Source organism: Ruegeria sp. CDSA246, from assembly GCF_059611225.1.
The window spans coordinates 168253-222863 of sequence record NZ_JBXWPD010000007.1; the positions used below are offsets into that span (position 1 = coordinate 168253).

The following is a 54611-nucleotide window of genomic DNA, read 5'->3' on the forward strand; positions in this document are numbered from 1 at the left end:
CGTCATTTCGATCATAGCAGTCTTCCTTTCAGTTCAGCTGTGTTTGACTTGAACCCAATATGCGCCTTATCAAGAAAAGCGGCAAACGAGCTTTCATTGAGTTTCAGTTAAGATATTCTTGTGTATTGATGAGCAACTATCTTCCCCCACTCACCGCCCTGCGTGCCTTTGACGCCGCAGCACGCCACATGTCCTTTGCCAAAGCCGCAGAGGAGTTGCGCGTGACCCCGGCAGCCCTGTCTTTCCAGATCAAATCACTGGAGGAACATTTGGGCCGGCCCTTGTTTCACCGCTTGAACCGCGCTGTTGAGCTGACCGAGGCCGGACGCGCCCTTGCCCCCGGCGCGGCCGAAGGATTCGCCGCATTGCAGACGGCGTGGCAAGCTGCGCGCCGACAGGGCAACGATACCTCGCTGACCGTGACAGCAGGCCCGGCGCTGACAGCCAAGTGGCTGGCACCGCGCCTGTATGAATTTGCAAGGGCGCATCCCGAGATTGATCTCAATTTCTCGGCAACATTGCGGATCATGGACCTTAAACGTGATGACGTGGATGTCGCCATTCGGTTTGGTTACGGTGGCGATGAAGGGCTGTATTCCCTACAAGTTCGCAAGGAATGGCTGACCCCGGTAATGACACCAGATCTGGCCGAGCAATTCTCCACCCCCGACAGCCTGCGGGACGCACCATTGATCTTTGACGATTCGATTGCGTTCCTGCAACCGCCCAGCGATTGGCCGACCTGGTTTCGCGCGGTCGGAGTGGATTATGCCCCAACGCATGGGGCGCATTTTTCGAACGCAGACCACGCAATTGATGCTGCGGTTGCGGGCGTGGGCGTGGTACTGGGTCGCCGGGCTATGATCTTGAAGGACCTTACCGAGGGGCGTCTTGTTGCCCCTTTCAAGACGGCTATCGAAACACAAGGCCGGTTTCGGTTTCTGTGCTTGCCAGGTGCAGAAGACAGACCCCAGATCGCCGCTTTCCGCGACTGGTTCATGGCCGAAATTGAAAAGACCGCGCATATCTCGGACGAATTCAACATTATTCCGGTAGAAGAAGTTCAAAGCCCATGACCAAATCGCGCGCTACAGCCATCGGGTTTGCCGCCGTCTTGCTGTGGTCGCTGCTCGCCTTGTTCACAGTCGGGTCATCCCCCACGCCGCCATTATTGCTGAATGCAATCTGCTTTTCTATTGGTGGAACACTTGGTCTGATCTGGACTTGGCGCAGCGGTGGGTTGCGGCAATTGCGGGACGTGCCGTGGACCACCTATCTGTTCGGCACCATCGGGTTGTTCGGCTATCACGCGCTATATTTCTCGGCCCTTCGCATGGCCCCGGCGGCCGAGGCTGGTCTGATCGCATATCTTTGGCCGTTACTCATCGTGTTGTTTTCCGGGCTTTTGCCGGGCGAACACCTGCGCATCGGACATTTGTTCGGCGCATGTCTGGGGTTTGCAGGGGCTGCCGTGATCATCGCCGGAGGTGGCAGCAATGGGTTTCAGACCGACCACCTGCCCGGCTACGCCTTGGCCTTGTTATGCGCGTTGACGTGGTCTGGATACTCGGTCCTGTCGCGTCGGCTGGGCGATACACCAACCAGCTCTGTCGCCGTTTTCTGTATTGCGACCGCCATAGCATCCGGTTTGCTGCACCTTGCTGTCGAAGACACCGTCTGGCCTGACAGTGCCTTTAGCTGGACGTCCGTGATCGCACTGGGCCTGGGGCCGGTGGGGTTGGCGTTCTACGTCTGGGATATCGGGGTCAAGCAAGGCGACATACAGCTTTTGGGGACGGCGTCGTACGCGGCACCCTTGTTGTCTACGCTAGCTTTGGTTGTGGCCGGGATCGCCGCCCCGTCTTGGGGTCTGGCGATCGCGGCCCTATTGATTACTGGCGGCGCGGCCATTGCCGCGCGGGCGAGTATGAAAACCTAGGCTGACAAGCGTTCGATCTCTTCTTTTAGCCTTAGTTTTTGTTTTTTGAGTTGAGCGATATGGAGATCATCGATACCTGGCGCGCGTTGGGCTTGTTCAACTTCAAGACCGAGAGTTTCGTGCTTTTTCTTCAGTTCGGTCAGATGTGCGCTCACGCTCATGGCGATACTCCTTCGTTGGTGTCTCAGGTTCACGTAAGAAGTTGACCACATCGTTTCCAGCCTGTCACGCCGCAGACGCACAGAATCTGTAATAAATCCGACAAATTCGGCTGGTTAATGCCTATTGATCAGAAAACCCAGGCAGCGAGGCCCCTTTGCGCAACACGTCTGAGACCTTTGGCGTATAGCTTTCCCCATCACGTTCGTGCCGATCCCCGTCGTGTAAAACGACTGGCGCACGCAGCTGAAAATCGGCGCGCCCACCCTTTCTGGCCCGTAAAATTATCAATTCTGCCTTACGACCGGCTCTGGCAGCCAGCGGCAGGATTTCGACCGATCCCAGCCGCCCTTCGCATGCCATCAATATGTCGGGAAGACGGTTGGCTTTCTGGATCATATGCAAGTACCCACGAGGCGCGAGGCGCTTGGCCGCGCAGTCAATCCATGTCTCCAAAGGCGTTTGCTCGCCCAACGCAATACTACGCCCGATGTCATCGGCCGGGCTATGCGCGCCAGCACGGTAATAAGGCGGGTTTGCGAGTACATGATCGAATTGCCGCTGTTTGAGCGTAGCTGGCAATGCACTGATATCGGCCTCGAGTACCTCTAGCGGCGCGTCATTTTCCGCGGCGTTTCGGCGTGCCAATTCTGCATAGCTTGCCTGTAACTCGACCCCAACGGCCTGCAGACCCGGCACACGGGCCAGCAGGCACAGGATCGCGGCACCCGCGCCGCAGCCCAATTCCAGCACAGTGTGACCACGTGTCGCCGGGACCGCCGCTGCCAGCAGAACCGGGTCAACACCTGCACGATACCCTGCGCGTGGCTGACACAAACGCACACGCCCGCCCAGAAAGTCATTTTTGGTCAATTCACTATCGGAAAACAGGTTCATCTGCCCAGCGGGATTTCGTTGTCACGCATTACTCGTTCTGCGCGGGTCAGGTCGTCGGCTCGCACCATCAGGCGGCGCGGAAAGATTCCTATGCCTCCTTCGAGGATGCTCATATTTACGTCCATCTGAAAGCAGTCTATATCCTCGCCCTCAAGAAGGGCAGAAGCAAAGGCCAGAATCGTCGGATCGGTGCTGCGCAAAAGTTCTTTCATGGGGATGGATGTAAGGGCAAGGCAAGGCGGAAGTCGAGCCTTGTATCAGGAGAGTGATGAACATCGACACGATCTCGAAACCGCATGAGCGACTGGCAGAGATTCTGGACGGCGAAATGGACGCCGTAAACCAGTTGATCCGTACGCGCATGGCCTCGGAGCACGCACCGCGCATCCCCGAAGTGACAGCGCATCTGGTTGAAGCAGGCGGCAAGCGTCTGCGCCCAATGCTGACGCTGGCGGCGGCGCGGATGTTTGACTACCCGGGTGATCATCACGTGCGTCTGGCCGCGACGGTTGAATTCATCCACACCGCAACCCTGTTGCACGACGATGTCGTTGATGAAAGCGCCCAGCGGCGTGGCCGCCCCACGGCGAACCTGTTGTGGGACAACAAATCCAGTGTTCTTGTCGGCGACTACCTGTTTTCCCGCAGTTTCCAACTGATGGTTGAGACCGGATCGCTGCGGGTGCTGGACATTCTGGCCAATGCCTCTGCCACCATCGCCGAGGGCGAAGTGTTGCAGATGACCGCTGCCACCGATCTGGGCACTACCGAGGCAATCTATTTGCAGGTCGTTCGCGGCAAGACCGCCGCGCTGTTTTCCGCCGCAACCGAGGTGGGCGGCGTGATTGCTGGCGCGGCTGAGGATCAGGTTAAAGCGCTATACGAATACGGCGATGCGCTGGGAATTGCGTTCCAAATTGCCGATGACCTGCTGGACTATCAGGGCGACAGCAAGGCAACCGGAAAGAATGTCGGCGACGACTTTCGCGAGCGCAAACTGACCTTGCCCATCATCAAGGCCATCGCACAGGCCACCCCGGAAGAGCACGCCTTTTGGGAGCGCACAATTGGTCGAGGCCGTCAGGAAGACGGCGATCTGGACCATGCGTTGAGCCTGATGAACAAATACGGCACGCTGGACGCAACACGGTCGGATGCGTTTGGGTGGGCCACCAAAGCCAAGGCCGCGCTTGACGCGCTGCCCGATCACGAGATCCGGTCGTTGCTGCGCGATCTGGCCGACTACGTGGTTTCGCGCCTCAATTAAGCTGCGTGGCGCGGCACCACCAATCGGGGTGCGCCGCGCCAATCTCGTAGGCTGCGAAATGGGCGGCTTTCATCGTCGGGTAGAGCGCAAAACAGGTCGAACCCGAACCTGACATCCGAGCCAGCAGAACATCTTTCGTATCCGACAGATCATCCAGCACCCGGGCAACCTCGGGTGCGATGCCCTTTGTCGGTGGCTCCAAGTCATTGCGTTGTTCCTGCACCCAATCCGCGCATGCCTTGGGCGTTTCAAAGACGGGGATATCATCGGGCATTGGCGGGTTGTCGCGGTTCTGCAAGGCAGAGAATACGGCGCCAGTTGGGACTTCGACACCAGGATTGACCAAAAGCGCGGGCAATTGCGGCAATGAGACCGGCTGCAACCGCTCGCCGATGCCCCGCATCCGGGTGGCGCTGGCAACCATGCAAACCGGCACATCCGCACCAAGGGTCAGGGCAGTTTCGCTGGGGATAGCCACACCCTGATCTGCGATCATGCGCAGTGTCGCCGCGGCATCGGACGATCCTCCGCCAATGCCGCCACCATGGGGCAGCACTTTGTTTAGGTTGATATGCCCTGTCCATCCAGCGGCGACGGCAGCTTTCCAGACCAGATTTCTGTCGTCCGCCGGGACGCCCTTGGCGTGTTCACCGGCGACTGACATCGACAGCTCTGGCCCCGGCGTGAATTCCAGCGTGTCACCGACATTCGCAAAAGCCACTAGAGAATCCAACAGGTGATACCCGCCGTCACGGCGGCCAGTTACATGCAGGGTCAGGTTGATCTTGGCGGGCGCGAAGGCCTTAGTTGCCATTGGCGACTTTCAGGGGGTCGGCGCCTTCTTCGGCCAAGACCGCGTCCAAGCCCACCTCAATCTTGCGACGAATGCGCTCGGGGTCGGCCTCACCATCCGTGTCGTCGGGATCAACAAAGGACAGAGCACGCTTCCACTGAAATTCAGCTTCGCGCGCGCGGCCCACGGCCCAATAGACATCACCCAGATGATCATTCACCACAGGATCAACCGGCATCAGTTCGACCGCACGCTCCATATGAGCGACAGCTTCGTCGTAGCGGCCCAATCGGAACAAGACCCATCCCAGACTGTCGACAATATAGCCGCTGTCGGGGCGCGCCGCGACAGCGCGTTCGATCATGTTCAGTGCTTCATCCAGCTTTTCCTGCCGTTCGACCAGCGAGTAGCCCAAATAGTTGAGAACCTGTGGCTGATCGGGGTTCAGTTCCAACGCGCGACGGAAATCGGCCTCAGCCGCTTCCCAGTGCTTGAGACGCTCATGTGAAATACCGCGGGCGTAATATAGAAACCAGTTGCCGCTGACACCCTGCTCGGTCAGTTCGATAGCAGTGTCATAGGTCCCAACCGCATCAACATAGTTTTCTTGCCGCCTTTGCAGATCAGCCAGGGCCACATGCACACTGGGCAGGCTGGGGCTTTGCGCCGCGAGGTTCTGGAGAACTTCGGCTGCTGCATCCGTTTTTCCCGAACGGCTCAGAACTTCGGCCCGGCCCAACTCGGCCGCGTGGTAATCGCTGCTGGTCGACGGCACCATGCGATAGGCTTCGACAGCCAGGTCATATTGTTCCAGTGCATCCAGCAATTCGGCACTTAGTAGGATTGCGTCCACGTGGTCCGGGCGCAGGAACGCGGCAATCCGGGCATAGAGAAGCACATAGTCCTGGGACGCCTCACTGCTGAGCGCGGCACCTACAGAAAAGAACACTTCAGCCATACCGTCCTGCGCCGACTGTATGTGCGTAAACGGCAACGTTTCACCCGCCTTCAAACGCGCCACGTAACCTTCGATGGATGGGTCGCTACCCGCCGCAAAAACGTCTTCCAGATATTGCAGGGCGTCTTCGTTGCGGTCCAGCTGCGACAGAACTTCGGTCCGGGCCAAGGCCGCGCGGCGCGAGAACCGCGACACCGCTCCGTTGTTTGCCGCAAAAATCTCTTCGGCCCCTTCGAAGTCACCAATCGACGCCAGCGCCAACGCCTTGTGGTAAAGCGCGAATTCCAGAAGCCCCTCCTGGGTGCCGACTTCGTCGAACTTTTCCATCGCTTTGGTCATGGCACCTTGCGCCACATAGACCCAACCCAGAACCAAGCCATCTACTAATGGCCCAACGCCTTGGGTTTCAGGATCACGAGCAAGCAGCTCATCCAGCTTTCCGTCGTCGATCAGGTTGGCCATGATGACCATCTTTGCCGCCTGACTTGGCAGTTCGAGCGCCTCAATTGACTGCGCAACCGGCAGCGCGCGCTCAATCTCACCCAATGCAAGACGCGCTACAACGACGTTTTCCAGAAGTTTGCCATTTTCAGGGTCGGCGCGCAGCGCCTGCGCATAATATTTCTCGGCAGAAATATAGTCGCTTTGATAAATCGCCTGACGTCCAGCCAGATACGACCCAGAGCCAGAATCCGACAGCGCCGGGAATGCAAATGACGAGGTTAACAGCGCGGCAAATGCCGCGCGACGAACGAGGGAAGCCACCAAAATCCTGCCTTGCTATCGTTGACTGGACAACAAGCTAGGGCTTTGACCGGAAAGAGGCAATGGCAGAGCCTTCACGACCCCGCCATTGCCCATGTTTTCGCTTACATGTTGGGGTAGTTCGGTCCATCCCCGCCCTGCGGCGTGGTCCAGGTGATGTTCTGGCTGGGGTCCTTGATGTCGCAGGTTTTGCAGTGGACGCAGTTCTGGAAGTTGATGACGAATCGCGCGCCATCTTCATCCTCGACCATCTCGTACACGCCTGCCGGGCAATAGCGCTGCGCCGGTTCATCGTATTTGGGCATGTTTACTTTGACCGGGATTTCCGGATCGGCCAGCTTCAGGTGGCAAGGCTGGCTTTCCTCATGGTTGGTCATCGCAAAGGACACGTTGGTCAGACGATCAAAGGACAGTTTGCCATCGGGCTTTGGATAATCGATGGGCTTGTGCTTGCTGGCCTCTTCGGTCGATTCAGCATCGTTCTTGCCGTGACCCAGCGTGCCCAGCAGCGAAAAGCCCAGCGTGTTGGTCCACATGTCCATGCCGCCCAACATCAGGCTGGCGGTCAGGCCGTATTTCGACCACAGCGGCTTGACGTTGCGCACCTTCTTCAGATCTGCGCCAATTGCACCTTCGCGCACGTCGGTTTCATAGGCGGTCAGTTCATCACCCGAACGTTCGGCCTTGATGGCGTCAAACGCCGCTTCAGCCGCCGCTTTGCCCGACAACATCGCGTTGTGGTTGCCCTTAATGCGCGGCACGTTGACCATGCCTGCGGAACAACCCAACAGAGCCACGCCCGGCGCAACCAGCTTGGGCATTGACTGATAACCACCCTCGGTGATGGCACGGGCGCCGTAAGCGACGCGCTTGCCGCCTTTCAGCAGCTCGGCCACCATCGGGTGGTGCTTAAAACGCTGGAATTCCATGTAGGGGTACAGGTGTGGGTTCTTGTAGTTCAGGTGAACCACGAAACCGACGTAGACCTGATTGTTTTCAAGATGATAGATGAACGACCCGCCGCCCGCGTTGCTGCCCAGCGGCCAACCCATCGTATGCGTGACCGAGCCTTCCTTGTGCTTGGCCGGGTCGATCTCCCAGATCTCTTTCATGCCCACGCCGTATTTCTGCACCTCTTTGCCAGCAGAGAGGTCATACTTGGCGATCACTTCCTTGGACAGCGAACCGCGCACACCTTCCGACAGGAAGACGTACTTGCCATGCAGTTCCATGCCAGGCTCGGTTTGCGGCCCGTATGATCCATCAGGCTCTAGGCCGAAGACACCGGCGACGACGCCTTTGACTTCGCCATTGTCGCCATAAACCAGTTCCGAACACGCCATGCCGGGGAAGATTTCCACGCCCAGCTCTTCCGCCTGTTCAGCCATCCAGCGGCAAACGTTACCCATCGAAACGATGTAGTTGCCGTGGTTGTTCATCAGCGGCGGCATTGGGAAGTTGGGAATGCGAATCTTGCCCGCCTCGCCCAGCATGTAGAAGTTATCTTCATGCACCGGCACGTTCAGCGGCGCGCCTTTTTCTTTCCAGTCCGGGATCAGTGCGTCCAGCCCGCAAGGGTCCAGAACCGCGCCCGACAGGATATGTGCGCCCACTTCCGAGCCCTTTTCCAGAACCACGACGTTCAGGTCGGCATCCAGCTGTTTCAGACGGATGGCCGCCGACAGGCCCGCGGGGCCTGCACCCACGATCACCACGTCGTATTCCATTGCTTCGCGTTCAATCTCGGCCATCGCGGGCTCCCTAGCTAACTTTCCGAATTGGCGCTTTCACTGCATGCTCTGCGCAATTTTGTTTCTCGGCTGATTACATGGTCGCAAACACCTTGGTCAATCAAAACACGGCGTAACTTTGCTGCAATGCGGCAGTTATGCCTCGGGTGAGTCTCCCATCAGGTACCTGGGACCGCTACCATGGGATTTTGCGCGGTCATCCGGGTTGTAGAGGGCGCATTTCGGCAGGCTGAGACACCCGCAGCCGATGCAGCCATCCAAATTGTCGCGCAAACGCGTCAGGGTATCGATTCGCTGGTCCAGATGGGCCCTCAGCCCTTTGCTGATGTCCTGCCAATCCTTCGGTGTTGGCGTGCGGTTTCCGGGCAGGCCAGACAGTACCTCGCGAATCTCGGGCAGAGTCAAACCGAACTGCTGTGCAATCATCACAAAACTCAGCCGTCTGATGTCTGCACGCTGATATCGCCGCTGCCCGCCCGCATTGCGCCAGGGTGATATCAGACCTTGCGCCTCATAGTACCGGATCGCCGAAACGGCCAAGCCTGTGCGCCGGGCCAACGCGCCAATTGCCAACCCTTCCGAAGCTGCCATCACATCCTCCTGAAAAATCTCTTGATCTAAAGTTAGGTTTAGGAATTATGGTGAGTCGGGACAAGCCTCAAAACACGAAGGAGATCCCATGATGGCGACACTTGAACACACCAATTTCACCGTTCGCGACCCGCAAGCTTCGGCTGCGTGGATGCACAAGGTATTTGGTTGGAAAACACGCTGGGAAGGCCCGGCAATTGCAGGCGGCTACACGGTCCACGTGGGCTCCAAGCACACCTATCTGGCGCTTTACGCGCCCAGCGATCCACAACCGTCCGGGGAAAGCAGCTATGACATCGTCGGCGGGCTGAACCATGTGGGTGTTCTGGTCGAAGACATCGACGCGATCGAGAAAAAGGTGATCGACGCCGGCTTCACGCCGAAGTCCCATGCTGATTACGAACCGGGTCGGCGGTTCTATTTCAATGACGACAATGACATCGAATTCGAAGTGATTAGCTACGATTAAGGTGTTCTGGGAAGCACCTGATAGAATCTTCATCGTCAATGCCCGGAGGGCGCGAAGCGCGGCAGGGTATTGGCGATTCAGGCTTTTCCCGATCACCATAGGCCGTAATCCGCGCGTTGCGCGACCAAGCCCCCTTGCAATTCACGCCTCATTTGGGTCAGGTATTCGACGACCCATCAATTCGCCCCGACGCTTGTCTCATGCGGCGGGGCGAAACAATTTATGCGTGGACGACAAGAACATGGAAAAGATTCCAATGACGCCTACGGGCAATGCCGCTCTCGCGGCGGAGCTGAAGAACCTCAAATCGGTCGAGCGCCCGGCGATCATCGAAGCTATTGCCACAGCGCGCGAGCTGGGCGACCTGAAGGAAAACGCCGAGTATCATTCGGCCCGCGAAAAGCAGGGCTTCATCGAAGGGCGCATCAAAGAGCTGGAAGGCATTCTGTCGCTGGCCGATGTGATCGACCCCGCCAAACTGAACGGCGCGATCAAATTTGGCGCAAAGGTCACCCTGGTGGATGAAGACACTGACGAGGAAAAGACCTGGCAGATTGTTGGCGAATACGAAGCCAACATTGAAAAAGGCCTGCTGAATATCAAATCCCCCATCGCGCGGGCATTGATCGGCAAGGAAGAAGGCGACAGTGTCGAAGTACGCACCCCCGGCGGTGTGCGGTCCTATGAAGTTCTAAGTATCGAGTATGCCTGACCGGAGCCTTGACCATGTCAGAGCCCAATCCCGAACAAGATCCCGAACGGCCAACCCCTTTGGGGATATATGACAAGCCTTCGCATCCTTCGGTAACCGAGATCGAGATCGTTGCCGTCGCGCTTAGCGTGGTTTGGCTGATCGTGTCGATTGTGTTTCTGGCGCTTCCCGACAAGGTCGATGGCGGCGGATTCGTCGTGACTCTGCTGGCTGTTTTCATGCCGGTGGCGATGATTTGGGTCGCCGCTATGGCTATGCGCGCCAGCCGCGTCATGCGCGAGGAAAGCGCCCGGCTGCAGACCGCAATAGATGCAATCCGTCAGGCTTACGTAATTCAGCAACAGCGCGCCGCCAGTTTGCAAGAACCCGGTGTCAGCAAAAAGCTGGACGAAATCGCCGAGACCGCCAAAAAAGCAGAAACCGCGCTGGCGACGTTTTCGTCGAAACGGACCGAGCCGGTTCGCGGCGAAGCATCAGTTGCCACAGGCGACCAGACATCTTTGGAACTGGGCACTCCGGCCGAAGATATCGCGCCGCCATTGACGACCGATACCTTCATTCGGGCGCTGAACTTTCCTGAAACACAGGATGACGCCGAAGGGTTCGATGCCCTCAGGCTGGCGCTACGGGATCGCAAGACCGCCCAACTGGTGCAGGCTTCGCAGGACGTGCTTACACTGCTGAGCCAGGAAGGCATCTATATGGACGATCTGCGCCCGGATATGGCGCGTCCCGAAATCTGGCGACAGTTCGCACAGGGCGCGCGCGGCCGCGCGGTTGCCGCGTTGGGCGGGATCAGGGACCGGTCTTCGCTGGCACTGACGGCAGCGCGGATGAAGCAGGACCCGATATTCCGGGACGCCGTGCATCATTTCCTACGCCGTTTTGATCACATGATCGTTGAATTTGAACCGGTTGCCAGCGACGCGGACCTGACTGCATTGGGCGACACACGAACCGCCCGCGCTTTCATGCTGCTTGGGCGCGTCGCGGGTACATTTGACTGATCACAACCCAAAGCTGCCATAAGGAATGAACCGCACCAGATCACCCGGCCTGATGTGACATGCGCCATCCTGAATCTCGACCAGCCCTTCGGCCCAGCTAAGGCCGCTGATACGACCCGATCCTTCCGATGCAAAAACCTCGACCTGACCGTCTCGGACACGGGCGCGCAAGTATTCGCGCCGCCCCGGTTTTTTTCGTTTTTCGAAACCAGCAGGCAAATTGAACGCCTGCGGTTCGGACCAGCCCTCGCCCGCCATCAGACCCAGTGCAGGTCGGGCAAAGATCAACGTACAGACTTTGGCTGCGACGGGATTACCCGGCAGGCCAAATACGGGCGTTTCGTTCCACATACCCAGCGCCAATGGGCGGCCGGGCTTTAGCGCAATGCGCCACTCCTGCATCGCACCGGCCTCTCGCAATAGGGCTGAGACATGATCTTCATCCCCGGCGGACGCGCCGCCGCTGGTCAGAATGACGTCGGCCTGTTCTGACGCCTTGTCCAGCCTGTCACGCAGATCTTCCCGGTCGTCGGACACGCGCCCCATATCCACCGGCTCATAGCCCAGTCGCGCGATCATCGACAACAGCATCGGACGGTTGGCGTCAAATATTTGGCCGGGTCCGGCAGAGTTTCCAGGCTCGACCAGCTCATCCCCGGTCGAGAGAACCGCAACGCGCAGCGTCTTGCGTACCGCGACCTCGGATATCCCGGTGGCCGACAAAAGGGCCATGTCAGCAGGGGTCAATCTGCGCCCGGTAGGCAGAACCAAATCGCCCTCGGCCACGTCTTCGCCAGCTTTGCGGGCATTGGCGCCCTGTTTCAGCGGGCCGTGAAAGGCGATGTGACCATCCTGAACGGTCACGTCTTCTTCCAGTATGACCGTATCCACACCGGTAGGCAGCGCTGCGCCGGTCAACACGCGCAGTGCCTTGCCGTGTGGCACCGCGCCATCAAACGGAATACCAGCCGCAGCGCGCCCATCCTGCAGCGGCATCACTTGGGGACCCACGGGGGCGGCCCCGGAAAACCCATAACCATCCACGGCCGTGTTTGGCTGCGGTGGGTTTGAACGTTTCGCAAAAACGTCTTCTGCCAGTATCCGCCCCACAGCCTGCCCGATCAAAGCCGTTTCGACCAAAGTCACCACCGTCAACCGAGATCGCAACAAGGCCAGCGCGTCGTCCACTGGTGTCCAGTTGACCCCGGCAGGCAAGGCAAAACAATCATTTCGCAGGGGCGGAGGCGTGATGTTTGGCGGCGTCATAATCCGACCTCTTTCAAGATGAAATCCGCGACTGCGGCGGTGTTGTCCAGATCAAACACCGGAACCTGTACCTGCAGGGGCGTATCGCTGGCGACAGCGCGGATCGTACTGTTTTCCGGGGCCATCAACGCATTGCCGGCCTCGGCACGAAACGCTTCGACCTTGGGGTGGCTTTCTCGTTTGAAACCTTCGATCAGTACGAGATCGACCGGAAGCAGCCGAGCCAGAAGATCAGCCAAAGGCGGCTCAGGTGCCCCGCGCAGTTCTTGCATCACGGCAATACGCTTGCCGGATGCCAATAGCACCTCGGACGCACCGGCTTCTCGATGGCGGAAACTGTCGGTTCCGGGCTGGTCGACATCGACGGCGTGATGCGCGTGTTTGACTGTCGAAACCGTGAAGCCGCGCCCGGTAATCTCGGCCACTAATCGCTCCATTAGGCCGGTTTTGCCCGCGTTTTTCCAGCCGGTGACGCCGAAGACCCTCATGCCTGCTCCAGCAGCTTTTGCGCCCGCGCCAGATCGTCGGGCGTGTTGACGTTGAAGAAAGGATCGAATGGGTCCGCCGGGAACAGGGCCTCACGCCCGTCATGTTTGTCGGTCCACAGCACAACCTTGCGCAACCCGTCATTCAAGGCATCCCGCAGATCATCGCGCAGGGCGACAGGCCAGAGCCCAAATGTCGGATGCCTGTTGACCCGCTTGCCGCCGCCGGACTTTAGCGCTTCATCCCCGGTGCGCGGCGTGGTGGCCAGCACCAGAGGATGTGTTTGCCCTTGGGCAGCGTCGGTCAGCCGCGCCACAAGATCGCGTGGAAAAAACGGCGTATCAGCAGCGGCTGTGACTATGCTGTCGGCCCCTTGTTCAGCTGCCCAATCGAGCCCCGCCAGCACACCCGCCAGAGGCCCGGCGAAACCTTCAATCGTATCGGGCAGAACCGGCAGGTTCAGATCGGCGAACCGCTCGGGGTCGCCATTGGCGTTCAGCGCCAGACCGTCGACCTGCGGGCCAAACCGGTCAATGACATGAGACAGCAGGCTTTGGCCCCCGATCTGCAACAGACCCTTGTCGCCGCCGCCCATACGGGTGGCGAGGCCGCCTGCGAGGATTACGCCCAAAGGGGTGTTCATTGCTGCACCTTGTTGCTTGCGTCCAAGTGATCAATAGATCGCAACTTTGTAGAGCGAACTCAATTCAATTGGAACGCGGTAGGATGCAGATGATGCAGGACAAACAGCCACAGGATCAAAGTCCCGACCGCCAGGAACGAGGTCGCCGACACGACGTGAGCGGCGAGCTGCGGCTCCTGATCATAATGTTTGGCCAGCAAAAAGATGCTCTTTGCCGTGGGCGCTGCTGCAGAGACCGTCGCCGCAATGATCCAAAGCGGATCCAGCCCGATCAAATGCCCCGCAAGCAGCACGACCCCCGGAACAACGAGAAGTTTTACTACCGTCAAGAACAGGATCATCGGTCCAGTCTGAACAATCGTGCGAACACTTGTGGTAAACCCGATCGCAAACAGCGCAACAGCTGCAAGCGCCTGGCTCATAAGCTCTAAATAATCCGAAACGGCGTCGGAAAACCCAATACCTGTGAAAGAGTAAAGAACGCCCAACAACGTTGCCGCGATTATCGGGTTTTTCAAAACATTCAGAAGGATCTTGTAAATGGGTGTCTTGGCGCTTGCCTTGTGACCGGCCGAGGTCTCTAGAATGGTGGTCATGATCAACAGCAGAATGGCGACCACCAGATTTGCCAATACGGCCGGCAGCGCCCCCTTTGATCCAAAAATCGCATGGAGGATGGGCAGCGCAACCAACGCTGTGTTCGAGGCAACGCCAGCAAAGGCCAAAACGGTTGCTGATCCGACCTGAAAACTCGTCAGCGCCTTCAAACCGATGAACAGGACGGCAAAAAGAGCCAGTATCGTACCGCCATACGACACGTAGAAACCGTAGTTTAGAAGGTTCTCAAACTCCTCCTGACCAATCAGGTAAAACATGATGGCGGGGATCAGGACGTAAACGGCAAACTGCACCAGAGCTTCTGACGTGTCTTTACCCAGAAGATTCGTCCAAGAAAACACGTACCCCGTCAAGATCACCGCGAAGACCGGTGCAATTAAACTGATTAATTCCATAGCTTCCCTACGTGGCAACCATCCAAAATTCCACTCTGAGTTGCTCCACCTTAGTGTACATCTTCTGGAACTTGCAGAGTTTTCTCAGAACGACTGGTTACCCAACGGATTTCAGGACTGGGAACTTTTCCTTTTGTGTTTCTTATCTTCGACCGCCACAGTCGCCGGATCCACATCACGCATCAGTCGGTCCTCACCTGAAAGACATACAAAGCGCTGCCCACGCATCCGACCGATCAGTGTCAGTCCGACTTCGCGGGCAATCTCTACGCCCCATGCGGTGAAGCCCGATCGCGACGCCAGAACCGGGATGCCCATCATCGCGGTCTTGATCACCATTTCCGAGGTCAGACGTCCGGTGGTGTAGAGGATTTTGTCTTCAGCCCCCTCACCTTCGGACAGCATCCAGCCGGCGATCTTGTCGACAGCGTTGTGGCGGCCCACGTCTTCCATATAAACCAACGGGCGGTTCTCGTGACACAGCACTGTACCGTGGATCGCCCCAGCCTCAAGATACAGCGACGGGGTACGGTTGATCTTGGCCGCCAGATCATAGAGCCACGACGTGCGGACCGAGACCTGCGGCAGGCGCACGTTCTCCAATCCTTCCATCATGTCACCGAACACCGTGCCGACCGCACAGCCGCTGGTGCGGGTCTTTTTCTTCAATTTGTCCTCATACGAGGTCTCGCGCGCGGTGCGTACCACCACGGTTTCCAGATCTTCATCGTAATCGACGCGCGTGATGTCGTCATCGACCAGCAGCATCCCCTGATTGCGCAGGAACCCCAGCGCCAGATACTCGGGGTAGTCACCGATCGTCATCGCCGTCACGATCTCTTGCGAATTCAGGAAAATCGTCAGCGGGCGTTCCTCGACCACCGAGATCTGGCTGACTTCACCATTCTGGTCCACGCCTTCAACGGCGCGAGTCAGGCGGGGCGCACCGGGATCTGGGGCGATGATGTAGTCTGACTGGTTCTGTTCCGTGGCCAATTGCAACCCTTTCCCAAGACCGCTACTGCTGCGGGGATCACCATAGGATTTAGCCATGGCAGACACCACATCCAAGTCATACTTCTGGAAGGGTTTTCGCGACGGGACCCCGTTCATTTTTGTGGCGATCCCGTTTGGCACCCTGTTCGGCGTCTTCGCGACCGAGGCCGGGTTGAATATCGTGCAAACCATGGCGTTCACGTCCACTGTCTTTGCGGGTGCCGCGCAGTTTGCCGCGCTGCAATTGCTGCAGGATCAGACGCCGACGGCCATTATTCTTGTTTCTGCCCTGGCGGTGAACCTGCGGATGGCGATGTATTCAGCGTCACTGACGCCCTATCTGGGGGCTGCGCCGATGTGGCAGCGGGCATGTGCAGCCTACCTGACCGTCGATCAATCTTACGCCTGTTCAATCGTGCAGTTTGAAAAAGAACCCAGGATGACGGTGCCCCAGCGCATGGCTTATTTCGTGGGCTCGGTCACCCCCATCACGCCGCTATGGATATTTGCGACCTATCTGGGCGCGGTTCTTGGCACGCGCATTCCCGAAAGCTGGGCGCTGGACTTTGCCTTGCCGATTACATTTCTGGCAATGATCGGGCCGATGATGCGCACCCTGCCCCATGTGGTGGCTGCGCTGGTGGCCATTGTCGTTTCTTTGATGACCGCTGGCATCCCATACAATCTGGGCCTGCTGATTGCCGGATGTGCCGGCATGATGGCCGGCGCTCAGGCCGAATTGTTCGCCGAACGCAAAAAGGCCACACAATGACCCCTGTTGATCCGGTCACGATCTGGTCCATCATCATTGGACTTGCCATTGGCAGTTATAGTTTGCGGTTTGTCTTTATCGGCCTCGTCGGGGATCGTCCGATGCCTCCCTGGCTGTTGCGCCACTTGCGCTATACCGCTGTCGCCATCCTGCCAGCCCTGATTGCACCGCTGGTTGTTTGGCCAACCGCAACTGAAGGGCAGCCCGACATTCCACGGATGGCGGCCGCCGCGGTTGCGCTAAGCGTTGGAGTGATCACAAAGAATGTGCTGGCAGCAATCTTCAGCGGCGCCGCAACACTGTACGGGTTGCTGTACTTATTGGGTTGAGACCGTTTCCAGTTGGTTCAGTGCCGCATTGTTGGCGGCCAGACCTTTTTGCAGGTCGGCATCGTCGTTCTCACGATACTCCGTTGTCACAACACCCGGAAGCTGACCGAATTGATCCGACAGCTTGACCGGAAAAAAGGTCACGTCGATCTGTTCGAACCCCGGAACCTGCTTCAGCAGCGACGCGGTGGAATTCGCACAATAGGCACCTGCGACCGGACCGGATTGCTTGGCCAGCTGCAATGCGATCTCAGCCTGTTGCGGGCTGACTTGAATCGTCTGGATACGCGCATAATGTGTCTCGCGCGCGTGCGAGCTGCGATAGGCGCGCTCGACATTCGGGGTGATACCGTACAGTACGTCGTCCTTGATCGGAACCACATCTGCGCGGAAAGACCCCGCAGGATCAAAGATCACCCGCTCGCTGCCGCTGATCATCAACGAAGTATGGGCACCAGACCCGGTGCGCGTGCTGATCATCGTATACAGCGTCAGGGTCGAAGGCCCCGGATCACGATAGGATCGGGCAACGACCTCGGCCCGGTCGGCTTGCGGGCGCTGCGATCCCGTGCAGCCAGCAACAGTTGCTGCCAGCAGGCAGGCAATCAAAATCCGGATCAAGGTCAACCCCGTATTGGATTATGCGGCGAAGACCGCCAGGAACAGGCAAAGGAGGGCGATGGCAACCACACACCATGTGGTGGCTTTGACGAACCCATCAAAGGTTTTGGTTTGAACAGTGATATCCATTTCGCCGTGCTTGTGTTCAGCCATGAGTCTCAGAATCCTAATTCGCGTGTTTGAAATGTTGGATAATGGAAAATCCGGGGCCTGTCACCACGTCATTCGCGCGCAGGGGCCAAAGGTGGGAACACCGAGCACCCCGGATACCCAAAACCCCAACGCCAGGGCAGGCCCGAACAGGGGCCGCCGCCAAATCGGACCGCCGCGTACATCGCCTCGGCCGTGACAGAATGAGCAGTACGGATTTGTTCGGCCGTCATGTCATAGCGCTCGGCATATTCCTCGGCATGGTCTGTTCCATGCTGTTTGACGCAAGCACGCAAGGTGTCGTCCGCGGACAAGCGCGCGTCATAGCTGTCTTCGGCCCGCAAAGCGCCGCCTGCATGGTGATAGGCGCGATCATGGGTCACACAGCAGTATTCCCACGGTGGGTGCGCCTCATACAGTCCCCGAAAGCTGGGGAATGTATCCGCCACAAAACGCCAGCTGGCCGAAAGACCACCCGAACAGCCATCCGTTTCAAACGGAGTCAACTCTGCGTTGCTGCGCTCTGCCATCAGGGAGCGATGCGCGGGCAACTCAAAGCTGCGCATGACGTCTTGCGCGGAGGCTGGCGCGGCACTCAACAAAAGGATTGCTGCCAGTTTAAGGGCTTTCATCGCGCATCGCCTCAGTATCAAAGGACATGCCAAAGGTCGTCGCCAGCCATAGCAACAAACGCTCTGCCGGCCCCATTTCGGCGCGCACACGCAGAACTTCATTCGCCATCGCTGGTCGGTCCGTGATCAGCCCATCCACCCCCATCGACGCCATCGCCGACATTTGCAGCGGATCATTCACTGTCCAAACATAGATGTCCTTGCCCGCCGCATGGACCGAATTGACCAAGCCCGGCGTCGCCATCGCAGCGTTCACCGCAACGAAATCACCTTCGAGACCTGAGAGATTACCCACAGCAGTCGCGGCCAGAACACCGGCGCGCCAGTCGGGGCGAATCGTCTTCATCTTTTGCACTGCCGGGTATTTCAGGGACATCGTTGCAATGTCGTCCTGCATGCCCAGCTCTTCGACCAGAGCGACAACCCGATTCTCAAGGTCTACGTCGTGGCCGTAGTATTTCAGTTCGATAATGACCTTGGCCTTGCCCTTCGCCGCCTCCAGCACGTCGCGCAGCGTCGGCGTCCGCTCATCTGCGTATTCAGGGCCAAACCAGCTGCCGATGTCGATCTGATCGATATCCTCCATCGTAGCATCCCACACCTTGAGGTTAACACCGGCCAGTTTCATGAAATCACTGTCATGGGCGACGATGACCACGTCATCCGCAGTTTCCTGCACGTCGATCTCAACCCAGTCGGCCCCGTCCTCAATCGCCTTGAGAACCGAGGCCATCGTGTTTTCGGGCTTCAGCGCGGCAGCGCCGCGATGACCGATAACCTCTGCACGGTCCGGTGCCTTCACCCTTTCCAGAAGGTGCTGCCCGAACCATATCCCAACAAGAACAGCAACGATGGCGGCCCCAACAGCCGTGACCATTGTTCTGCGCAGGTTGCGCGGCTTTGGAGGGGTTGGTTCTGATGTCTGGATATCAAAGAACCCATCGAGCAGAACTGCCAATGCGCCCAGAGCCGTGGCTGCCAATACCAGTCCGGCCAGTGACCAGATACCGGCGACGGCGAGGCTGTAAATCAGGGCCAATCTCAGGTTGGCTGCGCCTTGCAGCGGCACCAGTGCGAACAAAAGCCCGGCCACCCAGGCGATCACGGCAGCGATGACAAGGCGCACAGCCAGCCAGATGGCCAACTCTATCTTGAGGCGTCCGCGCTTACCTTCCATCCGACTGGCACTGATGCCAAACGCATGTCCGGGGTGAACGCCCTCGAACAAAACCAAATGCAGCGACAAAGCCCAGGCTGACAGGCGTCGGATCAACACCCAAGCCATAGCCAGCGCAACCGCCCCGATCAGCACCACAGCCACCCAGAACGAGGGCGGGTGGAAGGTCAGATAATAGTTGATGTCATATTCAGTCAGCGTCCACCACGCGATCACGGCAGAAACGATCGCAAAGGGCAGAACCAACAGCAAAACGCGCACAACAAAGCGCACCGCAAATCCAAACAGGGATGGAAGCCGCGACAGGATCAGCCTGATCGAAGAACTGCCGGCGCGCCATGGGTCCGGCTCTGCCATCCGCAGCGACCCGGCCATGACCGAGAATACAAACACCTCGGCCAGTAGAAACAGGCTGAGAACCACAACGGCCGCAATAAACCCAGCAGGTGAGAGGATGAATGCAGCGATCGCCTGATCAGTCAGCGCCGTCTGGTTGGATAGCGATACGGCAAGATTCACCGTAATCGCCACGCCGGGCGCAATCAGCGCAACCAACAGCAGGCGCACAACAAGATAGATAGGCACAAATACACGGCGGCGGGCCCACGATCCTTTGTAGGCACTTGTAACGGCAGAGAAAGTGGTCACGTGAGGCCCCCTTGAATGGTAAACTCATTCAAGGCTGCGCAGACGTGAATTGCAAGTCAGGTGATCAGCTTTCTTCCAGATCCGCCGCCAGACGGAACCCGATCCGGTTGGCTGGTTTATCCTCAACCGATTTGGGCAGGGCCCGCAGCATCACGTTCAACTGGCTGACATGTTGTACAAGCTGAGTGCGCGCGCCGGTCGCATCGGACCCGTAAAAGGTGATGATATCGGGATCGAAATACCCCATCCCCTCGATCCGCATGACGCCTGCGTCGCCGCCGGTGAATCCCATCGCGACCTCTTGGTCGCCGGTCAGCGTCTTTTCGAAATTCTGGATATAGAGAATCAGCCGCTCATAAGCCCACTGCGCGGGGCTTTTCGTTTCGACCGGCTTTTGCAACGGGCCAGGCAGGTCTTTTGCGCCTGACTTTGCTTCGGGGTCGGAATGCACTTCGTAGCAGCGCGGCAAAGCTGCGGCTTCGGCGGCCTCGGCCGAGGTTTCGATTTGATCCTGCATGGCTTTACCCTTTGCGCTGAAACTCCCACGCCCCGTCCGCGCGGCGCGTCCGGGTGACAGCTCCAATGTGGTAAAGATGGTTCAGATGTGCAACCGCTTCGACCAGCGCAAGCCCATACTCGCCACCGCTGATCTGACGTTTGAACAAAGGCAGGAAACACTCGGCTGCGGTCTTTGGTTGGTCCAGATAATTCTGCAAACGATCCAATGCACTGTGGTGGTTGTCGATCAGTTGCCTCATCCGAATGGGCAGCCCGGTGAATGGCAGCTTGTGCCCGCCCAGCGCCAGATGATCGGGTCGCGCCAGCCCCTGAAGCCGTTCGCAGGCCTCAAGCCATTCCGCAACCGGATCCGCCAAAGGTTCGGTGACATAGACACCCAGATTGGGACTGATCGAACTGAGGATCTGATCGCCGGTGATCACCAGATTGTCGTTTCGGCTCCAGAACGTGGCGTGTTCGGGGGCATGGCCGTTGCCCATGTGGACATCCCAGTCGCGCCCACCAATGCGGATCACGCTACCTTGCTTGATCCGGGTGAACCCCAACGGCATCGGATAGACAGTGTCGCAATAGTTGAAGGGGCGCTCGGCCATCCGCTTGGCCAGAATGTTGGGTGCCATTCCTGCACTGCGGTAGTAGTCCAGCGTTTCCTGCGGCCAGCTTTCCTGAACGTCCAGCTGCAGCATCCGCGAAAACAGCCAGGCGGTGCGCGACGCCACCAGTTCCACACCATGCTCAGATTGAAACCAACCCGCATTGCCCACGTGATCGGGGTGATGGTGGGTCACGACCACCCGCTTGATGGGCTTGCCCGCCAACGGGCCTGCCATAAGCTTTTCCCAGATGCGTCGTGTTTTTTTCGACGACATTCCTGTGTCGATCACTGTCCAGCCGTCACCATCGTCCAGCGCATAAATGTTAACGTGATCCAGCGCCATGGGCAGCGGCAAACGCATCCACAGGACACCTTCGGCGATCTCGGTCGCCTCGCCTTCGGCCGGAGGCTCAGACCAGGGATATCTGATCGCCAAAGGGGTATCACCGTCCATCAGACTACAAGCTCTTCAGCACTTAGACCGAACACATCGTCTGCGCCGGTCTGAGCCTGTACCAACAGCCCAGCGTATTCAGGCAACAGTGCATTGATATAATACCGGGCCAGTTTTAAGCGTGGGCCATTTGGTTCAGCCAAAGCAGATTTCAGGTGGTAATGCGCACCCAGTACACGGGCGAAGGCGTGCAGGTACGGCACCGCACCGGCAAATCTGTTGTTCATATCGGACTGCGCGACCATCCACTCGGTCGTTTCGCGCAGGCTTTCGGTGGCTTCCCAGACGGGGCCAGCCAGTTCGGGCATGGTCGCCCGGGCCTGTTCTGCATGATCTTCGATCTCATCCAGCAGGCGCGCGGCCGCCTCTCCGCCATCCATCATCTTGCGCGCCACCAAATCCATCGCCTGAATACCGTTGGTGCCCTCGTAGATCGCGGTCACGCGGACGTCGCGATAATACTGAGCCGCACCGGATTCCTCGATGAAGCCCATACCGCCATGGACCTGAACACCGGTCTCAGATACGCGCATTCCCGTCTCGGTGCCAAAAACCTTGCCAATCGGCGTCAAAAGAGCGGCACGTGACATCCAATCGGCGTCGCCCGTTGCGTTGGCCATATCGATGGCTGCGGCGTTGGCCAGCATAATCGCACGCGCAGCGAAAGTGTCAGCACGCATGCTCATCAACATCCGACGCACATCCGCGTGGTCGATAATGGTGCCCGAGGGGGTTTTGCCCTGTTTCCGCTCCAACGCATAGGCCAGCGCGTGCTGATAGGCACCTTCGGCTGCACCCACACCCTGACCACCGACGCCCAGACGCGCGTTGTTCATCATGGTGAACATCGCGGCCATGCCGCCATGTTCCTTGCCTACAAGCCAGCCTTTGGCACCGTCAAACTGCATCACGCAGGTTGGTGAGCCGTGCAGGCCCATCTTGTGCTCGACCGATACGACCTTCAGGTCATTGGCCACACCGGGATTGCCGTTCTCATCTGGCAGCAGTTTGGGCACCAGGAACAGCGAAATACCCTTGGTTCCGGGAACGCCATCGGGCAGGCGCGCAAGTACCAAATGGCAGACATTCTTAGCAAAATCGTTGTCACCCCATGAGATAAAGATCTTCTGCCCCGTGATGGCATATGTGCCGTCACCATTCGAGATCGCTTTTGATGTCAACGCCCCCACATCTGACCCAGCCTGCGGCTCGGTCAGGTTCATCGTCCCCGACCATTCACCCGCCATCATCTTAGGCAGATAGAGCGCCTTGAGCTCATCGCTGGCGTGATGTTCCAGAGCTTCGATCTGGCCCTGTGTCATCAGCGGCGCAAGTTGCAGCGAAAGGCAGGCGGCAGACATCATTTCATTCACGGCGGTGGTCAACGTCATCGGCAGACCCATGCCGCCATAATCCGGATCACCACTCATTCCGACCCAGCCGCCTTCGGCTATGGCTTTCCAGCAATCAGCATACCCGGTCGAGGTACGCAGCACGCCGTTTTCCAAGCGCGCGGGCTCAAGATCACCGGGGCGTTGCAGAGGGGCCATCACCTCTTCGCACAGTTTTCCGGCTTCGGTCAGAATGGCACTGACCACATCGTCGCTGGCTTCCGAGAATTTCTCGGTAGCAGCGATCTTGTCAAAATTGACCGCGTGGCGGAACAAGAATTCATAATCAGAGATTGGGGCGCGATATGGCATGTCTTCCCTCTGGGCTGTCTGATTGCGTTTACGCTGACGGGCTTGGAATTTCCACCGCCCACCTTTATGCATCTGGGTTCCACCGATTAGGTATCGGTCTAAATGCTATACGCAATCAAAACGCGGCGTCACCACCAATGATCCCCAACGGCACTCTGACATTAAACGCCGATCCTGCCGGAATCGCGCAGGCGGCAGACTTGCTGCGCCAGGGTCTTCTGGTGGCTTTCCCGACCGAGACGGTCTACGGCCTGGGCGGCGATGCCCGTAACGGAGAAGCAGTGGCAAGCATCTATGCCGCCAAGGGACGACCCAGTTTTAACCCGCTGATTGCGCATGTAGCTTCGGCCGAAGCTGCACGGCGTTTCGTGACATGGTCCGATAATGCCGAGGCTTTGGCGGCCGCGTTCTGGCCCGGGCCGCTGACTTTGGTGTTGCCGCTGCGGCCGGATCACGGGATATCCTCGCTGGTAACTGCCGGGCTAGACACGCTCGCGGTGCGGGTTCCAGCCCATCCTACGGCGCGCGCGTTGCTGTCCGAGTTTGACGGCCCGGTCGCCGCGCCTTCTGCCAACCCATCCGGACAAATCAGCCCAACAACCGCCGCGCACGTCCTGTCCGGGTTGAATGGGCGCATTGCCGCGGTGCTGGATGACGGCCCATGCGGGGTCGGGTTGGAAAGCACCATTGTGGGTCTAGCGGGCGAGCCTGCCCTTTTGCGCCCCGGCGGTGTTGCGCTGGAACAGATCGAGGTGGTTCTGAAGACTCAGTTGCACCACCACCAACCGGGTGATGCGCTGAACGCGCCCGGTCAGTTGCAATCGCATTATGCGCCGGATGCGCCCGTCCGTCTGAACGCCGGCACCGCCCAAGGCGACGAAGTTCTGCTGGGGTTTGGCGCGGTAGACTGCGATCTGAACCTGTCAGCGAAAGGTGATCTTGCCGAGGCCGCTGCCAACCTGTTCGCCGCGCTGCACAGCCTGAACGACACCGGCAGACCAATTGCTGTGACGCCCATTCCGATACATGGTTTGGGTGCGGCCATTAACGACCGTCTGCGCCGCGCTGCGGCCCCGCGTAACGGCTGATCAGGCGCGCCCGGACTCGGCTGACAGGATCAAGGGGTCAACGCCCAAAGTCGCAAGCGCACCTCCCCATTTTTCATCGTCGGCTACATCGAAGACCAGCTTGGACGACGCCTCGGTCGTGAGCCAGCCGTTCATCGCAATCTCATCCTCAAGCTGACCGGGCCCCCAGCCTGAATAGCCTAGCACCAAAGTGGAGTTCAAAGGCCCGCGCCCCGAGGCAAGATCCTCGAGGATATCCAGCGTTGCGGTCATGCTGAACTCATCCGTGATGTGCATGGAATGCAAGTTCGCCTCGTAATCCGAGCTATGCAGGACAAAACCACGCGACATCTCAACCGGGCCGCCGAAATGGACCAAACGTTCACCCACGACCGGAATCCGGCAAGGGATGTTGAGCTGACTCAACAGAGTTTTCAGCCGCAAGTCCGAAGGTTTGTTGATAATCAACCCCATAGCACCATCTTCACCATGGCTGCACAGATACACCACTGAATGGTCAAAACGCGGATCGCCCATGCCGGGCATCGCAATCAACAGTTTTCCGGTAAGATCCATGGGCCGACATCTCTTAGCAGGTCTGTTTCAACAATGACCTTTGGTCACCCGGAATGGCAAGGGATCAGAGCACATTTCCGCAGATTTCATCCCAGTGACCGGAACGTGACTTGGAATCTGCGCCGCAACCGCGCATTTATGAACCATGAGCGTTAAAAAGATATTTCCGGCGATCGCCCTTACCATCGGCGTGGCCTTACCTGCGACAGCGCAGGTAAAAGGCCCTGTTGCTGAGTTGGACATTCTGGACGGCGGACGTACAGCGAAGGGTACATATTTGAGCGCCGTGCGCGTGACGCTGAAAGACGGTTGGAAAACCTATTGGCGTGCGCCGGGGGATGCCGGGATCCCGCCGGAGTTCAACTGGAACCGCTCGGACAATGTTGGCGAAGTGTCGATTACGTGGCCCGCACCGGATGTCTTTGACCAGAACGGGCTGCAATCGATTGGCTATGAAAACCAACTGGTTCTGCCGGTCGAGATCACGCCGAAAAACCCGGCGCGGCCCGTACGGCTGCAAGGAACAATGGATCTCGGCGTCTGCAAGGATGTCTGTATCCCCGAACAACTGGAATTCGACCATACTCTGGACGCAGAAGCCGGGCGCAACCCGACCATCGCCGCAGCGCTTGCCCAGAGACCCTTTTCTGAACGAGAAGCCAACGTGGCCCAGGCAAGCTGTCACCTGTCGCCAACAGCCGACGGGATGCAGATCGAGGCACGGGTGACAATGCCTTCTGCCGGCGGGCGCGAGGTTGCGGTGATTGAGCCGGGGAACCCTGCGTTGTGGGCATCGCAGACCGAGACGACGCGGACCGGGAATACTCTGATCGCAACCTCTGAGGTGATCAACGCAACAGGCGGGCCATTTGCGCTGGATCGGTCGGAAATTCGGATCACCGTGTTGGGTGCAAATCACGCGGTCGACATTCGGGGATGCAGCGCAGGCTGAGCCCGGTGATTTCATGACACAAACCCCGAAAATCGGCGCCTTGGCGGTTGTTCTGCATCAGGACCATGTGCTCCTGGTGCAGCGCAGCAAGCAACCCGATGCTGGCCTGTGGGGCTTTCCCGGTGGCCATGTCGAATGGGGCGAAACCGTTCTTGAGGCCGCACAAAGAGAGCTGCGCGAGGAGACCTCAGTCATCGCTGAACCACAGCACTATCTGGACAATCTCGATTTACTGCGCCTCGACGACAGTGGCGAAGTCCTGACCCACTACCTGCTGGTGGGGGTTGCCTGTCAGTATCGATCCGGCAGGCCCTTGGCGGGTGACGATGCGCTGGACGCCCGCTGGTTTCCGGTGGATCAGATCCGCCGCGGTGAACTGGAGATGAGTAACCGCGTCATCGACTTACTGGAAACTGCGCTGCGGCGGGCTTAAGTCGCAGGTCTTCTTAGCCGGACATAAAGCAGGCTTGAGATGATCACGCTGACGCACAAAATCAGCGCAGCACCCGCAACGAAGGCACCCAGTCCCATGCGAAGAATGGCCATGCCGTCGTCGGGTGCATAAAGCCCGGACAAGACCCCGATAGGTGCGCCGTAAAACACGGGCCAAACCATCGTGAGCGCAAACCACAAAAGCACGGTAAGACCCGTACATGCCAAAGCCGCCTGCACCACTCGGTCCGGGGCGCGTGCCGCCCGGCGCATCGCTGTCATTGGGCGGGACAGATCGTTCAGAATCGCAAGCAACGCCGGGACCAGCAGCAGGACCAGCAACATTCCAAAGCCCAGCCCATAGACCAAAGTAATGACGGTGGGTTTCAGAAACTGCGCCTGTTGCGACCCTTCATACAGTAGCGGGGTCAGACCCAGAACTGTGGTCAGCGTCGTCAGCATCACAGGCCGCAACCGGTCTGCGGTGCCCTCGACAATCGAAGGCACAAGCCCGCGCTCTTTCTGGTAATCGTCGATGGTCGTCACCAAAACAATCGAGTCGTTGATGATGATCCCCGTCATCCCCAACAGGCCGACAACCGTGAACATGCTCAGCGGGACGTCCCACAGATAGTGTCCCCATATCGCGCCGACCAATCCAAAGGGAATAATCGCCATCACCACCAGTGGCCGCGTCCAGCTGGCAAAGACCCAGGCCAGTACAAGATAGATCCCTGTCAGACACAGGATCAGACCAGTACGGGCCTCGGACAGGAACTCATCTTCCTGTTCGCTCAAACCGGCCATGCGCCATTCGACCTGTCGTTCCGAGGCAATTTTAGGCAGGATTTCCTCGCCCATGGCACGTGCAATCTCTGCCGCGCGCGTCGGATCGTCTTCCGATATGTCACCGTTTACCGAGATTACACGCAGGCCATTTTCGCGCCGGACGGTCGAGAATCCGGACTTTCGCTCGACCGAAACGATATCGGCCAACGGCACATACACTCCATCGGGTGTACGCATCAGAGTGCGCTCCAAGAAATCGGCGGTCAGCTCTCCCTCAGGCAACTCTACCCTGATCTCGGCACTGCGCGGGCCATCCGGGAAGGTCGCCGCCTCGATCCCGTTCAGACGATCCCGTAACACACGACCCAGCGTTTCAATCCGGAACCCCAGCGCCTGACCCTGTGCCGTCAGGTCCAGAATGTACTCTTCCTTGTCATAGGCAAGGTTGTCTTCCAGCGCCGAAACCTCGGGATATTTTGACAGCTCGTTCTGCAAATCCTCGGAAGCAGATTTGAGCGTGTTCACATCCGCGCCATAGAACTGGACATCAATGGCATCACCACCGGGACCCGAGCGCCATCCCCGGAAGCTGAGCAGTTCGACCTTCGGGTGGCGAGGAACAAAATCCTGCAACTCACCCACAAACTCAAAGCTGGAATAGGGGCGCAGATCCGCATCAATCAGCTCGATAGAAATACCACCCAGCAAATCAGCATCTTTACCATCGGCAGCAGCCAGCCCCCAACCTGCGGACCCGCCGACCTCGGCCAGAACATAGTCGATCGGGTTGCGACCGTGGCGGTCTTCATAGATTTGGCCCAACTCTTCGGTCGCACGTTGCAACTCGTGCATCATGGCCACAGTCTCGGCGCGGGTGGCACCTTCGACCATTATGAAGTTGCCCGTGACCGAGCCACGCTCGGGCGCGTTAAAGAACCGCCAGTTCACGTCGCCGCGAATGAACAGGGCAATCTGACTCGCCAGGATCACCACCATCATGGCAACCACCACATAGCGTGCCCAGACGACCCAGGCGATCAATGGGCGGAACAAATGGTCCCGCACCCAGCGGAACCCGCGATTGACCACGCGGTTGGGCAGATCATACCAGTGTTCTTTGGTGGAATGCGCGATGGCATGCGCCATGTGGTTTGGCAAAATGAGGAAGCATTCGATCAGTGAGGCAATCAATACCGCGATAACAGTAAAGGGGATGTCGCGGATCAACTCGCCAAACCGGCCGCCAACCAGGGTCAGACCAAAAAAGGCGATCACGGTCGTCAGGGTCGCCGCAAAGACCGGCATCGCCATACGCCGTGCCGCCCGTTCAGCGGCCACCATCGGTGCCTCACCCAACCGGCGCGCGCGAAAATCGGCATGTTCACCCACGACGATGGCGTCATCCACAACAATGCCCAGCGTGATGATCAGGCCGAACAGGGACACCATGTTGATGGACAGCCCGCCGATATACATGAAGGCGATCGCGGCAGACATGGCAACCGGAATACCTGCTGCGACCCAAAAGGCAATCCGCGCGTTCAGGAACAGAAACAGCAAACAGACAACAAGGCCCAATCCGACGAGACCATTGTCGACCAGAATATCCAGACGATCGGTGATCGCCTGGGCGCGGGTTCGGATCAATTCGATCGTCACCCCTTCGGGAACGCTGGCTTGCATTTCCTTTACGACGTCTTCGACGGTGTGCTGAATTTCGATCGCGTCACCTAGATTCGAGCGATCTACGCGCACGGACATCGCCGGATTTTCGCCCACGAAGTAGCTGCGATTGCGATTGACCCCCTCCACACGGATCTGCGCCACATCACCCACCAGCAACTTGGATCCATCCGCAAAATTGCGCAGGGCGATGCCTTCGATTTCTTCGGGTGTGCGCTTTTCCGTACCTGTACGGATGCGGGCATTCGCCCCGGTAACATCGCCTGCGGGGTTTGCGTTGACCTCAGCCGCGACGGCCGATGCGACCTCGGACAGTGTGATGTCGTTGGCAATCAGTTGTGCGGTCGGTATCTCGACCACGATGCGTGGCGCGGCAAGCCCCCGGATTGTGGTGCGCGTCACCCCGACCGCGAACAATCTGTTGATCAACTCGTCCGTGAACTTGGCCAGTTGATCAGGATCGACAGGCCCTGTCACAACCACATCTGTAACCCGATCCCGCCAGGCGCCCCGCCGGATTGTCGGTTCTTCGGCATCGTCGGGCAGGCTGGTTACACTGTCGACGGCAGTCCGGACCTCCTCGACAGCGCGGGACATGTCCCAGTTCGGCTCGAACTCCAGCCGAATGCTGGCGCGCCCCTCGCGCGAGGTTGCTTCGGTGCTGGCGACACCCTCGACCGCCAGCAAGGCGGGTTCAAGCACCTGAATGATCCCGTTGTCCACATCTTCGGGACCGGCCCCATCCCAGTCCACACTCACGTCGACACGTTCCAAAACCACATCGGGAAAGAACTGCGCCCGCATATTCGGGATTGCCGCCGCACCCAGTACCAGCATCACCAGCAGCAGCAGGTTTGCCACCGTTCTGTGACGCGTGAAGTAACTGAGGATGCCGCCTGCCGCGCTGGGGATCTCGCGCATCATGGCGCTTAACCCCCCGCCCGGTTTTCAAGCCGCTGAACCAGCGCGGCGGGCACCTTGGCCTCGCTCAACTGACCCAGAACCCGTTCTTTGACGTCCTTTGACATGCGCGTGCTGGCCTCGACCTGAGCGACCAGCCGGGCGCGCTGTTCCTCGGACAGCTCAACCAGATCCGGTGCAGCCCCGGCGCTGTCATCTATCCGCAGGGGCCGGACACGTACGCCCGATCCCAGTAGAGGTGTCCGGCCGATCACGACCTCACGCCCCGCCAGCCCATCGCCGCGCAGCAAAACCTCATCGCCCTGGCGCCGGATCAGTTGCACCGGAAGCGCTTCGAGCCTGTCATTTTCATCCAAAACCAACACCGTTCCGACCGCATCCAAGGCCGACGATGGCAACCGCACTACGTTGTCCAACGGTTGTTCCTGCACGGTGACAGTAACAAAGTCACCCGGCTTGAACCCCGACGCCTCATCCAGTCGGGCATAGATCAAACGCCCGGTCTGGCCTTCGCCCGCCGATCCGCTGTCGCGGCTAATTCGGCCTTGTGCGGTCAGGTCGGTGCCCGTGACCTCAAGCGAGATTGTCACCGGTGCGTCGATCAGATCACCGGCTGCGTCCAGCAATCGGACGTATTGCGCGGTTGAGACGCGGAATGCCACCTCCAACGCATTGGGGTCGACAAGTTCCGCCAGCTTTTCGTTCGCGGACACCAGCCGTCCTTCGACTAGCGTTACATCCGTCAATGTGCCCCCGAACCGGGCGCGGATTGTCATATCATCCAGATCGCGTTCAGCAGCCTCAAGCGCAATGCGGGCTCGTGACAACAGGGTGGTCGCCTGATCGACGCGGGATTCTGCCTGAGCCAGCGCAATCCGCCGCGCCAGCACGGCCTGCTGCGCAGCTGCTTTTGCAAGCTCTGCCTCTTCCACAGATGCTGCGGCCCCGACGCCACGTGTCTGCAAATCCTGCTGACGCTGCAGGGCGCGCCCACGCAGCTCTGCCTGTGCCTCGGCCGAATTCAATTCATCCTGCGCCAGCAGCAGCGACCGCTCCGCGTCACGCTCTTCAAACTGCGCGTCCAACAAATCAGATTTTGCCCGGTCCAACGCGGACTGGGCGTCTGCGGGATCAAGTTCAACCAGGACTTCGCCTGTTGTTACCACACCGCCATCTTCAAAATCTTCGGCCAGCCCGACAACACGCCCGCCTAGCGCGGCGCGCAGTTCTAACCTGCGACGGCTTTGAACCTCGCCAAAGGCTTCGAGATATGGGGTGACGGTTTCCAATTCCGCGGACCGAACAGAAACGGCAAAGACACGCTCGCGCGCCTGCGGCGCGGATTCTTCCCGCGTCAGAACGTCTTGCACGGCACCCGAAATCATCTGCGCAGCCACAAACAAAAGGGCCACCGTCAACGACGTCAAAAAGACTCCAACAAGGCTTTGCCTCAGAAATCGCATATATAAATCACCCCGGTTGCATCAGGCTGCCATTAGCAAAAGGTAGCTGGGCAGCAAAAAATGCCAAGCCACAAAGCGGTTATGATCGGTTTAACGTGCGACCAGTCTACTTCCGTCGCAAATGTTCGTCCAATCTGGGCATTATTTCGACGAAATTGCAGGGACGGTGGCGATAATCGAACTGTTTCTCCAATATCCCGTCCCAGGCGTCCTTGCAGGCACCGGGACTGCCGGGCAATGCAAACAGGTAGGTGCCACCCGCGACCCCACCGGTCGCACGTGATTGCACGGCCGACGTACCAATCTTCTCCATTGAAACGATTGTGAACACCGTGCCGAAAGCCTCGATTTCCTTCTCATAGACATCGCGATGCGCTTCGACCGTTACGTCGCGGCCCGTCAGGCCCGTACCACCGGTTGAAATCACCACGTCTATCTCAGGATCCGCAATCCAGACACGTAACTGATCGGCGATCTGAGTGCGCTCATCCTGTATGATGCGGCGATCGGCAACCCTGTGCCCTGCTCCTTCGATGCGATCAACAAGTGTCTGGCCGGATTTGTCCTCATCCATCGACCGCGTATCCGAAACGGTAAGCACGGCGATACGGACCGGAATGAAGTCTTTGGTCTCATCAATGCGCGACATGTTTCCTCAGGCCCTTTCCAAGATGGCAAGCCGGATGGCGAGGGCTGTGAAGATCCCCCCGGTCACCCAGCCCATGATGCGTGAGGCGCGCGGGTTCGCGATCAGCACCCGCCCCGCACCACCGGCAAATATTCCAACAAGCCCGTTCACCACAAATCCGCCCAACGCAATGATGGACCCGAAAATCAGGAACTGCAGCAGGATCGATCCCGCCGCCGGGTCTACGAATTGCGGAATGAAGGCCAGTACGAACAGAATTACCTTGGGATTGGTCAGGTTCACCACCAGCCCGTCCCGGAATGCCAATTGGGTGGGACCGGACGGAGCATCCGCAGAGACCGCCCCATTGCGAAACGCCCCCCAGGCGAGATACAGCAGATAAGCAACACCCATCCAGCGGATCACATCGAACAGCCAGGGCATCGTGGCCACCGCCGCTCCTAGACCAAGACCCGCTACCAGAACGTGAACCATCGATCCGGCGGAAATACCTGCGCTGGCGGCGATTGCAGGCCGCGCCCCGGACCGCAGCCCCTGCCCAAAGCAGAACATCATGTCGGCCCCGGGGGTCAGATTCAGGGCAATTGCCGCCGGGATAAACGCCAGCAGTGTAACTGTATCAATCACGTGGTGACCTCGAACCAATTTACCGTGGGGCCAAGATTGGCGATCTGCGTCACGCCGATTGCGCCTCGGTAGCCCCAACTGTCATGGATATGGCCACAAAGGGCAATTTGCGGCTGCAACCGCTCGATTGCGTCACGGACCGCCACCGAACCTACCGCATCGCCCGTCGATGTAAGATCGCCGTGACCCTTGGGCGGAGAATGGGCAATCAGGATGTCAGCCCCTTCACACCGGTCCAGCAACTCAGCCGCTTCGGGGTCCGTCAGATCACAGGACCACTCACCGAATGGTGTCACCGGCACGCCGTAACCAAGGCCAAACAGACGCAGCCCATCCACGGTCATGCCTGTGCCGTGCAAAACATGCACGCCTTCAGGCGCAGCGTCGGTCAGTTCACCTGCACTTTCGGCATTGCCCGGAACCAGAACCAGCGGCGCATTGATACCAGAGAGCATCGCCATCGCGTCATCCAGCCCTCGCCGCATGTTGCAATAATCTCCGACTCCGATAACCAGATCAGCCTCATCGCTGGATGCAACGACGTCTGCGGCACGGTTTCGCGCCATATGCAGGTCCGAGAATGCGAGGATTTTCATGCCTTGCCCTCCAGCCTTGCTTTAAGTTCCAGCAAATCAGCCCATGCCTGCCGCTTCATCTGTGGCTGTCGCAGCAGATATGCAGGATGGAACATCGGGATAGCCGGCAAGTCCATCGCCTGATCCCACTGACCCCGAAGCCGCGTGATCCCCCGTTTGCCCAGAACAGCCTGACAGCTGATATTGCCCATCACCACCAGAACCTCGGGTTTGGCCAAGGCCACGTGCCGTTCGAGAAACGGCTTCATCATGCCAATCTCTTCGGGCTTGGGATCCCGGTTCTGCGGCGGACGCCAAGGCAGGACGTTGGTGATATAGACGTTTTCGGTTCGGTTTAGATCAATTGCCGCCAGCATCCGGTCCAACAACTGACCGGCGCGTCCGACAAAGGGCTTGCCCTCGCGGTCTTCATCGCGCCCCGGAGCCTCTCCGATAATCATCACCCTCGCACCCGGGGTGCCGTCGGCAAAGACCAACTGCCGCGCACCGCGCTTCAACTCGCAATGATCAAACGCGTCCATAGCCGCCTGCAACTGATCGAGCGTCCCTGCAGCCTGTGCCGCAGATTTCGCAACCGCAACCGGATCAAGCTGCTTGGGTTTTTCTGGTGCGGACTGGGCCTTTGCGGGTTTCTTGGCTTTGGGCGCGGAATCCGGCAACGCATAGCGATCCACCGGTGCATCACCGATCGCATCCGTCGCACCCAGTTCGATCTGCCATTCCAGCAGGGCGCGGGCAGTATGATAGTCCAAAGCCGATTCCATAACCCTCAATCTAACCACCTTTTGAAGGAGGGAAAGCGAATAGGCCTTGATTGGTCGGTCCGTCGCACCGACCATTGGCGTATTCATGTTGTTTGTATTGCGATTCTTTCTCATCAGTTTGCTGCTGACCATGCTCAGTGGCCCGGCCTCTGCGCAGTTTCAGGACCGATACGGGCAGTGCCGTGCCGGTCAGTTCAAATGCGGCAGTACCTGCTGTTCGGGCGGCCAAAGATGCAGCTTTGACGGGAACTGCATTCCGCTGGGCGGCACCTATTGCGGTGGCGGCAGAACCTGCGGCCCATTCGAGCGCTGCGTGGCGGGCGGCACCCGGTGCGCCCCAGCCGGGCAAAATAAGTGCAGATCGCGTCTGGATTGCCCCGGCGGTAGCATCTGCAACGCGCGCGGGGAATGCGAGAAGATAACGCCCGACATTCAGGAACTGCCTTCTCTAACGTGTGACGACGGTCGCATTTGCGGATCCGGATCGTCTTGCCTGCCGGGTGGCGGATGTACACGCCCTGGCTGGTATCTTTGCGAAAAAACCGGGTCTCAGTGCCGTCAGGGATTCAAATGTTCAAAAAACCAGGGATGTGTTCCTGTTAAGGCCATCGACTGCGGATACGGCAAGTGGTGCAAGCCCGGCGAACAGTGTCTGCCCGAAGGCGGGTGCGAGAAACTGCCAGAAGGATCTGATCCTTAGGTTGCCTTGGGCTGCGTGGCTTCTTATAAGCGGCGCGATTGTCAGACAGGAGCCCGCCAATGCGTTTCGCCCATCGTCACCTTCTTGGCATCGAACACCTGTCGCAATCCGATATCACTGCCATTCTCGATCTGGCCGAGAAATATGTCGACATGAACCGCCAGTCGACCAAGCATTCCGACGTGCTGTCAGGGCTGACGCAAATCAACATGTTCTTCGAGAACTCAACCCGCACGCAGGCCAGTTTCGAAATCGCAGGCAAGCGGCTGGGTGCGGACGTGATGAATATGGCGATGCAGGCCAGCTCGATCAAAAAGGGCGAGACGCTGATCGACACAGCGATGACGCTGAATGCGATGCACCCCGATTTGTTGGTGGTGCGCCATCCGCATTCCGGCGCGGTTGACCTGCTGGCGCAGAAGGTGAATTGCGCGGTGCTGAATGCCGGCGATGGCAAGCACGAACACCCGACGCAAGCTCTGCTGGACGCGCTGACCATTCGCCGCGCCAAGGGTCGCCTGCACCGGCTGAACATTGCGATCTGCGGCGATGTCGCTCATTCCCGCGTTGCCCGGTCAAACCTGATCCTGCTGGGCAAAATGGAAAACCGCATTCGCCTGATCGGGCCGCCGACATTGGTTCCGTCGCAATTCGCAGATTTTGGGGCCGAAATTTACGACGACATGAATGAAGGTCTAAAGGACGTCGACGTCGTCATGATGCTGCGCCTCCAGAAAGAGCGGATGGACGGCGGCTTTATCCCGTCGGAGCGGGAATACTACCACCGCTATGGCCTCGACGCTGCGAAACTGGCACAGGCCAAACCCGACGCCATCGTCATGCACCCCGGTCCGATGAATCGCGGGGTCGAGATTGACGGAACACTGGCAGACGACATCAACCGGTCCGTTATTCAGGAACAGGTCGAAATGGGCGTCGCCGTTCGCATGGCCGCAATGGAACTGTTGGCCCGCAACCTGCGCGAGGCAGCATGAGTGATCTGATCGTCGCCCCCCACGAATACGGCGTCCTGCGCCTGTTTCAGCTGGACATGCGGCCCGAGGCAGCAAAGTTCCTGCGCGAACCGGGCGCCGCCGACCAGGTTCTGGGTGTCGAGGGTCTGGATCCCGTTCAGATCGACATCTTTCCCGTATCAGATCTCGAGGAACTGGGTCTTTATGGCTATCTCAACGAAGGGTGCGGCGTTCCCAAAGATCAGCTGGACTGGGCTGCGCTGGAGAGCGTTGAAGGCTGGGTCATGGTTGTGCGCAGTGCTGCTTTTCAGGGACGTGCCGCCACTTTGCAACCGGACCCCAAAGTGCACCTGATTGGCCTTTACACTGAAGAGGCGACAAGCTGGACCGGTGGGGCAATTAAAACCGAAAGCGCGAAACCGTTTTCGGCCCCGCAAACCCCGCCACAGGACGACAAACCAGGCCGTATTGGGTCGGCCATGCTGGCAGTGGTGGCGCTGGTGGTCATCGGAGGCATCCTGTGGCTGATCCTGTGACCTTCACCCCCGACAAAGGCGCGTATATCCGCACGAATACATGGCTGGCCGCCGGGGCCATGGCCGTCGCGATGATCGTGCTGTGGCTGGTCGGCAACCCCTACGTCTGGACCGGGGCGCCCGCTGGTCTTGCCGCGGTCGCCTTTCGCGCATGGTACCTGGCCTCAGAAGAACTGACCACCACATGGAAGATGACGGACACCACCCTAACCGGCCCCGGCCCGCGCAATGTGGCACTGAACCAGATAGAGGCGGTCAACCTCATGGGCAGCTTCGTCCAGATCGTCACCAAGGGCGGCGACAAGCATCTGATCAAGTATCAGGCGGACCCCGCCGCCACCAAAGCCGCCATCGAAAGGGCAATGGCATGAACAACACTATTTTCACCAACGCCCGCCTGATCGACCCGGAAACCGGCACCGACAGCCCTGGCTGGCTACAAGTATCCGACGGTCGGATTACTGCGCGCGGCGAAGGGGATGCTCCGACGTTGGAGGCGCAGGTCGTCGATTGTGGCGGGCAGTGCCTTGCCCCCGGTATCGTCGATATCGGCGTCAAGGTCTGCGAACCGGGTGAGCGGCACAAGGAAAGCTATAAGTCCGCCGGTCTGGCCGCTGCAGCCGGAGGCGTGACCACCATCGTGACCCGCCCCGATACCAGCCCCGCGATCGACACGCCCGAAAGTCTGGAGTTCGTCACACGCCGAGCGCAGGCCGACACTCCGGTCAACGTCCTGCCAATGGCCGCGTTGACCAAAGGTCGCGAAGGGCGCGAGATGACTGAGATCGGATTCCTGCAGGATGCCGGTGCCGTCGCCTTTACTGACTGCGATCACGTGATCGCCAACACCAAGGTGTTTTCCCGCGCCCTGACCTATGCCCGGGCCTGTGGCGCGCTGGTCATCGCCCACCCGCAAGAACCCATCCTCAGCAATGGTGCCGCAGCCACTAGTGGTAAATTCGCCGTGCTGCGTGGCTTGCCCGCCGTCTCACCAATGGCCGAGCGGATGGGACTGGACCGCGACATCGCTCTGCTAGAGATGACCGGGGCCACCTATCACGCCGACCAGATCACCACCGCCCGCGCCCTGCCTGCGCTGGAGCGGGCCAAGCGGAATGGGCTGGACATCACGGCAGGTACGTCAATCCACCACCTGACGCTGAATGAACTGGACGTGGCCGACTATCGCACCTTCTTCAAGGTCAAGCCGCCGCTGCGATCCGAGGATGACCGGCAAGCGGTCATCGAAGCGGTGCGGACCGGCCTGATTGATACGATCAGTTCCATGCACACGCCTCAGGATGAGGAAAGCAAACGCCTGCCGTTTGAAGAGGCGGCCTCTGGCGCGGTGGCGCTGGAAACACTGCTACCCGCGGCCTTGCGTCTGTATCATGCCGGGCAGCTGGACCTGCCGACACTGTTCCGCGCAATGGCCCTGAACCCGGCAAAACGACTAGGGCTGGACAGTGGTCGTCTGTCCGAAGGCGCGCCTGCGGATCTGGTGCTGTTTGACCCGGATGTGCCCTTTGTGCTGGACCGGTTCTCGCTGAAATCGAAATCGCAGAACACACCGTTTGACGGCCAGCGGATGCAGGGTAAGGTCACCGCAACTTTCGTTGCAGGCCAAGAAGTTTACCGGAGACCCTGATGCCCGTCATTGACAGTACAACGACCCAGCTGATCCTCTGGGCAACCTTTGGGTATCTGATGGGGTCGATCCCGTTTGGCATGGTCCTGGCCAAGGTGATGGGCTTGGGCAATCTGCGCAACATCGGTTCGGGCAATATCGGCGCAACCAATGTTCTGCGGACGGGCAACAAGACCGCCGCGGCCCTGACCCTGATTTTCGACGCCGCAAAAGGCGGGGTTGCCGTTCTGGTGGCGCGTGCCCTAGCGGGCGAGGATGCCGCGCAGATTGCGGCGCTGGCCGCACTTTTGGGCCATTGCTTTCCGGTTTGGCTGGGATTTAAGGGCGGCAAAGGGGTCGCCACGTTCCTGGGTATCTGGCTGGCGTTGGACTGGCGCGTCGGTGTGGCCTGTTGCCTGATCTGGCTGGTTGCAGCTGCAATCTGGCGCATCTCATCCCTTGCGGCACTTGCGGCGGCGGCAACGTCCACTATCTGGGCCCTTCTGCTGACAGGTTCGCAAACGCTGCTACTGGCTGGCGTCCTGACCCTGTTGGTCTATTGGCGCCACAGCGCGAATATTGCCCGCATCAAATCCGGCACTGAACCAAAAATCGGACAGTCTTGAGCGCCTCGGAAGCCTTCCTGACCGCCTTTTTTGCTATCCCCAAGGGGTCGTCGACCGGGCATGCCCACGGCAGGCGGTATATCGTCAGTCGAACGGAATTTTCCGGCGGCAAGTCCCAGAAACTTGCCGCACGCGCACTGGACGGCAGCGACTACATCAGCCTGAACCTTTATTTGACCAAACGTGGATCTCTTCTTCGCCCCTGCGAAATGCCCGCGGAAAAAGTCACCGAATTCGTTTTGGATTTCGCGCCCGATACCTAAGGCCTACCCTGCATTTGTGAACAGTGCCTCTTCGCCCCTGCACATTCACAATTGATTGCTTTGAACGTGATGGGCCGCCTGCCCACTTGGGTTCCGTGACGACCAATTGCGGGTCTCACGGACAAAAAAACTCTTGGGTTGTCTGGGCGCAATTTTCTGCGCCACGTGGCGGCCCCTTCACGAAAGGTGAAAACAATGAACAAGTTCAAATCTCTTATCGGCGGCGTCGCTCTGTCTGTTGCCATTGCAAGCTCGGCTCTGGCCGCTGGTGTTGAACTGAACGCAAGCTCGACCGGTCTGGCCATGCAGGGCTATGATCCCGTTGCCTACTTCACCGTTGGCGAGCCGACCAAAGGTGACTACCGCATCACCACACTGCACAACGACGCAATGTATCGCTTTGCCAATGAAGAAAACAAAGCCGCGTTCGAAGAAAACCCCGAGGCCTACCTGCCTGCATATGGCGGCTACTGCGCATTCGGCGCTGCGATGGGCTTCAAGTTTGACGGTGACCCGACCTATTGGAAGATCGTTGACAACAAGCTGTACCTGAACCTGTCGCAAGACATCCAGCAGCGCTGGGAAGGTGACATCCCGGGCTTTGTTGAACAAGCCAGCGCCAATTGGGAAACCATCGCGGATAAAACACCGGCGGAACTGCAGCAATAATTTGCAGACATTTCCCAAAAAGGCGGCGGCAGAGTATTCTGCCGCCGCTTTTCGTTTCAAGATCAAACACCGGCGAGCCGGGTTCAGTCGGTCTTACGGTTCAAGCACCGTGCTGCCTGTGGTCTGACGCGCTTCCAGAACCCGATGCGCCTCGGCCACCTGATCCAACGGGAACCGCTGATCGATGTGGATTTTGACCTCACCGCCCTCAACCTTGCCGAACAGCCGCCGTGCCATTGCCTGACAGACGGAAGGGTCGGCGATATGGGTAAACAGGGTCGGTCGAGTGATTTTCAAGGAACCTTTCTTGCCCAAAATACCGATATCCATCAACGGGACCGGGCCTGAGGCATTGCCGAATGAGATCATCATTCCCAAAGGCTTCAGGCAGTCCAGCGAGCCATTGAACGTGTCCGCGCCGATGGAATCCATGACCACATCCACACCTTTGCCGCCGGTGATTTCGGCCACACGTTCAGCAAAGTTCTCGGTCCGGTAGTTGATGCAATGCGCAGCCCCGTTGAACTGCGCGAGGCTGCATTTCTCATCTGTTCCGGCTGTTCCGATCAGGGTGATGCCCTCGGACTTGGCCCATTGGCAGGCAATCAGACCAACGCCACCGGCGGCCGCGTGAAACAGAACCGTGTCACCCCGTTTCAAAGGCGTTGTCCGGTGAAACAGATACTCGACCGTCATCCCCTTGAGCATCATCGCCGCAGCCGCGTCAAAAGAAATCCCTTCGGACAACGGACATACCTGCGCCGCTGGCATCACGCGCGCCTCACAATAGGCCCCGGCGGGTGCTGTGGCATAGGCCGCGCGCTGGCCCGGTTTCAGATGGGTAACACCTTCGCCAACGGCCTCAATCACACCTGCCGCTTCCATGCCCAGCGCGTGCGGTAAATCCATCGGGTACAACCCGGTACGCTGGTAGACATCAATGAAGTTCAGCCCACAGGCCCGGTGGCGGATGCGAACCTCGCCGGGTCCGGGGTCGCCCAAGGGCCGGTCTTCGATCTTTAAAACTTCGGGGCCGCCGTGTTCGTGAATGACGACGGTTCTTGCCGTTTGCTGCATGCTGACCTCCTGTTGCCTGACGCCAAGCTAACACGACTGTGAAACAGGGCAATTGGAAGGTTTTTGCCGCCACGCAACCACAGCGCGAAAAACTGTGCTATACTGGGGTCTGAGCGTTGCCGGCTGGTCCGGCCAAAGGCAACCACCGCCGGATTCAACCCGTTGCGCACTGGCAAAGGGAGGGGATCAAGATGGCCAAAACAATAGGAAATCCGATCAGTTGGGCCGCCCGAAACATCGGCGCGACCGGCGATCATATTACCGAAAGCGTGCACCACATCGGCAGCGCGGACACTCGGCATCTGCCGCAGGTGCAAACACTGACGATGCAGGACCTGAAGGCCTGTTTGCAGGCCGGATACAATGATTTTCTGGAAACGCGGGCAGATGCCATTTTCATCATACTGGTTTACCCAATCGCAGGTCTGCTGATGTTCGGCTTCGGCCTGAATCGCAACATGGTGCCCCTACTGGCACCGCTGATCATGGGTTTCGCACTAGTCGGTCCGATCGCAGCCGTGGGCCTTTACGAAATCAGCCGCAAACGCGAGCAAGGCGGCGAGGTCCATTGGCTGGACGCCTTGGGCGTCTTCCGGTCCCCGTCCTTCGGTGCAATTCTGGCTTTGGGGTTCTATCTGGTCATGCTGCTGCTGGTCTGGCTGATGGTCGCGCAGAGCATCTATGTGCATACGCTTGGGCCTGATCTGCCCACCTCACTCGGGGCTTTCGTGACTCAGGTGTTCACCACGGGCGCAGGCTGGTCCATGATCATTTTCGGCAATGCGATCGGGTTTCTATTCGCGCTGGTCGCATTGGCCATGAGCGTCGTCAGCTTTCCATTGCTGTTGGACCGTCCTGTCGGACTGCCGGTGGCCGTCGTGACGTCGGTCCGGGTGTTGCGGCATAACCCCGGTGTCATTTTGGCATGGGGGTTCATCGTAGCGGCCCTGTTGATCATCGGAGCCATCCCGATGCTGCTGGGGCTGATCGTTGTCATGCCAGTCCTGGGCCATGCAACCTGGCATCTTTACCGCCGCGCAGTGGTCTGATCGGAAAAAGCGCGGGATCTTCCCGCGCCAAAGTTTTAACCAGCGACCTTGAGGACAATCTTGCCGATGTGGCCCGAGCTTTCCATCCGCGCATGGGCGGCTGCCGCCTCGGCCAGATCAAACTCACTGTCCATGACGGGGGCCACCTTCCCAGCCTCCAGCAATGGCCAGACAGCCTCGCGCAAATCCTGCGCAATCTTCGCCTTTGCCAGATCACTTTGAGGGCGCAAAGTACTGCCAGTCAGGGTCAGGCGTTTGACCATCATCATCGCAAAGTTCAACTCGACCTTCGGACCTTGCAGGAAAGCGATCTGAACCAGACGCCCATCCTCGGCCAGAGCTTTGACGTTGCGCGGGATATAGTCGCCACCAACCATGTCGAGGATCAGGTTCGCCCCACCCTCAGCCCGCATGACGCCCACGAAGTCCTCATCCCTGTAATTGATCGCCTTCTCGGCCCCGAGGTTCACACAGGCCTCGCATTTCTCAGCAGATCCCGCGGTTGCAAACACCCGCGCACCAAACGCGTTCGCCAGCTGGATCGCTGTTGTGCCAATGCCGCTGGACCCGCCATGCACCAGAAAACGCTCACCTGCCTTTAGACCACCGCGCGAGAAAACGTTGGACCACACAGTAAAGAAGGTTTCGGGCAGGCACGCGGCCTCTTTCATCCCCATTCCCGAAGGAACTGGCAGACAATGCGCAGCGGGTGTGGCCACATATTCCGCATAACCGCCGCCGGGCAGCAAGGCACAGACCTGATCGCCGATGGCCAGACCTTCGACCCCGGCACCAATGGCAACAACCTCGCCCGATGCCTCAAGCCCCGGCAAGTCGCTGGCACCCTGCGGCGGATCATAGGCCCCGGCGCGCTGCAGCGCATCCGGGCGGTTCACGCCGGCGTAGGCCACTTTCAGGATCACTTGTCCGGCTTGTGGTTTGGGAACCGGGCGTTCCGTCAGTTGCAGAACATCCGGGCCACCGGGTTTGGTGATTTCGACAGCGCGCATCATCTGGGTCATGGGCAAATCTCCTTTGCCCAATGCCTAGCAGGCAATTTCTGGAAGGCCCAGACGCTTACTTGCGCGGGTTCAGCATCCCCGGCAAATCGGCCCGCATTTTCATGGGCGGCTTCACCTGACCGGCCAGCCAGTTTGGAACCGCCAGAAACGGCTTGAACAGCGGGTTACCATTCACCTGCGCTTTGATCTTTTCGATCTGCATGACGTTGTCTATCCGCCGATCCAGAAACTCCCATGTTTTCTGGTGATCGGGGGAATCGTCGCCCAGCCAGAACAGCAGGGTCGAGGAATAGACACCCGACAATGTCGCCCGTTTGGTGTACCAGTTCACATCGTCCGATGTATCTCCCAGCGTGTCCCAGATCAGATCACAGGTTTGCCACAGCGCTTTTGCCCCATCGGCTGCATGCGTGGGCAGGGAAAACAACGTCATGCCCCGTCGTACCAGTTCCTTGTCCGGAACGGCCTCAAGCCGGAAGCGAACCGCGGCAGCGATTCGGTCTCGGAACTTCAGCTCGCTCAGGTCCGTGGATTTAAGGCGGTCTTCCATCGCCGCGTCACCGCGCGCATGGAACGCAAGCGCCAGATCAACTGCGCCGCGGGGGCAGATCGCGCGCGCCAGAGTGTCATCCATATCGCAATCCAATATAGCCGCGCGAAAGCTGGCTTCGGACCAGCCGTCAAACGGCACATGGATCAAGACTGCGTCCAAAAGCTGCTGTTTTGCATCTTCAAAAGTGGTGGTCATGGCGGTTCTCCGGTTCTCAGAGCCAGTACTAGACAAGATAGAGGCGCTTTGCTATACGGCCAACTCCTGCAATTTCCTTGCAACTCTATCTAGAAAGGTGGTGACAACCACATGCAGGTTAGTGTTCGCGACAATAACGTCGATCAGGCGCTTCGTGCCCTGAAGAAAAAGCTGCAGCGCGAAGGCGTGTTCCGTGAAATGAAGCTTAAGCAACATTTCGAGAAACCGTCCGAGAAAAAAGCGCGCGAGAAGGCTGAAGCGATCCGTCGTGCCCGTAAACTGGCACGTAAGAAAGCACAGCGCGAAGGTTTGCTCTAAAACCTCGCTCGTCCAGCTTTGGATGACACTATTTGACGACCCCCGAGGCATCGCCCGGGGGTTTGTCGTTTCTAGGGTCGGATGATTTACGCCGACTCGGACCGCCCACGCGCGACAAGCTGCCATTTCCCTCTCAGCAACATTTTGCCCGGCATTTTGCAGCGCAGCGAATCCCGTGGCGGTAGCACTGACCTGCCAAAACTCGCCTCTGAACACGCCATCCCTATCAACGCAGCATCGAGCCTTTGTAACTGGCGCCGTCTACCACGACAAAAAACCAATCGGAGGCAAAAATGTCGACTGCAAGTAGTATCGAACAAGAAATGCTGGCGCTGATTAACCAAGAGCGCACATCCCGCGGGCTGGACCCCCTACAGCTTGAAACGCGCCTGAACGACTCATCCGAGGATCACAGTGAATGGATGCTGGAAACGGACAGGTTCAGCCACACCGGCTCGGGTGGTTCCAGCGCCACACAGCGGATGGAAATGGCCGGGTTCGACTTCTCGGGCAACTGGCGGTCAGGTGAAAACATCGCCTGGCAATCCGAGCGCGGCGCGCCAGGCATCAGCGATGACGTCGCGCAGCTTCATCAGAACCTGATGAACAGCCCCGGTCACCGCGCCAACATTCTGAACCCAGATTTCAAATACATCGGGATCGGCATTGAAACCGGCGACATGCAGGGTTTCGACGCTGTGATGGTGACGCAGAACTTTGCTGCCACCCAGGGTGAGGTCATGCTGGACAACGGATCCACTACGCCGCCGGCTCCGACACCACCGGTTGAAGAAACCCCGCAGCCCGAAGAGCCCGTGGCCGAAGTACCTGATCCCGAGGTTACCGAGCCAGAGGAACCCGTAGCCGAAGTACCTGACCCCGAAGTTACAGAGCCCGAGGAACCGGTGGCCGAAGTACCTGATCCCGAAGTCACCGAGCCCGAGGAACCGGTGGCCGAGGTACCTGACCCCGAAGTCACCGAGCCCGAGGAACCGGTGGCCGAGGTACCGGAGCCAGAAACGCCCGGAACGGAAGAACCTGAAGAATTTGCATGTTTCGATGTGCAGGAGTTCCTGGCCGAGATCCGGGCATTCGTCCAATCGATTCAGGCGCAGTTCGACCAGTTTGATTGGAACGAAACGGACTATGCCGATGCGGAACCCGAAACCGACGATTTCGATATGGTGATGACCGGCGATGACAATCCTGCGGACGATGTTGAGACATGCTCTGACATGACCGGAGACAATTCAGGTGATGTCTTTGTGTTCAACTATTATGATTTCGACTGCATGATGGACGCCGCTTAACGGGTCCCAGGGTGCGGGGCGGGGGCGACCCTGCCTCGCACCAATTTCTACTTCAATAGTTCAATAGACCTTTGGGACATACAGATCGTCCGGCAGAACCCGGCGTTCGTATTCCGGGTTGTACTTTCGATCCGGCAGGTCGACTTTTTCCTGCGGAACATCCGAATACGGGATCTTGGTCAGCAGGTGTTCGATACAATTCAGGCGCTCGCGCTTTTTGTCATTGCCTTCGACGATGTACCAGGGCGCTTCGGGTATGTTCGTGCGGAACAACATATCCTCTTTGGCCTTGGTATAGGATTCCCACCGAATGCGCGATTCCAGATCCATCGGCGACAGCTTCCACTGCTTCATCGGATCGTGAATACGCATCAGGAATCGCAACTGCTGCTCTTCGTCGGTGATCGAGAACCAATATTTCAGCAGGATGATCCCCGACCGCACCAGCATTCGTTCGAATTCGGGAACGTCCTGAAAAAACTGTTCGACCTGATCTTCACTGGCAAAACCCATGACCCGTTCGACGCCCGCACGGTTGTACCAGGACCGGTCGAACAGAACGATTTCGCCAGCTGCGGGTAGATGCGGCACGTAGCGTTGGAAATACCACTGGCTTTGTTCCCTGCGACTGGGTGCAGGCAACGCAACCACACGCGCAACACGCGGGTTCAGGCGCTGGGTAATCCGCTTGATTACCCCCCCTTTACCGGCACTGTCGCGACCTTCGAATAGGATGCACACTTTGGCGCCCGTGTGTTGAACCCAATCCTGAACCCTGATCAGTTCGGCCTGCAATCGCAGCAGGTTCTGGAAATAGACCTTGCGGTCCAGCATGTCAGGATGCTGTTCCTTATAGATCTTGCGAACTTCCATCGACAGCATCGGCTCGCTGAATTCGATTTCGAAATCTTCGTCCAGCGTGTCTTCGAGCTCGGCTTCCAGCCAGTCTTTTGGGGCATCATTGTGTTGGTAAGCCAAGATCTGCTCCTTATCAGTCAACGGGTTTCGACCATACCCAGAGAGTGTGACCGCCTGATGTCATCAGATATAATTGATGAACGCTCCGCGCCGGTTCAATACCAAGTTGGTGCGGGGCCGCAAAACAGGCAGATGTACGGTCATTCCTATAATTGAACCGACCTGCGCCTAGATACAAGCGTCCGATTTGACGCAACGCCGGCAGTTAGGCAAAGGCTGATCCTTGCACGGCCTTGCCATTTGGGGGTGTCCGACGGCATCAATACGCACCTGAATACGTGAGAGAGCCGTGGCGCATTTTGTATCCCTTCTGCCATTGATATGGCCCTGGTTCATACTGATCGCCGGCATGGTCAGTGCGGCCTCGGGCCGGCGACAACTTGGCCTTACGCTGCTGTTGGTGTTTGGTCTTGCCGCCCTCGCCATGGGGCTGGTCACGCCTTTGGCTGTTGGAATTGTTGCTGCCGGATTGCTGGGTGCTGCGGCCCTGAACCATCTTACGGGCATCGGCGCGGCGGTTGGCCACGTCATGTTGATCGGCTGGTGTCTTGCATTGGGCGCGCATCTGGTGCCCGGATTTCAAAACCTGCTGGTACTTGACCGGGTCTACGCCGGGCCGGACAGCTCGGCGTTTTCAATGTACTTGAATCTGGACAAGCCAATGGTGCTGTTCGCGGTCCTGCTGGCCTGGCCGGGAATGACCGATTCAGCGAGACCTGTCCAGAGAACACCGTTGCTGGTGGGCCTTGCGACCTTGCCCGCCCTCTTCGCCGTTGGGCTGGCCGCGCAGGCCATCCGGCCAGAGCTCAGCCTGCCGCCTTGGTGGATTGTGTTCGCACTCTCGAATCTGTTTCTGACCTGCTTGACGGAAGAGGCCTTTTTCCGTGGGTATCTGCAGTCGCTTTTTGCTTCCAAACTAGGTGCAGCACTTGGTGTGACTCTGGCCAGCCTTCTGTTTGGTTTGGCGCATTTTGCCGGGGGTCCGGCCCTAGTCGCTTATGCCGCGATTCTTGGCGCGGCCTGTGGTTTGGGATTTTATGCGACCGGTCAGTTGTGGGTGCCCGTCATAATGCATTTCGGCTTCAATGCCATGCATCTGATCCTGTTCACCTACCCGGCCCCAGCCTGACGGTCACACCGGCAAGGCCGTCGTCTTGAACACAGTACGCAAGGCAAATGAGCTTTGCATTTGCGCCACGCCGGGCAAGCGCGAAAGGTACTGACGGTGAATTCGGGCGAAATCCTCGGTGTTCTCGGCGACAACCTTCAGAATATAGTCCGCCGTCCCCGCCATGAGATGACACTCCAGAACGTCGGGAATGCGCGCCACCGCTTTTTCGAACGCATCCAGAAGCTCTTCGGCCTGGCCCTGCAGCGTGATCTCGACAAACACGGTGGTCGGAACGTTCATCTTGCGTGCATCCAGCAACGCCACATAGTTTCGAATGTACCCGTCGGCTTCAAGCCGTTGGACCCGCCGGTGACACGCCGACGGCGACAGATTCACCTGGTCTGACAGCTCGGCATTCGACATCCTGCCGTTTCTCTGCAGGGCAGCCAGAATCTTTCTATCGGTCGTATCGAGGCTCATACGCGCAAATCCTTTGCAAGATATTCCAATAGTACCGAAGATTCTCGCAAAGAAAACCAAAATGACGGGCAGAGTTTCACAGAAATTGCATCCCAAATTGCACATAATTTGGGCAGTTTATGAATGGAGGAGCGAGAAATGAAAATCGGTTGCCCCAAGGAAATCAAACCCCAGGAATTCCGTGTTGGCATGACCCCCAACGCTGCGCAAGAAGCTGTTGCGCGCGGCCACGAGGTCATCATTGAAACCAATGCCGGCATGGGTTCCGGCTTTGACAACGACTCTTATGTCGCTGCAGGCGCTCGCATTGTCGACACCGCCGAAGAAGTTTTTGCGACCGCGGACATGATCGTAAAGGTCAAGGAACCTCAGGCGGTTGAGCGCAAGATGCTGCGTGAGGGCCAGCTGCTGTTCACCTACCTGCACCTGGCACCTGATCCAGACCAGACCCACGACCTGCTGGCGTCGGGCTGCACCGCGATTGCCTATGAAACCGTAACTGACCGCAACGGCGGCCTGCCGCTGCTGGCGCCGATGTCGGAAGTTGCCGGTCGTCTGGCACCTCAGGTCGGTTCGTGGACCCTGCAAAAGGCCAATGGCGGCCGCGGTGTTCTGATGGGTGGCGTTCCCGGTGTTGGCCCAGCCAAAGTCATCGTGATCGGCGGCGGCGTTGTTGGCACGCACGCAGCCAAGATCGCGGCCGGCATGGGCGCTGATGTCACCGTTCTGGACCGGTCTCTGCCACGCCTGCGTTACCTCGACGACGTCTTCGGCGGCACATTCAAAAGCCAGTACTCGACAGCCGGAGCAACGGCCGAGCTGATCCAGGATGCCGACATGGTCATCGGTGCTGTTCTGATCCCGGGCGCTGCGGCACCCAAGCTGATCTCGCGCGCGCAGTTGTCCACCATGAAACCCGGCGCGGTTCTGGTTGACGTTGCGATCGACCAGGGCGGCTGCTTTGAAACCTCCAAGGCGACCACCCATGCGGATCCGATCTATGAAGTGGACGGCGTCATGCACTACTGCGTGGCCAATATGCCGGGCGCAGTTGCGCGCACCTCGACCATCGCACTGGGCAACGCAACCATGCCGTTCATGCTGTCGTTGGCAAGCAAAGGCTGGAAGAAGGCATGTCAGGACGACCCGCATTTGCTGGCAGGTCTGAACGTCCATGCCGGTCAGCTGACTTACGAAGCTGTTGGTACGGCACTGGGTCTGGACGTTGTCTCGCCCGAGGCAATCGTCAACGCCTGAAGCACTCCCGCCCCTGAAAGTAGCCGCTGAAGCGGCTGCTTTACAGCGTTGGGCATGGCGGCGCGCCTTTGGCGCGCCGCTTTTCGTCTGTGGACACGATCCCGGCTTCCAAAAAAGAAACGCCGCGCTGAAAGCGCGGCGCCGGGCCCAACCGGAGGAGGGCATTTCCAATGCCCACGCGACGGGCGGGAGCCTTTACCCTTCCTTGTGGATTTCCACCGAATGCGGGTAGGGGATCGAAACACCTTTGGCGTCAAACGCTTCCTTCACGGCTTTGGTAGTCTCGAACTTCACATCCCAATAATCCGCGGCCGCGCACCACAGCCGCGCCGTCAGATCGACCGAGCTGTCGCCCAGATTTGTCACGCGCACCCAAGGTTCCGGATCACTGTGGATACGGTCATCGGCCTTTGCCACATCCAGAATGATCTTCATCGCCTCATCAGCGCTATCGCCATAGTCGATGCCGAACACCAGATCGACACGCCGCGTGTCATGCGCCGAGTAGTTCGTGATGATTGATCCCCAGGATTGCCCGTTCGGAACGATGATCTGCACGTTATCCGGCGTCACCAGCTCGGTCGTGAACAGGTTCAGATCCTTAACAGTGCCTGCGGTGCCGCCGATTTCGACATACTGACCCAGCTTGTAAGGGCGGAAGACAACCAGCATAACGCCTGCAGCGAGATCGCTCAGCGTTCCCTGAAGGGCCAAACCAATGGCCAACGATGCGGCACCCAAAATGGCGACGATGCTTGTCGCCTGAATGCCAAAGATGCCCAGCACTGAAACCAGTACCATGGCCAGTATGACCCATTTCACCAGACTGGCGACGAAATTCCCAAGCGTCTGATCAATATGCGGTGTCGCATTGATCCGGCGCCGGACTACACCGGCAATGGCGCCAGCAATGATCCATCCAAGGATCAGTACGAACAGCGCCTTGACCGCGCTTATGATCAGCGGGGCATAGGCACCCACCTGTGTTACGACCTCATCCACGCGCATCTCCTTTCGATTCACGGCAAACCCGCGTCTCTCAGCGCGGGATTGGCGGAATAGTGGTCCATAAGCGCGCTTCGGTCTAGGTGTGAGATACGCAGGTTTTCCCCGTTGTTCTCACGTACACAGTCCCTGACCTTGTATGCACAGCCCGGATACTGGCAAGACCGGGCCGTTGTACCTACCTATTGCAGGCAACCCATGACAGGAGCACCCCATGCTGGACACCGCCTCTCACCCGATCACGGCCCGCTGGCCTGCGCAGTTTCCCGACAGGATTCAGCTCTATTCTTTCCCCACGCCGAACGGCGTAAAAGCGTCAATCATGCTGGAAGAAACCGGCCTGCCCTATGAAGCCCATCGGATTACCTTGTCAGACTCGGATGTCAAAAGCCCCGAATTCCTGTCATTGAACCCCAACAACAAAATCCCGGCGATCATCGACCCGAATGGTCCGGACGGAGAACCCATTGGTCTGTTCGAAAGCGGAGCGATCCTGATTTATCTCGCCGAGAAAAGCGGCAAGTTTCTGGGTCAGACCAAAGCCGACAAATATCGCGTGATCCAATGGGTGATGTTCCAGATGGGTGGCATTGGTCCGATGTTCGGGCAATTAGGCTATTTCCACAAATTCGCAGGCAGCGAGATCGAAGACCCCCGCCCGCGCGAACGATACGTGAACGAGGCCAAGCGACTGCTAAATGTCCTGAACCAACAGCTTGAAGGTCAGGATTGGATTGCCGGAGACTATTCGATTGCCGATATCGCAATCGCGCCATGGTTGCGCGGGCTCGAATTCTACAACGCCCACGACCTTGTCGGCTGGGAAGACCACGCCAATCTGGTGGACTATCTCGACCGGTTTCTGGAACGACCCGCGGTCCAAAAAGGCTTGGTTACGCCGCCTCGGGCCTGATTGCTTCGGCGATCTTTTCGGCAATCATGATAGTGGGCGCATTGGTATTGCCGCCGACCAGCGTCGGCATAACCGATGCATCCACCACCCGCAGCCCCTCGACCCCATGAACCCGGCCTTCGGTATCGACAACGGCCATATCGTCGACCCCCATCTTGCAGGTGCCCACCGGATGATAAATCGTGTCGGCACGGCGGCGGATATCGGCCTCTAGTGCCTGATCGCTTCCATCATGGGCATAGAGCCGCTTTTTGCGCCAGGGTTCCAGCGGTTCGGATTCGAGAATTGACTCCATGATATGTGCCCCGCGCTTCAACAGATCCAGATCGCGGTCATCGCTGAGGTAAGCCGGATCAATTCGCGGCGGCTCTCCGGCTCGGTCCGAGGTTAGCCCAACGCTGCCCCTGCTGAACGGGCGCAACACACAGACATGGCACGAATACCCGTGCGGCAAGTGAATCTTGCGCATGTGGTCATCAACAATTCCGACAACAAAGTGCAGCTGAAGATCCGGTTTGGAAACGGTTGGATCGGATTTGAAGAACGCGCCGCCTTCGGCAAAGGGGGTCGCAAACAGCCCCTCTCCGGTACGGCGCCAGTCCAACCCGGCTTTGGCCAGGTTCCACACCCCGCCCGGGGTCAACCCGATGACATCCTTACGTTTCGAATGATAGCTGAGGACATAGTCCAGATGGTCCTGCAGGTTCTGACCAACACCGGGCAAGTCGTGCAAAACAGGAATACCGTGCTGTTTCAACTCGGCCTCGGGCCCGATACCGGACAACATCAGCAATTGTGGCGAACCAAATGCACCCCCCGAAAGGATGACTTCCCGGCGGGCGCGAACCTCGACGGCCTTACCTTTCTGACGCAGCAAAACCCCGGTCGCGCGCTTTTCGTCAATCAGGATTTTCTGGGCTTCTGCCCCTGTCATGATTGTCAGGTTCGGCCGCGATTTGACGCCCCGCAAATAGGCCGCAGCTGCCGAGCAACGTTCACCCTTATGCGCCCCGTCGTGGAACTGCGTGACCTGATACAGGCCTGCACCTTCCTGCTCCGGCCCGTTGAAATCGTTTGTCGCGCGAATTTGTTGCTGGCCGCAGGCCTCGACAAACGCATGAGAGATTGCCCGTGGCTCAGACTGATCCGACACGTGCAAGGGGCCGTCACCGCCATGGAAATCATCCGCACCGCGCACATTGCCCTCGGCCTTGCGAAAGTAAGGCAGGACATTCTTCCAATCCCAACCTTCGCACCCCAGATCCGCCCATTCATTATAGTCCGTGGGGTGTCCGCGCACATACAGCATCGCATTGATCGCCGACGATCCGCCCATTGCCTTTCCCCGTGGCTGAAACCCCTTCCGACCATTCAACCCGGCCTGTGGCACGGTTTGAAAAGCCCAGTTGTTTAGCTTGGGCCGCCCCGAAACCATGGCTGCCACCAGCGCCGGAGCCCGGATCACCAAATCTTCACCAGCGCCACCCGCTTCAAGCAGGCAAACGCTTGTGTCTGGATCTTCGCTCAGCCGCGCGGCCATAACACATCCGGCGGACCCACCGCCCACGATGACATAGTCGAATTCCATGAATGTCTCCCCGTACTGCCCAAACAGACGGTAGAAAGCACCCTGATTTCCCGCAAGGAAAACGTCGCGTGAGTTATTTTGGCAGCGCGCCCGTCAGAACATAGCGCAGTACATCAACGACTTGGCCCGGTTGCTCGGCCACGGCCAGTGCCGCCGCATCCACCTCTTTCAACGCGTGTTGGTGATCAGGGCCGTGCAGCACAATCAGTGATTTCCCCAGCGCCGCAGCGTAACCCGCGTCAAATGCAGCGTTCCACTGTTTGAATTTTTCACCGAAGCGGACCACGACCACATCGGCATCCGCGATGCCTTTGCGCGTGCGGATCGCGTTGACCATTGCGCCTTTGTGGTCGTGCCAATACTTGTTTGGCTCGGCCCCCAGAATGGCCACACCACAGTCATCGCTGGCCGCGTGATCAGTCACAGGACTGTTGAACGTGATGTCCAGACCCTGAGCGCCTTCGATGATCTGTTCCCGCCAATCGGTATGGATTTCGCCGGATAGGTAAACGTTCAGCATCATTTGCTCCTCCGCAAAAACAGAAAGGGCGCCACCGCCCCTTCATCTTTTCAAAAACTCCAGCCGGAGGCGGCCAGGCATCACCCGCGCAGAACGCCGCCAGTCGCCTTGGTGACCTTGGCGATGATTTTCTCAGCCACCGCTTCGATGTCTTTTTCCTTTAGCGTCGCATCCGTCGGCTGGAGGCGAACAGTGATGGCCAGAGATTTCTTACCCTCACCCAGACTACCGCCGATAAACTCGTCAAAGACCCGGACGTCCTCGATCAGCACCTTGTCAGCACCCGCTGCGGCGTTCACCAGTGTCAGCGCTTCGACGCCCTCGTCGACGACAAAGGCAAAGTCACGCTCGACCGCCTGAAGATCGCGCAATTCCAGCGCCGCTCGGGTGGCACCGGACTTACGTGGCAGAGGCACCTCTTCCGGCCAGATGGTGAAAGCCATCGCAGGGCCTTTGATATCCATCGCCTGCAACACGCGCGGGTGCAGCTCACCAAAGACGCCCAACACCTTTTTCGGGCCAAGACAGATCTTGCCGTGACGGCCAGGATGCCACCAGGCATCACCATCGCGCAGGACCTGCACTTTAGCGGGCGCACCGATTGCGGCCAGCACAGCCTCGGCATCTGCTTTGGCGTCGAACACATCGACAGGGCGCGAAGCACCGTGCACATCCTTGGGACCGCTGCGTCCAACCAAAAGGCCAGTGATCTGGGTTTTCTGATCGCCAGGCTCACCATCGTGAAACACCGGGCCAACCTCGAACAGTGCCACGTCGGCATACCCACGTGCCTGATTGCGGGCCGCAGCTTGCAACAGACCGGGCAGCAAATCGGGGCGCATATGGCTCATCTCGGACGAGATCGGGTTTTCAAGCTGCGTCGCCTCATCCCCACCACCGAACAACGCGGCCGAGGCCTGATCGATGAAGGTATAGCTCACACATTCGTTGTACCCCAGCGCCGCACAAGTGCGACGTGCCATCGACTGACGCCGCTGCGACGGGGTCATCACCGCCTTGGGAATACCATCCGTAATACGCGGCAGCGGCTTACCCTGCAGTTTCGTCAGAGATGCAATCCGAGCGACCTCTTCCACCAAATCGGCCTCACCCATGACATCGGGACGCCAACTGGGAACGTGAGCCATCTCACCTTCCAGGCGGAAGCCCAGACGGGTCAGGGTTTGACGTTGCTCGGCCTCAGGAATGTCCATGCCGACCAGCGACTGCACACGCTCGGCATCCAGCTTGTAGGCCCGTGCGTGGTTCGGTGCTTTGCCCGCTTCGACCACCTTGGACACTTCGCCGCCGCAGATATCCAGGATCATCTGTGTGGCGTGTTCCAGCCCTTCGAGCGTGTACTCAGGATCCACGCCACGCTCAAAGCGATAGCGCGCGTCCGAGTTGATCTTCAGAGCACGACCGGTCAACGCGATCTGCACGTGATCCCAGAACGCGCTTTCGAGGAAGACGTTCACGGTCTCTTCGGTACAGCCGGTTTCCTCACCGCCCATGATACCAGCGATGGATTCGGGACCTTTGTCGTCCGAAATCACCATCATGCCGGGCTGCAGGGTGTATTCCTTCTCATCCAACGCCACCAGCTTTTCGCCACCATTGGCACGGTGAACGCGCAGGTTACCCTGAACCTTATCGGCGTCGAACACGTGCAGCGGACGGTTCTGGTCGAAGGTCATGTAGTTGGTGATATCGACCAACGCCGAGATCGGACGCAGACCAATTGCCTTTAACTGATCCTGCAACCATTGCGGGCTGGGGCCGTTTTTGACGCCCTTGATCAGACGACCGGTGAAATGCGGCGCGCCATCCAGCGTGTCCTCATCAATCGTCACCTTGATCGGGCTTTCGAAATCACCCGTCACCGGCACATAATCACGCTCTTTTAGCGTGCCAACACCGCGCGCAGCCAGATCGCGGGCGATCCCGGCCACGCCCAGCGCATCGGGGCGGTTCGGCGTGATCGCGATCTCGATCATCGTATCGACTTT

59 protein-coding genes (1 of these 59 running past the window's edge) are annotated in these 54611 nt (G+C 58.7%); 24 read left to right on the plus strand and 35 right to left on the minus strand.

Annotated elements, in window-relative coordinates; genetic code table 11:
* Window positions 1–128 precede the first annotated feature (128 nt).
* On the plus strand, window positions 129–1076 hold the full coding sequence (locus AC2FI9_RS10990) for a transcriptional regulator GcvA (RefSeq protein WP_496767579.1): 948 nt from the start codon (window positions 129–131) through the stop codon (window positions 1074–1076).
* On the plus strand, window positions 1073–1939 hold the full coding sequence (gene yddG, locus AC2FI9_RS10995) for an aromatic amino acid exporter YddG (RefSeq protein ID WP_472722829.1): 867 nt from the start codon (window positions 1073–1075) through the stop codon (window positions 1937–1939). The genes AC2FI9_RS10990 and yddG overlap by 4 nt, the downstream gene beginning before the upstream one ends.
* Here the strand turns inward: yddG and AC2FI9_RS11000 are convergent.
* The 3 genes from AC2FI9_RS11000 to AC2FI9_RS11010 all read right to left on the minus strand — a co-directional run bounded on the left by AC2FI9_RS11000 (window position 1936) and on the right by AC2FI9_RS11010 (window position 3207).
* Complete coding sequence (locus tag AC2FI9_RS11000) at window positions 1936–2100, minus strand: YdcH family protein (RefSeq protein WP_082649277.1); 165 nt, start codon at window positions 2098–2100, stop codon at window positions 1936–1938. The two genes, yddG and AC2FI9_RS11000, sit on opposite strands and share 4 nt — an antisense overlap.
* 121 nt (window positions 2101–2221) lie before the next feature.
* Window positions 2222–2995, minus strand: coding sequence for a tRNA1(Val) (adenine(37)-N6)-methyltransferase (locus tag AC2FI9_RS11005; RefSeq protein ID WP_496767587.1), 774 nt, complete (start codon window positions 2993–2995; stop codon window positions 2222–2224).
* Entirely contained in the window at window positions 2992–3207 is a 216-nt protein-coding gene (locus AC2FI9_RS11010) for a putative signal transducing protein (protein ID WP_037316655.1), read from the minus strand. Before AC2FI9_RS11010 ends, AC2FI9_RS11005 begins: the two co-directional genes overlap by 4 nt.
* Before the next feature lie 56 nt (window positions 3208–3263).
* Between AC2FI9_RS11010 and AC2FI9_RS11015 the strand changes: the two genes are divergently transcribed.
* A complete protein-coding gene (locus tag AC2FI9_RS11015; RefSeq protein WP_496767589.1) occupies window positions 3264–4262 on the plus strand; it encodes a polyprenyl synthetase family protein in 999 nt (332 codons plus the stop codon).
* On the opposite strand, the gene AC2FI9_RS11020 is transcribed toward AC2FI9_RS11015, so the two are convergent.
* The 4 genes from AC2FI9_RS11020 to soxR form a co-directional block, all read right to left on the minus strand.
* The gene (locus AC2FI9_RS11020; RefSeq protein WP_496738886.1) at window positions 4255–5076 is read right to left on the minus strand and encodes a 4-(cytidine 5'-diphospho)-2-C-methyl-D-erythritol kinase; all 822 of its coding nucleotides are present in this window, start codon (window positions 5074–5076) and stop codon (window positions 4255–4257) included. The two genes, AC2FI9_RS11015 and AC2FI9_RS11020, sit on opposite strands and share 8 nt — an antisense overlap.
* Complete coding sequence (locus tag AC2FI9_RS11025; RefSeq protein ID WP_496767591.1) at window positions 5066–6778, minus strand: tetratricopeptide repeat protein; 1713 nt, start codon at window positions 6776–6778, stop codon at window positions 5066–5068. Before AC2FI9_RS11025 ends, AC2FI9_RS11020 begins: the two co-directional genes overlap by 11 nt.
* Before the next feature lie 104 nt (window positions 6779–6882).
* Window positions 6883–8529, minus strand: coding sequence for an electron transfer flavoprotein-ubiquinone oxidoreductase (locus tag AC2FI9_RS11030; RefSeq protein WP_282152499.1), 1647 nt, complete (start codon window positions 8527–8529; stop codon window positions 6883–6885).
* A gap of 135 nt (window positions 8530–8664) precedes the next feature.
* The gene (gene soxR, locus AC2FI9_RS11035; RefSeq protein WP_496767593.1) at window positions 8665–9120 is read right to left on the minus strand and encodes a redox-sensitive transcriptional activator SoxR; all 456 of its coding nucleotides are present in this window, start codon (window positions 9118–9120) and stop codon (window positions 8665–8667) included.
* 88 nt (window positions 9121–9208) lie between these two features.
* On the opposite strand from soxR, the gene AC2FI9_RS11040 reads away from it, so the two are divergent.
* From AC2FI9_RS11040 to AC2FI9_RS11050, 3 genes are all read left to right on the plus strand, one after another.
* Complete coding sequence (locus AC2FI9_RS11040; protein WP_282152501.1) at window positions 9209–9589, plus strand: VOC family protein; 381 nt, start codon at window positions 9209–9211, stop codon at window positions 9587–9589.
* A gap of 241 nt (window positions 9590–9830) precedes the next feature.
* A complete protein-coding gene (gene greA, locus AC2FI9_RS11045; protein WP_496767595.1) occupies window positions 9831–10301 on the plus strand; it encodes a transcription elongation factor GreA in 471 nt (156 codons plus the stop codon).
* A gap of 14 nt (window positions 10302–10315) precedes the next feature.
* On the plus strand, window positions 10316–11308 hold the full coding sequence (locus AC2FI9_RS11050) for a hypothetical protein (RefSeq protein ID WP_496767597.1): 993 nt from the start codon (window positions 10316–10318) through the stop codon (window positions 11306–11308).
* On the opposite strand, the gene AC2FI9_RS11055 is transcribed toward AC2FI9_RS11050, so the two are convergent.
* The 5 genes from AC2FI9_RS11055 to AC2FI9_RS11075 all read right to left on the minus strand — a co-directional run bounded on the left by AC2FI9_RS11055 (window position 11309) and on the right by AC2FI9_RS11075 (window position 15769).
* Complete coding sequence (locus AC2FI9_RS11055) at window positions 11309–12574, minus strand: molybdopterin-binding protein (protein ID WP_496767599.1); 1266 nt, start codon at window positions 12572–12574, stop codon at window positions 11309–11311.
* Window positions 12571–13062, minus strand: a complete 492-nt coding sequence (gene mobB / locus AC2FI9_RS11060) for a molybdopterin-guanine dinucleotide biosynthesis protein B (protein ID WP_496767601.1) — start codon at window positions 13060–13062, stop codon at window positions 12571–12573. Before mobB ends, AC2FI9_RS11055 begins: the two co-directional genes overlap by 4 nt.
* Window positions 13059–13703 (minus strand): molybdenum cofactor guanylyltransferase MobA, encoded by a 645-nt coding sequence (mobA, locus tag AC2FI9_RS11065; protein ID WP_496725796.1) that lies wholly within the window; start codon window positions 13701–13703, stop codon window positions 13059–13061. Before mobA ends, mobB begins: the two co-directional genes overlap by 4 nt.
* Before the next feature lie 59 nt (window positions 13704–13762).
* Window positions 13763–14716: an AEC family transporter gene (locus AC2FI9_RS11070; RefSeq protein WP_496767603.1), complete on the minus strand. Its 954-nt coding sequence runs from the start codon at window positions 14714–14716 to the stop codon at window positions 13763–13765.
* A 111-nt stretch (window positions 14717–14827) separates the two neighbouring features.
* Window positions 14828–15769, minus strand: a complete 942-nt coding sequence (locus tag AC2FI9_RS11075; protein ID WP_496767605.1) for a formate dehydrogenase accessory sulfurtransferase FdhD — start codon at window positions 15767–15769, stop codon at window positions 14828–14830.
* Here AC2FI9_RS11075 and AC2FI9_RS11080 point away from each other — a divergent pair.
* A complete protein-coding gene (locus tag AC2FI9_RS11080; RefSeq protein WP_496767607.1) occupies window positions 15768–16484 on the plus strand; it encodes an AzlC family ABC transporter permease in 717 nt (238 codons plus the stop codon). The genes AC2FI9_RS11075 and AC2FI9_RS11080 overlap by 2 nt on opposite strands.
* A complete protein-coding gene (locus tag AC2FI9_RS11085) occupies window positions 16481–16813 on the plus strand; it encodes an AzlD domain-containing protein (RefSeq protein ID WP_058273577.1) in 333 nt (110 codons plus the stop codon). Before AC2FI9_RS11080 ends, AC2FI9_RS11085 begins: the two co-directional genes overlap by 4 nt.
* Here the strand turns inward: AC2FI9_RS11085 and AC2FI9_RS11090 are convergent.
* From AC2FI9_RS11090 to AC2FI9_RS11120, 7 genes are all read right to left on the minus strand, one after another.
* Complete coding sequence (locus tag AC2FI9_RS11090) at window positions 16802–17434, minus strand: hypothetical protein (protein ID WP_472722817.1); 633 nt, start codon at window positions 17432–17434, stop codon at window positions 16802–16804. The genes AC2FI9_RS11085 and AC2FI9_RS11090 overlap by 12 nt on opposite strands.
* Before the next feature lie 18 nt (window positions 17435–17452).
* On the minus strand, window positions 17453–17587 hold the full coding sequence (locus AC2FI9_RS11095; RefSeq protein WP_058273578.1) for an aa3-type cytochrome c oxidase subunit IV: 135 nt from the start codon (window positions 17585–17587) through the stop codon (window positions 17453–17455).
* 68 nt (window positions 17588–17655) lie between these two features.
* Window positions 17656–18216: a hypothetical protein gene (locus AC2FI9_RS11100; protein ID WP_496767609.1), complete on the minus strand. Its 561-nt coding sequence runs from the start codon at window positions 18214–18216 to the stop codon at window positions 17656–17658.
* On the minus strand, window positions 18203–20041 hold the full coding sequence (locus AC2FI9_RS11105; protein ID WP_496767613.1) for a glycerophosphodiester phosphodiesterase: 1839 nt from the start codon (window positions 20039–20041) through the stop codon (window positions 18203–18205). Before AC2FI9_RS11105 ends, AC2FI9_RS11100 begins: the two co-directional genes overlap by 14 nt.
* A gap of 64 nt (window positions 20042–20105) precedes the next feature.
* Complete coding sequence (locus tag AC2FI9_RS11110) at window positions 20106–20558, minus strand: DUF6173 family protein (protein ID WP_058273581.1); 453 nt, start codon at window positions 20556–20558, stop codon at window positions 20106–20108.
* Window positions 20559–20562: 4 nt separating this feature from the next.
* Window positions 20563–21609, minus strand: a complete 1047-nt coding sequence (locus AC2FI9_RS11115; protein WP_496767615.1) for an MBL fold metallo-hydrolase — start codon at window positions 21607–21609, stop codon at window positions 20563–20565.
* Window positions 21609–23312, minus strand: a complete 1704-nt coding sequence (locus AC2FI9_RS11120; RefSeq protein WP_496767617.1) for an acyl-CoA dehydrogenase family protein — start codon at window positions 23310–23312, stop codon at window positions 21609–21611. Before AC2FI9_RS11120 ends, AC2FI9_RS11115 begins: the two co-directional genes overlap by 1 nt.
* Before the next feature lie 137 nt (window positions 23313–23449).
* Here AC2FI9_RS11120 and AC2FI9_RS11125 point away from each other — a divergent pair, with 137 nt between their 5' ends.
* Window positions 23450–24400, plus strand: a complete 951-nt coding sequence (locus tag AC2FI9_RS11125) for an L-threonylcarbamoyladenylate synthase (protein WP_496767619.1) — start codon at window positions 23450–23452, stop codon at window positions 24398–24400.
* Here the strand turns inward: AC2FI9_RS11125 and AC2FI9_RS11130 are convergent, their stop codons facing one another.
* Complete coding sequence (locus AC2FI9_RS11130) at window positions 24401–24955, minus strand: YqgE/AlgH family protein (protein ID WP_109312945.1); 555 nt, start codon at window positions 24953–24955, stop codon at window positions 24401–24403. It lies immediately after the preceding gene.
* A gap of 145 nt (window positions 24956–25100) precedes the next feature.
* On the opposite strand from AC2FI9_RS11130, the gene AC2FI9_RS11135 reads away from it, so the two are divergent.
* Together AC2FI9_RS11135 and AC2FI9_RS11140 are read left to right on the plus strand one after the other, a co-directional pair.
* Window positions 25101–25907 (plus strand): protein-disulfide reductase DsbD domain-containing protein, encoded by an 807-nt coding sequence (locus AC2FI9_RS11135; RefSeq protein WP_496767621.1) that lies wholly within the window; start codon window positions 25101–25103, stop codon window positions 25905–25907.
* A gap of 13 nt (window positions 25908–25920) precedes the next feature.
* Entirely contained in the window at window positions 25921–26340 is a 420-nt protein-coding gene (locus AC2FI9_RS11140; RefSeq protein WP_496767623.1) for an NUDIX hydrolase, read from the plus strand.
* Here AC2FI9_RS11140 and AC2FI9_RS11145 read toward each other — a convergent pair.
* The 6 genes from AC2FI9_RS11145 to AC2FI9_RS11170 all read right to left on the minus strand — a co-directional run bounded on the left by AC2FI9_RS11145 (window position 26337) and on the right by AC2FI9_RS11170 (window position 33831).
* The gene (locus AC2FI9_RS11145; protein ID WP_496767626.1) at window positions 26337–29735 is read right to left on the minus strand and encodes an efflux RND transporter permease subunit; all 3399 of its coding nucleotides are present in this window, start codon (window positions 29733–29735) and stop codon (window positions 26337–26339) included. The two genes, AC2FI9_RS11140 and AC2FI9_RS11145, sit on opposite strands and share 4 nt — an antisense overlap.
* Window positions 29736–29740: 5 nt before the next feature.
* Entirely contained in the window at window positions 29741–31195 is a 1455-nt protein-coding gene (locus tag AC2FI9_RS11150) for an efflux RND transporter periplasmic adaptor subunit (RefSeq protein ID WP_496767628.1), read from the minus strand.
* Between the two features lie 106 nt (window positions 31196–31301).
* A complete protein-coding gene (gene moaB / locus AC2FI9_RS11155) occupies window positions 31302–31844 on the minus strand; it encodes a molybdenum cofactor biosynthesis protein B (RefSeq protein ID WP_496767631.1) in 543 nt (180 codons plus the stop codon).
* A gap of 6 nt (window positions 31845–31850) precedes the next feature.
* Window positions 31851–32471, minus strand: coding sequence for a LysE family translocator (locus AC2FI9_RS11160; RefSeq protein WP_496767633.1), 621 nt, complete (start codon window positions 32469–32471; stop codon window positions 31851–31853).
* Entirely contained in the window at window positions 32468–33067 is a 600-nt protein-coding gene (locus AC2FI9_RS11165) for a metallophosphoesterase family protein (RefSeq protein ID WP_496767635.1), read from the minus strand. Before AC2FI9_RS11165 ends, AC2FI9_RS11160 begins: the two co-directional genes overlap by 4 nt.
* Window positions 33064–33831: a uracil-DNA glycosylase gene (locus tag AC2FI9_RS11170; RefSeq protein ID WP_496725779.1), complete on the minus strand. Its 768-nt coding sequence runs from the start codon at window positions 33829–33831 to the stop codon at window positions 33064–33066. The genes AC2FI9_RS11165 and AC2FI9_RS11170 overlap by 4 nt, the downstream gene beginning before the upstream one ends.
* A gap of 759 nt (window positions 33832–34590) precedes the next feature.
* Between AC2FI9_RS11170 and AC2FI9_RS11175 the strand changes: the two genes are divergently transcribed.
* From AC2FI9_RS11175 to AC2FI9_RS11205, 7 genes are all read left to right on the plus strand, one after another.
* On the plus strand, window positions 34591–35526 hold the full coding sequence (locus AC2FI9_RS11175; RefSeq protein ID WP_170415202.1) for an aspartate carbamoyltransferase catalytic subunit: 936 nt from the start codon (window positions 34591–34593) through the stop codon (window positions 35524–35526).
* On the plus strand, window positions 35523–36041 hold the full coding sequence (locus AC2FI9_RS11180; protein WP_496767637.1) for a hypothetical protein: 519 nt from the start codon (window positions 35523–35525) through the stop codon (window positions 36039–36041). Before AC2FI9_RS11175 ends, AC2FI9_RS11180 begins: the two co-directional genes overlap by 4 nt.
* Entirely contained in the window at window positions 36026–36412 is a 387-nt protein-coding gene (locus AC2FI9_RS11185; RefSeq protein ID WP_496767639.1) for a hypothetical protein, read from the plus strand. The genes AC2FI9_RS11180 and AC2FI9_RS11185 overlap by 16 nt, the downstream gene beginning before the upstream one ends.
* Window positions 36409–37689, plus strand: coding sequence for a dihydroorotase (gene pyrC / locus AC2FI9_RS11190; RefSeq protein ID WP_496767641.1), 1281 nt, complete (start codon window positions 36409–36411; stop codon window positions 37687–37689). Before AC2FI9_RS11185 ends, pyrC begins: the two co-directional genes overlap by 4 nt.
* Entirely contained in the window at window positions 37689–38294 is a 606-nt protein-coding gene (plsY, locus tag AC2FI9_RS11195) for a glycerol-3-phosphate 1-O-acyltransferase PlsY (protein WP_496738866.1), read from the plus strand. Before pyrC ends, plsY begins: the two co-directional genes overlap by 1 nt.
* Window positions 38291–38557, plus strand: a complete 267-nt coding sequence (locus AC2FI9_RS11200; protein WP_496767643.1) for a hypothetical protein — start codon at window positions 38291–38293, stop codon at window positions 38555–38557. The genes plsY and AC2FI9_RS11200 overlap by 4 nt, the downstream gene beginning before the upstream one ends.
* A gap of 195 nt (window positions 38558–38752) precedes the next feature.
* Window positions 38753–39226 (plus strand): YHS domain-containing (seleno)protein, encoded by a 474-nt coding sequence (locus AC2FI9_RS11205; protein ID WP_496767644.1) that lies wholly within the window; start codon window positions 38753–38755, stop codon window positions 39224–39226.
* Between the two features lie 93 nt (window positions 39227–39319).
* Here the strand turns inward: AC2FI9_RS11205 and AC2FI9_RS11210 are convergent, their stop codons facing one another.
* Window positions 39320–40303: a quinone oxidoreductase family protein gene (locus tag AC2FI9_RS11210; protein ID WP_496767646.1), complete on the minus strand. Its 984-nt coding sequence runs from the start codon at window positions 40301–40303 to the stop codon at window positions 39320–39322.
* Between the two features lie 191 nt (window positions 40304–40494).
* Here AC2FI9_RS11210 and AC2FI9_RS11215 point away from each other — a divergent pair, with 191 nt between their 5' ends.
* On the plus strand, window positions 40495–41352 hold the full coding sequence (locus tag AC2FI9_RS11215) for a DUF2189 domain-containing protein (RefSeq protein WP_113792162.1): 858 nt from the start codon (window positions 40495–40497) through the stop codon (window positions 41350–41352).
* 35 nt (window positions 41353–41387) lie between these two features.
* Here AC2FI9_RS11215 and AC2FI9_RS11220 read toward each other — a convergent pair whose 3' ends face one another.
* Both AC2FI9_RS11220 and AC2FI9_RS11225 read right to left on the minus strand, forming a co-directional pair.
* Window positions 41388–42374, minus strand: a complete 987-nt coding sequence (locus AC2FI9_RS11220) for an NAD(P)H-quinone oxidoreductase (RefSeq protein ID WP_496767648.1) — start codon at window positions 42372–42374, stop codon at window positions 41388–41390.
* 55 nt (window positions 42375–42429) lie between these two features.
* On the minus strand, window positions 42430–43122 hold the full coding sequence (locus AC2FI9_RS11225; protein WP_496767650.1) for a COQ9 family protein: 693 nt from the start codon (window positions 43120–43122) through the stop codon (window positions 42430–42432).
* Between the two features lie 111 nt (window positions 43123–43233).
* Between AC2FI9_RS11225 and rpsU the strand changes: the two genes are divergently transcribed.
* Together rpsU and AC2FI9_RS11235 are read left to right on the plus strand one after the other, a co-directional pair.
* On the plus strand, window positions 43234–43440 hold the full coding sequence (rpsU, locus tag AC2FI9_RS11230; RefSeq protein WP_005614280.1) for a 30S ribosomal protein S21: 207 nt from the start codon (window positions 43234–43236) through the stop codon (window positions 43438–43440).
* A gap of 293 nt (window positions 43441–43733) precedes the next feature.
* Window positions 43734–44750 (plus strand): CAP domain-containing protein, encoded by a 1017-nt coding sequence (locus AC2FI9_RS11235; protein WP_496767652.1) that lies wholly within the window; start codon window positions 43734–43736, stop codon window positions 44748–44750.
* 60 nt (window positions 44751–44810) lie between these two features.
* Here AC2FI9_RS11235 and ppk2 read toward each other — a convergent pair whose 3' ends face one another.
* Complete coding sequence (gene ppk2, locus AC2FI9_RS11240; RefSeq protein WP_496767654.1) at window positions 44811–45728, minus strand: polyphosphate kinase 2; 918 nt, start codon at window positions 45726–45728, stop codon at window positions 44811–44813.
* A gap of 289 nt (window positions 45729–46017) precedes the next feature.
* Between ppk2 and AC2FI9_RS11245 the strand changes: the two genes are divergently transcribed.
* Window positions 46018–46857 carry a CPBP family intramembrane glutamic endopeptidase gene (locus AC2FI9_RS11245; protein WP_496767656.1) on the plus strand — a complete coding sequence of 280 codons (840 nt, stop codon included), beginning with the start codon at window positions 46018–46020 and terminating at the stop codon, window positions 46855–46857.
* 3 nt (window positions 46858–46860) lie between these two features.
* On the opposite strand, the gene AC2FI9_RS11250 is transcribed toward AC2FI9_RS11245, so the two are convergent.
* On the minus strand, window positions 46861–47319 hold the full coding sequence (locus tag AC2FI9_RS11250) for an Lrp/AsnC family transcriptional regulator (protein WP_496727301.1): 459 nt from the start codon (window positions 47317–47319) through the stop codon (window positions 46861–46863).
* A gap of 138 nt (window positions 47320–47457) precedes the next feature.
* On the opposite strand from AC2FI9_RS11250, the gene ald reads away from it, so the two are divergent.
* On the plus strand, window positions 47458–48576 hold the full coding sequence (gene ald, locus AC2FI9_RS11255) for an alanine dehydrogenase (RefSeq protein WP_496738856.1): 1119 nt from the start codon (window positions 47458–47460) through the stop codon (window positions 48574–48576).
* Window positions 48577–48771: 195 nt separating this feature from the next.
* On the opposite strand, the gene AC2FI9_RS11260 is transcribed toward ald, so the two are convergent.
* A complete protein-coding gene (locus AC2FI9_RS11260) occupies window positions 48772–49578 on the minus strand; it encodes a mechanosensitive ion channel family protein (protein WP_496767658.1) in 807 nt (268 codons plus the stop codon).
* Window positions 49579–49795: 217 nt separating this feature from the next.
* Here AC2FI9_RS11260 and AC2FI9_RS11265 point away from each other — a divergent pair, with 217 nt between their 5' ends.
* Window positions 49796–50494: a glutathione S-transferase family protein gene (locus AC2FI9_RS11265; protein ID WP_496767662.1), complete on the plus strand. Its 699-nt coding sequence runs from the start codon at window positions 49796–49798 to the stop codon at window positions 50492–50494.
* On the opposite strand, the gene AC2FI9_RS11270 is transcribed toward AC2FI9_RS11265, so the two are convergent.
* The 3 genes from AC2FI9_RS11270 to pheT form a co-directional block, all read right to left on the minus strand.
* A complete protein-coding gene (locus AC2FI9_RS11270; protein ID WP_496767665.1) occupies window positions 50475–52082 on the minus strand; it encodes a GMC family oxidoreductase in 1608 nt (535 codons plus the stop codon). The two genes, AC2FI9_RS11265 and AC2FI9_RS11270, sit on opposite strands and share 20 nt — an antisense overlap.
* A gap of 73 nt (window positions 52083–52155) precedes the next feature.
* A complete protein-coding gene (locus AC2FI9_RS11275; protein ID WP_496767667.1) occupies window positions 52156–52605 on the minus strand; it encodes a YtoQ family protein in 450 nt (149 codons plus the stop codon).
* A 77-nt stretch (window positions 52606–52682) separates the two neighbouring features.
* Window positions 52683–54611: the 3' portion of a phenylalanine--tRNA ligase subunit beta gene (gene pheT, locus AC2FI9_RS11280; RefSeq protein WP_496767669.1), read on the minus strand. Its footprint extends 468 nt past the window's final position; the window shows 1929 of its 2397 coding nt (coding positions 469–2397); its start codon lies beyond the right edge, outside the window; its stop codon occupies window positions 52683–52685.

What these genes read in the sequence shown, in the direction of transcription:
- AC2FI9_RS11080 (WP_496767607.1), top strand. Translation starts at nt 15,768, where the DNA reads ATGGCAGACACCACATCCAAGTCATACTTCTGGAAGGGTTTTCGCGAC.
- yddG (WP_472722829.1), top strand. Translation starts at nt 1,073, where the DNA reads ATGACCAAATCGCGCGCTACAGCCATCGGGTTTGCCGCCGTCTTGCTG.
- AC2FI9_RS11020 (WP_496738886.1), bottom strand. Translation starts at nt 5,076, where the DNA reads ATGGCAACTAAGGCCTTCGCGCCCGCCAAGATCAACCTGACCCTGCAT.
- AC2FI9_RS11110 (WP_058273581.1), bottom strand. Translation starts at nt 20,558, where the DNA reads ATGCAGGATCAAATCGAAACCTCGGCCGAGGCCGCCGAAGCCGCAGCT.
- AC2FI9_RS11170 (WP_496725779.1), bottom strand. Translation starts at nt 33,831, where the DNA reads ATGGAATCGGCTTTGGACTATCATACTGCCCGCGCCCTGCTGGAATGG.
- pyrC (WP_496767641.1), top strand. Translation starts at nt 36,409, where the DNA reads ATGAACAACACTATTTTCACCAACGCCCGCCTGATCGACCCGGAAACC.
- AC2FI9_RS11100 (WP_496767609.1), bottom strand. Translation starts at nt 18,216, where the DNA reads ATGAAAGCCCTTAAACTGGCAGCAATCCTTTTGTTGAGTGCCGCGCCA.
- AC2FI9_RS11030 (WP_282152499.1), bottom strand. Translation starts at nt 8,529, where the DNA reads ATGGCCGAGATTGAACGCGAAGCAATGGAATACGACGTGGTGATCGTG.
- mobB (WP_496767601.1), bottom strand. Translation starts at nt 13,062, where the DNA reads ATGAGGGTCTTCGGCGTCACCGGCTGGAAAAACGCGGGCAAAACCGGC.
- AC2FI9_RS11130 (WP_109312945.1), bottom strand. Translation starts at nt 24,955, where the DNA reads ATGGATCTTACCGGAAAACTGTTGATTGCGATGCCCGGCATGGGCGAT.
- AC2FI9_RS11085 (WP_058273577.1), top strand. Translation starts at nt 16,481, where the DNA reads ATGACCCCTGTTGATCCGGTCACGATCTGGTCCATCATCATTGGACTT.
- AC2FI9_RS10990 (WP_496767579.1), top strand. Translation starts at nt 129, where the DNA reads ATGAGCAACTATCTTCCCCCACTCACCGCCCTGCGTGCCTTTGACGCC.
- AC2FI9_RS11040 (WP_282152501.1), top strand. Translation starts at nt 9,209, where the DNA reads ATGATGGCGACACTTGAACACACCAATTTCACCGTTCGCGACCCGCAA.
- AC2FI9_RS11010 (WP_037316655.1), bottom strand. Translation starts at nt 3,207, where the DNA reads ATGAAAGAACTTTTGCGCAGCACCGATCCGACGATTCTGGCCTTTGCT.
- AC2FI9_RS11005 (WP_496767587.1), bottom strand. Translation starts at nt 2,995, where the DNA reads ATGAACCTGTTTTCCGATAGTGAATTGACCAAAAATGACTTTCTGGGC.
- AC2FI9_RS11235 (WP_496767652.1), top strand. Translation starts at nt 43,734, where the DNA reads ATGTCGACTGCAAGTAGTATCGAACAAGAAATGCTGGCGCTGATTAAC.
- AC2FI9_RS11120 (WP_496767617.1), bottom strand. Translation starts at nt 23,312, where the DNA reads ATGCCATATCGCGCCCCAATCTCTGATTATGAATTCTTGTTCCGCCAC.
- AC2FI9_RS11150 (WP_496767628.1), bottom strand. Translation starts at nt 31,195, where the DNA reads ATGCGATTTCTGAGGCAAAGCCTTGTTGGAGTCTTTTTGACGTCGTTG.
- plsY (WP_496738866.1), top strand. Translation starts at nt 37,689, where the DNA reads ATGCCCGTCATTGACAGTACAACGACCCAGCTGATCCTCTGGGCAACC.
- greA (WP_496767595.1), top strand. Translation starts at nt 9,831, where the DNA reads ATGGAAAAGATTCCAATGACGCCTACGGGCAATGCCGCTCTCGCGGCG.
- AC2FI9_RS11265 (WP_496767662.1), top strand. Translation starts at nt 49,796, where the DNA reads ATGCTGGACACCGCCTCTCACCCGATCACGGCCCGCTGGCCTGCGCAG.
- AC2FI9_RS11075 (WP_496767605.1), bottom strand. Translation starts at nt 15,769, where the DNA reads ATGGCTAAATCCTATGGTGATCCCCGCAGCAGTAGCGGTCTTGGGAAA.
- AC2FI9_RS11015 (WP_496767589.1), top strand. Translation starts at nt 3,264, where the DNA reads ATGAACATCGACACGATCTCGAAACCGCATGAGCGACTGGCAGAGATT.
- mobA (WP_496725796.1), bottom strand. Translation starts at nt 13,703, where the DNA reads ATGAACACCCCTTTGGGCGTAATCCTCGCAGGCGGCCTCGCCACCCGT.
- AC2FI9_RS11210 (WP_496767646.1), bottom strand. Translation starts at nt 40,303, where the DNA reads ATGCAGCAAACGGCAAGAACCGTCGTCATTCACGAACACGGCGGCCCC.
- AC2FI9_RS11140 (WP_496767623.1), top strand. Translation starts at nt 25,921, where the DNA reads ATGACACAAACCCCGAAAATCGGCGCCTTGGCGGTTGTTCTGCATCAG.
- AC2FI9_RS11000 (WP_082649277.1), bottom strand. Translation starts at nt 2,100, where the DNA reads ATGAGCGTGAGCGCACATCTGACCGAACTGAAGAAAAAGCACGAAACT.
- ald (WP_496738856.1), top strand. Translation starts at nt 47,458, where the DNA reads ATGAAAATCGGTTGCCCCAAGGAAATCAAACCCCAGGAATTCCGTGTT.
- AC2FI9_RS11220 (WP_496767648.1), bottom strand. Translation starts at nt 42,374, where the DNA reads ATGACCCAGATGATGCGCGCTGTCGAAATCACCAAACCCGGTGGCCCG.
- AC2FI9_RS11055 (WP_496767599.1), bottom strand. Translation starts at nt 12,574, where the DNA reads ATGACGCCGCCAAACATCACGCCTCCGCCCCTGCGAAATGATTGTTTT.
- AC2FI9_RS11125 (WP_496767619.1), top strand. Translation starts at nt 23,450, where the DNA reads ATGATCCCCAACGGCACTCTGACATTAAACGCCGATCCTGCCGGAATC.
- moaB (WP_496767631.1), bottom strand. Translation starts at nt 31,844, where the DNA reads ATGTCGCGCATTGATGAGACCAAAGACTTCATTCCGGTCCGTATCGCC.
- AC2FI9_RS11050 (WP_496767597.1), top strand. Translation starts at nt 10,316, where the DNA reads ATGTCAGAGCCCAATCCCGAACAAGATCCCGAACGGCCAACCCCTTTG.
- AC2FI9_RS11275 (WP_496767667.1), bottom strand. Translation starts at nt 52,605, where the DNA reads ATGATGCTGAACGTTTACCTATCCGGCGAAATCCATACCGATTGGCGG.
- AC2FI9_RS11175 (WP_170415202.1), top strand. Translation starts at nt 34,591, where the DNA reads ATGCGTTTCGCCCATCGTCACCTTCTTGGCATCGAACACCTGTCGCAA.
- soxR (WP_496767593.1), bottom strand. Translation starts at nt 9,120, where the DNA reads ATGGCAGCTTCGGAAGGGTTGGCAATTGGCGCGTTGGCCCGGCGCACA.
- AC2FI9_RS11250 (WP_496727301.1), bottom strand. Translation starts at nt 47,319, where the DNA reads ATGAGCCTCGATACGACCGATAGAAAGATTCTGGCTGCCCTGCAGAGA.
- AC2FI9_RS11205 (WP_496767644.1), top strand. Translation starts at nt 38,753, where the DNA reads ATGAACAAGTTCAAATCTCTTATCGGCGGCGTCGCTCTGTCTGTTGCC.
- AC2FI9_RS11165 (WP_496767635.1), bottom strand. Translation starts at nt 33,067, where the DNA reads ATGAAAATCCTCGCATTCTCGGACCTGCATATGGCGCGAAACCGTGCC.
- AC2FI9_RS11215 (WP_113792162.1), top strand. Translation starts at nt 40,495, where the DNA reads ATGGCCAAAACAATAGGAAATCCGATCAGTTGGGCCGCCCGAAACATC.
- AC2FI9_RS11225 (WP_496767650.1), bottom strand. Translation starts at nt 43,122, where the DNA reads ATGACCACCACTTTTGAAGATGCAAAACAGCAGCTTTTGGACGCAGTC.
- AC2FI9_RS11135 (WP_496767621.1), top strand. Translation starts at nt 25,101, where the DNA reads ATGAGCGTTAAAAAGATATTTCCGGCGATCGCCCTTACCATCGGCGTG.
- AC2FI9_RS11095 (WP_058273578.1), bottom strand. Translation starts at nt 17,587, where the DNA reads ATGGCTGAACACAAGCACGGCGAAATGGATATCACTGTTCAAACCAAA.
- AC2FI9_RS11180 (WP_496767637.1), top strand. Translation starts at nt 35,523, where the DNA reads ATGAGTGATCTGATCGTCGCCCCCCACGAATACGGCGTCCTGCGCCTG.
- AC2FI9_RS11070 (WP_496767603.1), bottom strand. Translation starts at nt 14,716, where the DNA reads ATGGAATTAATCAGTTTAATTGCACCGGTCTTCGCGGTGATCTTGACG.
- AC2FI9_RS11115 (WP_496767615.1), bottom strand. Translation starts at nt 21,609, where the DNA reads ATGGACGGTGATACCCCTTTGGCGATCAGATATCCCTGGTCTGAGCCT.
- AC2FI9_RS11270 (WP_496767665.1), bottom strand. Translation starts at nt 52,082, where the DNA reads ATGGAATTCGACTATGTCATCGTGGGCGGTGGGTCCGCCGGATGTGTT.
- AC2FI9_RS11145 (WP_496767626.1), bottom strand. Translation starts at nt 29,735, where the DNA reads ATGATGCGCGAGATCCCCAGCGCGGCAGGCGGCATCCTCAGTTACTTC.
- rpsU (WP_005614280.1), top strand. Translation starts at nt 43,234, where the DNA reads ATGCAGGTTAGTGTTCGCGACAATAACGTCGATCAGGCGCTTCGTGCC.